This window comes from Curtobacterium sp. MCBA15_013, assembly GCF_001865095.1.
Taxonomy (GTDB): Bacteria; Actinomycetota; Actinomycetes; order Actinomycetales; family Microbacteriaceae; genus Curtobacterium.
In genome coordinates this window covers 156912-211688 of record NZ_MJGQ01000045.1, presented here as the reverse complement: position 1 = coordinate 211688, position 54777 = coordinate 156912, and the positions used below count along the sequence as shown (strand labels likewise).

The window sequence follows — 54777 nt, the reverse complement described above, 5'->3', positions numbered from 1 at the left end:
ACCAACTGACCTACCGCCGGAACGGGCACGACGACCTGCACGTGCACGGGTTCCTCGAGCAGGGCACGACGACGACCCCGTTCGACATGCTCATGCGCAACGAGATGGACCGGTTCGCGCTCGCGCACGACGCCCTGACCCGGGTGGACGCGTCGGCGCACGACGCGCTGCGCACGCGGCTGTCCGAGGCCCGCACGGCGGCCCGCGAGTACGCGTACACGAAGGGCGAGGACCACCCGAGCGTCGGTGCGTGGCGGTTCTCGGGGTGGCCGCAGGACGAGGCGGCATCGGAGGGCACGGGTGGCGACCCGGGCGAGGGGGAGACCGAGGGGGCTGCGCCCGGCAACTGACGCGCGTCCGCGCACTCCTCCACATCCAGGAGGCGCGGATCACGTTCCACAGGACCGGTCACGCTCGGCGCGTGGCCGGTCCTGTCGCGTCAGGGTGGTCGTCATGGATGCAGGCTGGACGAGCGCGAGCGTGTCGTTGCTCAGCGCCCTGGTGGCGGTCGCGAGCGTGGTGGTGACGGTGGTCGAGGGGCGTCGGGCGCGGCGGAATACAGAGTTCTTGGGGCATCGGGACCACTGGTGGCAGCGTTGGTCGTGGGTGGTCGCACGTGCCGTCTCAGAGGACGAACGGCAGCGGGATGCGGCGGCTCTGATGACGGACGCTCTCATGTCCCGGCCCTGGGTCACCGATGACGACGAGTGGGTCCGACGAGCGCTCGACGACCACGAGACGATGACTGCGCGACGGCGCCGATCTGGGAAGGAACGACAGGACGATGATCTCCGACGAGGATGACCGGTCCTTCAAGGCACGGCTCGACCGGATGGAGCGGCGCACGCCCAAGCTCCTCGCGCACCCGCACTACGGGCCGCTCGTCCGTGCGGCCGGTGACCTCGAACGACTCGCGGAGATGCGCATCGAGTGGCGCGAACGACAGGAACGGGCACGAGCACGGAAGCTCCGGTGGGAGGCCTCGATCAGCGAGGGCTGACCGAGCACCGCGCTGCCGGTGGCACGCTGGACGGGTGAGCGACCTCGTCATCCCGGCCCCGACCCTCCCGACCGTCCCCACCACGACCGGCGGACGCTTCCCCGTCCGGCGGGTGTTCTGCGTGGGCCGCAACTACGCCGCGCACGCTCGCGAGATGGGCCACGACCCGGACCGCGAGCCGCCGTTCTTCTTCACGAAGCCGGCGGGCGCGGTGGTGACCGACGACGCGGACACCCCGTACCCGTCCGTCACCGAGCGCCTCGAGCACGAGGTCGAGCTCGTCGTGGCGATCGGTCGCGGCGGAACGGACATCCCGGTCGACACGGCCCTCGACCACGTCTGGGGCTACGCCGTCGGGATCGACCTCACGCGGCGCGACCTGCAGGCCGAGGCGAAGCGGCTCGGCCGCCCGTGGGACACCGCCAAGGGCTTCGATGCCTCGGCCCCGGTCGGCGCGATCGTCCCCGCCGCCGACGTCGACCCGACGTCGGGCACGATCGAGCTGCGGGTGGGCGGTGAGCTCCGACAGTCCGGGGACCTCGCCGACCAGATCTGGTCCGTCGCCGAGACCATCGCGGAGCTCTCGCGGTTCGTGTCCCTCGCGCCGGGCGACCTCCTGTTCACCGGCACCCCGGACGGTGTCGGGGTCCTCGCCCGCGGGGACCTCCTCGAGGGCTCGATCGCCGGCGTGGGCTCGGTCCGGACCGTGATCGTGTGACCCCACGCGTTTCCCCCGTGTGTCGGCGGCCTGGGAGGGCTCGCAGCACCACCGAGTAGCAATGTCTCGACGCCGCTGCGGGGTGCGCGGTGTCGCCACACTGGGGACACCCGACCGCGACGGGGCGGGGCGGCGTGTCCGGAGAACGGAGGTGCCGCCGTGCAGGAACACGACCTGCTCGCGACGTCCTGGACATGGGCCGGGACCGAACCGATCGGCGAGCGCATCGACGCCGTCGGTGCTGCCGGCTTCGCCGGACTCTCGCTGTCGCTCGGTGACCTGCACGAGGTGCGGGCGACGATCGGGTTCGCCGCCCTCCGCCGCATGCTCGACGGTGCGGGGATCGTCTGGGTCCAGCTGGGACCGCTCGAACGCTGGTGGACCTGCGCGAACCACACCACCGACCAGGACGCCGACCGCGGTGTGGTGCTCGAGGCCGCCGCGACCCTGAGCGCCTGGCAGGTCGTCGCGCGTGCGGACGTCACGCTGCCCGGCGTCTCGCCGTCCGCCATGGTCGACGACTGGAACGAACTGGCCGGGCAGGCCGCGAAGGTCGGTGCGCAGCTCGTCCTCGAGCCCGAGCCGTGGTCGAACCTGCCGACGGTGGAGCGCGCGTCCCGGTTCGTCACCGCCGCCGGTCACCCGAACGGCGGGCTCCTGGTGGACGTGATGCACGCACTGCGCGGCGGGTCCACGCTCGCCTCCATCCGCGAGGGCGTCGCGCCGGCGTCGCTGGCCGCGGTCGAGCTGAGCGACGGCCTGCTCCACACCCCGGCGGGCATGACCCTCGCCGAGGAGGCCCGCGAAGCTCGCCACCTGCCCGGAGCCGGCGCCTGGGACGTCCCGGGGTTCGTCCGCACCGTGCGCGACCTCGGGTTCGACGAGCCGTGGGGCGTCGAGGTCCGGACGGCAGCACACCGGGCGATGCCGATCGGGGACGCCCTCCGGACCGCTGCCGCGGCGACCCGGGCGGTGCTCGACGCCGCCGACGCCTTCGGGACGCCCGCCGTCCCCGCGATGCCGACGACCCCGGCGCCGACCTCGGCGGTGGACTTCGAGCCGCCGGCTGCTCCCCCGCCGAGCGACCGTCGCCGCGACGCCGACTCAGGAGCTCCGGCGTAGCGTCACCGGCATGACCGACCAGCCAGCACACGACGACGACCTGCTCCGCCGCTCCCAGGAGTCCATCGACGAGGCGAAGGCGGCTGCGGCCGAGGTGGTCGAACCGGACGAGGACGACCTCATCGACGAGGACCTCCCGGTCGCCGACGACGCCGAGCCCGCCGACGGTCCCGCGCCCGCTCCCTGAGTTCCCCCGGCAGGCGCATCGCCGGCGCTCAGTCGATCTCGACGACCCGCACGGTGACGTCCGATGGTCGACGTCCCAGCAACGCCGCCCCCTCGGCGACCACCGCGTCGCGGACGTTCCGGACGAGCCCGAGCGTCGGGACCCGCCGGTCCGTCGTCACGACCACGCGGATCCGGGCGCCCTCGCGTCGGTCCTGCACGAGGACCGCGCCACCGTCTCGGGGCAGGTCGAGCACCGAGTGGACGTCGCGGACGAGCGTGGCGAGGTTCGGCCCCGGTGGCAGCACCGAGCGGACCCCGGGGACCCCGAGCACGACCGCGGTCAGTCCGCGCGAGACACTGCGCACGTCGTCGGTCACGGTCGTCCTCTCTCGATGAGGTCCGCCACCCGCACCACGAGGGACCGCACCACGAAGGGTGCGTGCGCCGCGAGCGCGTCCTCGATGATCGACCGGAGTGCCTCGGCGCGGAGGTGCACCGGCCCGTCGGCGCTCGCGGCGATCGACACCTCGACATCGACCGATCCACCGGCCGTCCGGAGGTCGCCCGTGAACCTGGTCCGTCGGACGACCACGCCGGGTACCTCGTCGCCGAGAGCCCGCACGAGTCCGCGGAGTGCGCCTTCGGTCACGACGAGCGTCGACGCGGGGTCGTCGTCCGGGACGGGGATGTCCCGCCCCGCGTGCGCCGTCGTCCGCACCGACGCGAGCACGCTGGCGATCCAACCGGCGTCGGCCCCGGCGGCCTCCGCGGCCTCGGCGTCGAGTAGGTCCCGCGAGGCCGTCCGCAGCGACTCGAGCCGCACCAACGCGGCGGCCGCGTCGGGGTCGCCCTCGATGTCCGGCCGTGCCGGGGTGCGGTCGGTGTCCAGGTAGTCGGAGAGTTCCTCGAGGGTGAACGCGCCGAACCGTTCGTCGTCGGTCATCGCCACCCCTCCATCTGCTCGAGGACACGACGTCGTGCCCGCGCCAGCACCCCGCGCACCGTCGCCTGCGGCATCCCCGTCGCCTCGGCGATCTCGGCGTACGACGCCCCACCGATCTCCCGCATCACCCAGACGGCACGGTGCGCGTCCGGGAGTGCCTGCACGATACGCGCGAGTTCCTGGACTTGCAGCCGCGTGCTGACGACCTCGTCGACAGGGCGGTCGTCGGCCGAGTCGACCACCGCTTCGAGGTCCAGGTGTGGATGCCGACGACGGAGTCGGTCGAGCGCCTTGTTCGCCGCGATCCGGAACAGCCAGTTCCGCACACGGTCGGGGTCGTCCACCCGGTCGATGCGCTGCCAGGCCTGGAGCGCCGCCTCCTGCACGGCGTCCTCGGCCTCGCCGTCGCCGTGTCCGAGGATCCGAGCGGCGTAGGCGCGCATGTGCGGGCCGTAGCGGCGGATCAGCACCCCGAACGCGACCGTGTCGCCGTCGGCGCTGCGCGCGACGAGGGAGGCGTCCGACAGGGACGCCAGGGCGTCAGCGTCGCTCAGGGTCGGCTCCTCGTCGATTTTCTTCGGTTCTCGCGTGACGATCGCGGTCGTCGTCACGTCTTACGTACGGGTCTACCAGGAGCGCGGTGCGTGCCTGGTGCGAAGCGCGTCGTGACCGGTCATCCCTGAACGACCGGTCACGGCGCCCCGACGGCGGCCCGTGCGTCCCCTGATCCGGCGCACGGGCCGTCTTCTCCCCCAGCCCGCGGCGTCGGTGGTCGATCACCACGCGGAGCGAACACCGCGTGGACCGTCGTCCCCGACCTACTCGTCGACCTCGTCACCGAGGAAGTCCGCGTAGGTCACCTCGGACTCCGTCACCGCGACCCCCGGGTCCACGGGTGTGCGCGCCGATCGGTCCCCTGCGATCGTGACTCGTTCCTCCGCGGTGAACGGGGGCAGGTACTTGCTCGCGCTCATGCTCGCGCCCTTTCGTCCCGGCGAACGTAACAGCCCGTACCGGAATCCCGGGGGATCACCCCCGATTCGTCCCCCGGTCGAGGGTGGAACGGGGGACGGAAGTTCGCCCCGGGCTGACCCCATGCGGATGCATGCTCACGATTCCCGGACGACGTCCCCCGGGTCCTTGTCCACCCGCCACCCACGCCAGGAGGGCTGTCGCAACCGGCCGTCCGACGTCCACTCGGCGAACTCGACCTCGCCCACGCGCTTCGGCGTCACCCAGTGCGCGTCGCGGGCATCGGGCCGAGGGACGTCGACGAACGGCGAGGTCTTCCGCTCGAGCGCGGCGAGCGTCGCACCGATCTCGTCGAGGTCGCGGTCGCGGAAGCCGGTGCCGACCTTCCCGACGTACTCGAGCCCGTCCGGCCCCCGGACGCCGAGGAGCAGCGAGCCGACCCCACCAGCACGCCGACCACTCCCCGGCTTCCACCCGCCGACCACGACCTCCTGCGTGGCGTGGTGCTTCAGCTTGAGCCACGCCTCGGATCGCCGACCCTCGGCGTACTTCGACGTCCGCTTCTTCGCGACGACCCCTTCGAGTCCCTGCTCCGCCGAGTCCGCCATCGCCCGGGCGAGGTCGCCCTGGTACGCGGGCGGGACGTCGATCGCGCCGCCCGGTTCGACCACCGTCTCGAGCGCCTGGCGACGCGCGTCGTACCCGAGGCGGGTGAGCTCGTGCCCGTCCGCCTCGAGCACGTCGAAGAGCAGCAGCCGGACCGGTGTCTCCCGTCGCGCCGCCTCGACCTCGCGCGACTTCGTCAGTCCCATCCGGTTCTGCAGCAGCTGGAACGAGGGCCGCCCCCGATCGTCGAGGGCCACGATCTCGCCGTCGAACACGCCGTCCACCCCGGCGCGGTCGCCGAGTTCCCGGAGCTCGGGGTACTGCACCGTCAGGTCGTTGTCGTTGCGGCTGCGGAGCGTCACCGAACCGTCCCGGACGGTCGCGAGCGCGCGGATGCCGTCCCACTTCATCTCGAACGCCCAGTCCGACTCGTCCAGCGTCGGTTCGCCCTTCGCGAGGGTCGCCTGCATCGTGCGGCGATCAGCCGGAGCGGTGTCCGACGCGGCCGTCCGGTCGATGCGCGCGGTCGGGTCGCCGCCGGCGGGTGCGGGCCGGGAGGCGCGGCTCGTCCCCGCCCCGTCCCCGCCGTCCGCCAGGCGGTCCGGCTGGTCCTTCGTGCGGTGGATGAGCCAGTTCTTCTCGTCGCCGTCGCGCCCACCACCCCGCCCGCGGGTGTGCAGCAGCGCCAGTCGGCGAGCGCCGCCGGTCCGGCCGTGCAGTGTGACGATGACCTCTTCGCCCTCACGCCACTTCTCGAGCTCGTACGTGCCGTCGTCCCAGATCGTGACCGTCCCGCCGCCGTACTCGTCCTTCGGGATCGTGCCCTCGAACGCGCCGTACTCGAGCGGGTGGTCCTCGGTCTGTACTGCGAGGTGGTTCTTCCCCGGGTCGGTGGGTTCACCCTTCGGCAGCGCCCAGCTGACCAGGACCCCGTCGTGCTCGAGCCGGAAGTCGTAGTGGTCGCGTGTGGCGTGGTGTTCCTGGATGACGAACGTCGGGGTGCCGTCCTTCCGCACCGTCGGCGCGTCCTCGGGCACGGGTTCCGGGGTCTTCGACGCGTCGCGCTTGGCGCGGTACGCGGCGAGCCGGTCGCGCGCGGGCTGCTCCGCGTCGTTCGCCTGCTGGGTCCGGTCGCTGTCCCAGTGACCGTGGTCGTCCCGTCCGACCGCCAACGAGGCGGAGGCGACCGGGTGCAGGTGGTCGCCCCGTTCCTCCAGGCGTTCGAGGACCTCGTCGAGGGTGAGCTGCGCGAGCCCGCGTTCGGTGAGTTCCTTCCAGGTGCGGGGCGCGGCGACCGTCGGCCGGTCACGGCCGCGCAGCGAGTACGGCGCGATCGTCGTCTTGTTGCCGTTGTTCTGCGACCAGTCGACGAACACCTTGCCCGTCCGCTCCGCCCGGCTCATCGAGGAGAGCACGAGGTCCGGCAGGTCCTGCTCGAGCGCCTTCGCGAGTTCGTGCGCCACCTCGGAGACGTGTGCGGTGGAGGCCCCGCCGTCGAGCGCGGCGTAGAGGTGGATGCCCTTCGACCCGGACGTGACCGGGTACGGGTCGAGCCCCATGCCGTGCAGGATCTCGCGCGCCGCGAGTGCGACCTCGACGCACTCGGGCAGCCCGACGCCGTCGCCGGGGTCGAGGTCGAGGACGAGCCGGTCCGGGTTCTGCTGCCCGCCGCGGGGGCCGAACCGCCACTGCGGCACGTGCAGCTCCAGCGCGGCCTGCTGCGCCATCCACACGAGGGTCGGCAGGTCGTCGACGATCGGGTACTCGTTGTCGTGCTCGGCGTGGTGGATGGTGTGGTGCCGGACCCAGTCGGGCGCGGAGTCCGGCAGGTTCTTCTCGAAGAACACCTTGCCGTCGACGCCGTTCGCCCAGCGCTTCCGGGTCACGGGGCGGTCCTTCACGTGCGGGATCATCCACGGCGCGACCCGCTCGTAGTACTCGATCACGCGTCCCTTGGTGGTGCCGGTCTCCGGGTAGAGCACCTTGTCGGTGTTCGTCAGGGCGATGCGGCGGTCCCCCACCAGGACCACGGTCTTGCGCGCGGTCGGACTCACAGCGCCACCCCGGTCGCCCCCGCCACCGTGAGGGTCGTCCCCGACGTGTACGACGACTCGGGGCCGGCCAGGTACACGTACGCGCTGCCGAGCTCGACCGGCTGTGCAGGTCGACCGAAGGGCGTGTCCTGCCCGTAGGCGGCGATCTCGTCGCCCGGGTAGCTGATCGGCTGCAGCGGCGTCCACACCGGGCCCGGGACGACGGTGTTCGCCCGGATCCCCTTCGCCGCGAGCTGCCGCGCCAGCCCGTTCGTGTACGTGATGATGGCGGCCTTCGTCGCCGCGTAGTCGATCATCCGGTCCTGCGGTTGGTAGGCGGACACCGAGCTCGTCGTGACGATCGCACTGCCGGGCGCCATGTGTGGAACGGCCGCGCGTACGAGCCAGAACAGCGAGTACAGGTTGACCTTCATCGTGCGGTCGAAGTCCTCGGTCGACTGCGCCGTCACGTCGTCGTGCACCTTCTGGTGGCCGGCGACGAGGACCAGCGCGTCGAGTCCGCCGAGCTCGCTGACCGCGTCGCGCACGAGTGTGTCGCAGAACCCCTCGTCGGTCAGGTCACCGGGGAGCAGCACGGCCTTCCGCCCGAGGCCGCCCACGATGTCCCGCACGGCTTCGAGGTCGTCGCGTTCCTCGGGCAGGGCGTTCAGGGCGACGTCCGCGCCCTCCTTGGCCATCGCGATCGCCGCTGCCCGTCCGATGCCCGAATCGGCCCCGGTGACGAGCACGCGGTAGCCGGGCATGCGGCCCGTGCCGAGGTAGCTCGTCTCGCCGTGGTCCGGTGCCGGGTCCATCGCGCTCGCCAGTCCGGATCCCTGCTGCGTCTGGGCCGGGAAGGGCGGACGGGGGAACTGGTCGCGCGGGTCCTGCTTGTCGAGCTGGCTCATGGGCCCATGGTGCTCGCGCCGCGGCCACCGCGGTTCAGCGAAGCAGGATCTGTGGAGAACCCGTCCGCTGCGGGCGCTCCCGTGGAGAGACGGGCATCATGTGCCCATGAGGTCGATCTGGAAGGGCTCCATCGCGTTCGGGCTCGTCAACGTGCCGATCAAGGTCTACGCGGCGACCGAGACGCACGACGTGTCGCTGCACCAGGTCCACGACGAGGACAAGGGCCGCATCCGGTACAAGCGCGTCTGCGAGTTCGGCCACGAGGTCGAGTACGCCGACATCCAGCGCGCCTACGACGACGGCGACAAGACGGTGGTGCTCACCGCCGACGACTTCAAGCAGCTCCCCGAGGAGCAGTCGCACGAGATCGAGGTCCTCGAGTTCGTCCCCGTCGACCAGGTCGACCCGATGATGTTCGAGAAGTCCTACTACCTCGAGCCCGACTCCCGCTCCCCCAAGGCGTACGTGCTCCTGCGCGAGACCCTCGCGAAGACCGACCGGCTGGCGATCGTGCAGTTCACGCTCCGGCAGAAGACCCGGCTCGGTGTCCTGCGGGTGAACGACGACGTGATCCTGCTGCAGGGGCTGCTCTGGGGCGACGAGGTCCGTGCCGCCGACTTCAAGGGGCTGGACGCAGCGGTGAAGGTCAGCGCGAACGAGCTGAAGATGTCGTCGTCGCTCGTCGACAGCATGTCCACGGATTTCGACCCCGACCGCTACACCGACGCCTACCAGGTGGAGCTGCAGCAGCTCATCGACGCGAAGCTGGAGTCCGGCGACGACATCGACACCGAGAAGACCTTCGGTGAGCGCTCCGAGGACGACGATGATGACGAGGGTGGCGACGTCATCGACCTGATGGCCGCCCTGCGCGCGTCGGTGGACAAGAAGCGGTCCGGGTCGGGAGGCACGGGGTCGCGTTCCCGGAGCGGGTCCCGTTCCACGAAGCAGGACTCCACGGCCGACGAGTCACCGGAGAAGGCCCCGGCCGAGAAGGCACCCGCGAAGAAGGCACCCGCGAAGAAGACCCCCGCGAAGAAGGCCCCCGCGAAGAAGCCGGCCGCCAAGAAGCAGGCCAGCTAGCCGGACCGCGCGACACGAGCAGGAAACACGCGTCGGCCAGACTTGACGCATGACTCCAGAAGAGCCTGGGGCCTTGTCGTCGCCACCCGCGACCGATGGCCCGCCCGTCACCGTCTCCATCACACGACTCGTCGAACCCGAACGGATCCCCGACGTCACCCGCTGGGTGCAGTCCGGCGTGAACCTCGCCAACCGCTACCCGGGCTTCCTCGGCTCGGGCTGGGTCCGCTCACACGCGACGAGCCGTGAGTGGCACATGCTCTACCGGTTCGCCGACCACGACTCCCTCGCCACGTGGGAGAACTCCGACGACCGGCTACGGTGGCTCGACCTCGGCCGTGACCTCGTGGTGGAGTCCCGTGTCGAGAAGCGCACCGGGATCGAGGGGTGGTTCGACGCACCGGCCGATGCCCCGGCGTCGAGCGCACCGCCGCGGTGGAAGCAGGCCGTGAGCATCTGGCTGGGGTTCTTCCCGGTCAACCTGGCGTTCACCTACCTCGTCGGCTGGCTCGTCCCCGCGTTCGGCGCACTCCCCGTGCTGCCGCGCGTGCTCGTCACGACGCTCGTGCTCACGCCGATCATGACGTTCTGGGTGCTGCCGTTCGTCACCCGGATGATCCGCCCGTGGCTCCTCGCACCGCCGAGGAACGGCTAGCCGAGCACCGACAGCTGGTCGAGCCGCTCGAGGATCACGCCCTCGCGGAGCGCCCACGGGCAGATCTCGAGCGCCGGCAGGTCGAAGATGTCCAGGCAGGCCTCGGCGACGAGGGCTCCCGGCACCACCTGGTGCGCCCGGCTCGGCGACACCCCGGGGAGCTCGGCCAGCTCGGCGACCGACATCGTCAGGAGCGCCGGCAGCTTCGCGCGGAGCACGTCGCCGTCGAGCGCGCGCGGCACGAGCGGCCCCGCACCCGAGGGCGCTGCGCCGCAGATCCGTGCGATCGACCGGAACGTCTTCGAGGTCGCCACGGCACGGTCCGGCCGCCCGGCGCGCAGCAGCAGCCCGGCGTCGCGGGCGATCTCCACCCGGATCTCGTGCCGGATCCGGCGCACGTCGTCCTCGGTCGGGGTCCCCGCCGCGAAGTACGACCGGGCGAGCCGCGCGGCGCCGATCGGCATCGACCACGCGACGTCGGGCGCTTCGTCCGCTCCGCCGGCGATCTCGAGCGACCCACCGCCGATGTCGAACACGGCCAGGCGACCGGCGGACCACCCGAACCACCGCCGGACGGCGAGGAACGTCAAGCGCGCCTCGTCCCCGCCGGACAGCACGGCGAGCTCGACGCCGGTCGCCCGTTCGACGTGGGCGAGCACCGCGTCGGAGTTCACGGCGTCGCGGACGGCCGAGGTCGCGAACGCGAGCATGTCCTCGCACCCGCGGTCCTCGGCGACGCGGACGGCGTCGGCGACGAACGAGGTCAGGGCGTCGACGCCCGCTTCCGTCACCGCGCCGGCGTCGTCGAGGTGCTCGGCGAGGCGCAGCGGTTGCTTGAACGACGACGCCGGCAGCGGGGCGGCACCGCCGTGGGCGTCCACCACGAGCAGGTGGCCGGTGTTGGACCCGATGTCGAGGACTCCCACGCGCATGCCACAACGCTAGTGGCCCCGTCGGACGGGCACGGCCCAGGAGGCGCGGTTCAGCCCCGCAGGAACGCCTCGAGTTCCGCGGTGGTCGGGTACGACGCCTGCGCGCCCGCCTTCGTCGCGGCGTACGCCCCGACACCGACCGCGAACCGCGCGGCCTCGACCAGCGGGTCCCCGGCGGCGAGGCGCAGCGCCACCGCACCCATGAACGCGTCGCCGCAGCCCGTGGTGTCCACCGGGTCGACCCGGACGGCGTCGATCGACACCGGCTCGGCGTCACCGTCGTGCACGACGCAGCCCGAACCGCCCCGGGTCACGATCGACCGTCGGACACCGTGCTCCCCGAGCTCCGCGGCCTCGTGCTCGTTGACGAGCAGGACGTCGGTCAGCTCGAGCAGCTCCGCCGGGACGGCACCGAACGGGGACAGGTTCGTGAGCACCGTGACCCCGGCGGCCTGCGCTGCCCGGGCGGCGGCCAGGACGACGTCGATCGAGACCTCGAGGCAGAGACCGAGCACGCCGGCACCGTCGAGGGCATCGGCGGGGACGTCGTCCGGGGTCAGCGTGCCGTTCGCGCCGGCGGAGATCACGATGGTGTTCTCCCCTGCGCGGTCGACCGTGATGACGGCGGTGCCGGTGGCCACGCCCTCCCGGACGGCGACGTGCGTCGTGTCGACACCCGCCGCCGCGACGGAGTCGCGCAGCAGTCGACCGTTCCCGTCGTCGCCGACCGCGCCGATCATGCGCACGGTGCCCCCGAGCCTCCCGGCAGCCACCGCCTGGTTGGCGGACTTGCCGCCTGGCAGGATCGCGAGGTCGGACCCCTGGAGGGTCTCACCGGGCTTCGGGAAGCGCTCCGTGCGGACCACCAGGTCCGCGTTGAGGCTCCCCACGACGACGATGCCGGTCATGCGGCGGCTCCTGTCTCGGCCGAGGCCGGGCGCGGGATGAGGAAGGACGTGGCGAGTGCCGCGCAGGTGATCACGGCACCGAGCAGCATGCCACCGGAGTACCCGGCGGTGCCCGCGGACCCGCCGGTCCCGAGCGCGATCTGCAGGGCCGGCAGGACGGCGAAGCTGATGCCGGCACCGAGGTTGAACGCACCGGCGTTGAGGCCGGGCAGGAAGCCGGGGTTCGACTCCGGCGAGAGCACGATGCCGAGCCCGTTCAGGATGATGTTCGCGATGCCGGCGTACGTGATGCCGATCAGCACGGTCGCGGCGATGAGCACCGGCAGCGAGTGCACGCCGACGAACGCCATGACGAGCGTCGCGACGATGCTCCCGACCAGGCCGACGCGCAGCACGGCGCGGTAGCCGAGGGTCGGCGCGAGCCGGCCGGCGAAGGGTCCGACGATCCAGCCGACCAGCGCGTACGGGGTGAGGAACGCGAGCGAGGCGAGGTCGGCCTCCATGCCGAAGCCCGCGTCCGGGTTCTGCGCGAGGCTCGTGACGAGGCCGTTCACGACCGCGAACACGCCCGTCATGGTGAGCAGGGTCGTGACGAGCAGCGCCCAGGTCGCACGGCGCTTGAGGAACCGTGTCTCGACGAGGGGCTCGCGCACCCGCGACTCGACCGCCCAGAAGACGCCGAAGGCCACGAGGGCGAGGACGATGCCACCGACCACGAGGCCCCAGTCGGCGGCTGCGAGCTTGCCCGCCTCGTTGAACGCGGTGAGCAGTGCGCCGACGCTGACGACGAGCGGCAGGACACCCCACCAGTCCATCCGGGTGCCGGCCGACGGCTTCGACTCGACGCCCCACGCAGCGACCATCAGCGCCGCGACGACGGTGACGATCGCGATGACCCAGAAGATCCCGCGGAACCCGAAGTGCGTCGCGATCCACCCACCGGCGAGCGCGTCGACGCCCGCGATGCCGCCGTTCACCGCGGTGAGCAGGCCGAGGGCGGCGCCGTAGCGCTTCGGGTCGGCGATCTCGTTGCGGAGGATGAGCAGGCCGATCGGGACGACCGGGCCGGTGACGCCCTGGATCATGCGACCGACGAACAGCATCGGGACGTTGACCGCGAGCGCCGCCACGATGCTGCCGACGAGCATCACCGCGAGCATGCCGAGCAGGACGCGCTTGCGGCCGACGATGTCGGACAGGCGCGGCAGGAAGAGCGAGAACAGCGCCGCCAGGGTGAAGAACAGCGTCTGCGACAGGCCGATCGTGGCGTCGTCGGTGTGCAGCTCGCGGGCCATCGTGACCAGAGCGGGGCTGAGCATGCTCGCGTTCAGCTGGAACGCGATGCAGGCTGCGAGGAGCGCGGCGGTGAGGGCGCCGATCGACTTCTTCGTCGATGTGGTGGTCATGGGGGTCAGTGCTCCGTGGTGGTCGTGGTGGCTGCGGTCCGGGGCGTCCAGCCGGTGTCCGGGGTCTCGCCGATGCGCTCGAGGGCGTCGACGACGAGGTCCCAGAACCGGCCGTGGTCGAGCTCCGTCGCGGCGCTCGTGCGGCAGTCCTCCGGCGCGGGCGCGCGGAAGTCGGCGACGGTCATGCCGAGGGTCAGGGTGCCCTGCGTCTCGACGTGGATCGGGACCTTCACCGCACGGACGACGGTCGGGTCGATGACGTACGCGACGGCGCAGGGGTCGTGCACGGGCGGGGCGTCGAAGCCCTGGGCGTCCTTGTACGTCTGGCCGAAGAAGTCGAGCAGCTCGCCGACGAACGCGGCCGGGGCGGTGCCGACGGCGGCGATGCGCTCGGCGACCTCGGGCGTCGCGAGCGCCTGGTGCGTCAGGTCGAGGCCGACCATGACGACGTCCCAGCCCGCGTCGAAGACGATCGAGGCGGCCTCGGGGTCGATGACGATGTTGAACTCGGCGACCGGGCTCCAGTTGCCGACGTGCACCCCGCCGCCCATCAGGACGACCTGCTTGACGCGCTCGACGATGCGGGGCTCCTTGCGGGCCGCGAGGGCGATGTTCGTCAGGCCGCCGGTCGGCACCAGGGTGACCGTGCCGGGCTCGTGCGCCATGACGGTCTCGATGATGAGGTCGACCGCGTGCCGCTCGTCCAGCTCGAACGACGGCGAGGGGAGCATCGGCCCGTCGAGACCGCTCTCGCCGTGGATGTCACCGGCGACCTCGATCTCGCGGAGCAGCGGACGGTCGGCACCGGCGGCGAACGGGACCCCGGTGATCCCGGCGATGCGGGCGACGGCGAGGGCGTTGCGGGTGACCTTCGGGAGCGTCTGGTTGCCGACGACGGTCGTCACGGCGAGGAGCTCGATGTCCGGGTTGCCGTGGGCCAGCAGGATCGCGACGGCGTCGTCGTGGCCGGGGTCGCAGTCGAGGATGATCTTCTCGGGCACGCGGGGCGCTCCACTTCTTCGGGGATCAGGAGGTCGAGGCTCGACGAGGTGGGGATCCGCGGCGAGGATCAGCTCCCGCGGCACGTCAAGCGTTTGACATGGAAACACGTCAAGCGTTTGACGTCAAGTCGTCGGCGGCGGACCCGAACTTCGCGGTCCGCGCTCGGTAGCATCGACGCGTGCCATCCTCCGCCGCCCCCGGCCGTCGTGTGACCGCTGCGATGGTGGCCGAGCGCGCGGGGACGAGCATCGCCACGGTGTCGCTCGTCGTGAACGGCAAGGACCGCGGCCGGGTCTCCGTGCCGATCGCCACGAGGGTGCGCGATGCCGTCGACGAGCTCGGCTACGTCGTCGACCACGCTGCCAGCTCCCTCGCGCGGGGCAGTGGCGACCTCGTCGTCCTGATCGCCCCCGACCTGTCGAACCCCTTCTTCGCCGAGGTGATCCGCGGCGTGCGCGACACCGTCGGCGACCGCTTCCAGCTCGTGCTCTCCGTCACGGAGCGCGGGGCCCAGCCCGTGGCCGCCGACGTCCGACGGTTCGAGCGGCTCCGCCCGGCCGGCATCCTCGTGGACGCGCCCGCCGCCGACGAGACGATGACCGCCACCGTCCCCGTGGTGCTGCTCGACGCCCCCGGCGGACCCGAGGCCGTGAACTACGACCTCTCCCCCGGTGTCCACGAGCTCGTCGCCCACCTGCACGAGCGCGGGCACCGGCGCGTGGGGTACCTCGACGGGACCTCGCGGGCTGCGACGTTCGGCGTCCGTCGGGAGCTCTTCGAACAGGAGTGCGCGGCCGTCGGCATCGAGGTCTCCGAGGTCACCGCCCGCGCCGACCTCACGGTGGACGCCGCGGCCTCGGCGACCGAACACGTCCTCGAGGCCTGGCAGGACGACGACGTCACGGCGGTCGTCGCGGCTGCCGACACCCTCGCGTACGGGGTGCTCCGGGTCGCCGGGCAGCTCGGCATCGCGGTCCCCGGCGAACTCGCCGTCGCGGGGTTCGACGACCTGCCGTCGTCCTCGGTCACGGCACCGGCCCTGACGAGCGTCGCACTCCCCGGCGCGGACCTCGGCCGGGCCGCGGCGCTGCGGTTGCTCGCGACGCTCGACGGCACCGCGCCGGAGGCCGCGGCGCTCCCCACCCGCCTGGTGCGCCGCGCGAGCACGGGCGCGTAGCGCGCCGTCGGCGCCGCGCGCGGAAACGATCTCACGCGCGCACCGACACCTCACGCGCCGTTCGTGGCGTGAGGTGTCGGTGAGCGCGTGAAGTCGTCACCACAGAGCGGACGGGAGGCGCGGTGCGAGCTGGCACCGCGCCTCCCGTCCCCGTGTGCTGACGGTCAGCGCTCCGGACGGTCCGGACCGGCATCGGCCGGCTCGGGCTCCGGCTGCGGCTCGGCGGCGCCGGCCGTGTGCCCCGCGCGCTGCGCCCGCTCGAGCTCGTCGGCCTCGGCTCCGCCGACCGCCTCGCCGCGGGCGACCATGCCGGCCGTGTCGGAGAGCCTGATCTGCGGGAGGAACAGCGCGAGCAGGAACGCCACCGCGATGAACGGCAGCAGATACCAGAACACGGGCGCCAGGGAGTCGGCGTACGCGTTCACGATGCCGTCCTGCACCGCCTCCGGCAGCTTCGCCACGGTCGCGGGGTCGATGCTGCCCGCCGACGACGCAGCGTCGGTCGCCGATCCGCCGGCGCCGCGGAACACGTCGGTGAGCGACGTCGTGAGCCGCGCCGTGAAGAGCGCACCGAAGACGGCGGTGCCGAGGGAGGCGCCGACCTCACGGAAGTAGTTGTTCGTCGACGTGGCGGTACCGACCTGCTCGGCGGGCACCGCGTTCTGCGCCACGAGGACGACCACCTGCATGATGAGGCCGAGGCCCGCACCGAAGACGAACAGGTACGCGCAGATGAGCCAGATCGGGGTGGCCGCCGCGAGCTGGGTCATCGCGAGCATCGCCAGGGCGACCAGGATCGTCCCGATGATCGGGAACATCCGGTAGCGACCGGTCTTGGTGATCAGGTTGCCGGACGCGATCGAGGTCCCGATCAGGCCGACCATCATCGGCAGCATCAGGAGACCCGAGACCGCCGCCGAGGTGCCGGACGCCATCTGCAGGAAGGTCGGGACGAAGCCGATCGCCGCGAACATGCCGATGCCGAGCACGAGGCCGATGCCGGTCGCGAGCAGGAACGTGCGGTTCCGGAAGAACGACAGCGGCAGGACGGGGTCCGCCGCACGCGACTCGACGAGCACGAGGAGCGCTGCCGACACGACGAGACCGGCGAACCAGGCCCACGTCTCCGGGGCGTCCCAGCCGTGGTCCTTGCTGCCGCCGAACTCCGAGAAGAACACCAGGCACGTCGTCGCGGCGGACATGAAGAGCACGCCGAGGACGTCGATGCGCTTCGTCGCCTTCTTGCTCGGCAGGGTCAGCGCGAACCACGCCACGAAGAACGCGGCGATGCCGACCGGGATGTTGATGTAGAACGCCCAGTTCCAGGTGAGGTGGTCGACGAAGAACCCGCCGAGCAGCGGGCCGCCGATCGCCGAGAGGCCGAAGATCGCACCGAGCGGGCCGAGGTACTTGCCGCGCTGGGACGCCGGCACGATGTCCGCGATGATCGCCTGCGACAGGATCATCAGGCCGCCGCCGCCGAGGCCCTGCATGGCGCGGAAGACCACGAGCTGGGTGAAGTCACCGGCGAACGCACAACCGGCCGACGCGATGGTGAACAGTGCGATCGCGATGAGGAACAGGTTGCGGCGGCCCAGGACGTCACCGAACTTGCCGTAGACGGGCATCACGATGGTGGAGGCGAGCAGGTACCCGGTCGTCAGCCACGCCTGGTGCGCGACGCCGCCGAGCTCGCCGACGATGGTGGGCATCGCCGTGGAGACGATGGTCTGGTCGAGGCTGGAGAGCAGCATCCCCGCGATGAGCGCGGAGAAGATGATCCAGATCCGGCGCTGCGTGAGGAGCAGCGGTCCGTCGGAGCCTGGGCGGGCACGCTTGGTCGTGCCCGGCGCGGTGGCGCTCATTCGGTGGTGTCCTGTCCGGTCGTGATGGCCGCCCTCATCAGGCGGAGGTTCTGGGTGAGCAGCTCGTCGAACGCGGGGCCAGTGGCTTCGTCGAACGCGTCGTCGAAGTAGGTCTCCGCGGTCACCTTGAGCAGCCCTGCGGCGGCCTCGGTGACGAGCCGTGCACGGCGGTCGGTGGCGTCGCCCCAACCGAACCGCGCTCGTACCGCGTCGGTGATGCGGCCGAGCTGCACGTCGGTGGCCGAGAGGAACCGGGCGACGAGCGCCGGCTCCCGTTCGAAGACCCCGCGGACGAGGACCTCGTCGGCGCGGTCGATGCCGGCGCGGTGGAACTGGTCGATCGCCAGCGCGACGATGGAGTCCAGCGGCTCGAGGTCGGCCGCGACGACACCGCCGGCGGCGTACGCGTCGATGGCTTCGACGTCCGCGTTGATCTCGATGCCGAGCACGGCGTCGTCCTTCGACGCGAAGTGGTTGAAGAACGTCCGCCGGGACACCCCGACCGTCTCGCAGAGCTGCTCGATCGTGAATCCGTGCAGCCCGTGCTCGATGGTCGCCCGACGTGCCTCGACGATCATGCGTCGGCGCAGCGCGCGGGTGCGTTCGGTGGTGCTCACCGGACAAGAATTGCACTATCGGACTGAGAGTGCAATGTGGAAGTGGGGTACCGCTAGAGCGCCTTCTCGAAGCAGAACGACCACGGCATCGTCGCGGCGTACGGCTCGTACACCGGGATCGGGGTCCAGCCGGTCTTCTCGTAGAGCGCCACGGCCTCGGGTTGCTTGTCGCCGGTCTGCAGGATGAGCCGCGCGGCGCCCTCCTCACGCCCGACGCGCTCCCCCTCGGTGAGCAGCGCGGTGGCCGCACCCTTCCCGCGGGCGGCGGCGAGGACGATGAGGCGCTTCAGTTCGACCTCGTCACCGAGGCGCCTGACGGCGATGTGCCCGAGGGCCTCGCCGTCCTCGTCGATCGCGAGGATCGAGGTGATGACCGTTGCTGGGTCCACGGCGAGCGCCCGGCCACGCTCGGCCGTCACCGCCGGGTCCTCGTCGCCGTTGGCGGCGCCGTAGCGCTCGTGCATCTCCTCGTCCATCCGGGCGCGGAGCGCCACACCACGGGGGTCGTCCCACCGAACGCGTTCGATCGTGATCACGACCGACGATCCTGTCACGGATGCCAGCGTCGGCGCGACGTGTGCTCCTCGTAGGGCTGGGGATCGGGGTAGGTCAGGAGCTCGACGGTGCTGCCCCACGGGGTGCGGACGTACACGAACCGGTTCCGGTCGCCGGCTTCGGGCCCCGGGAGCGGGCGGGGCGCGCCGAGCGCGGTCGCCCCGGCGGCCACGACCCGGTCGAGCGTGGCGTCGAGGTCGTCGACGTACAGCGCGAGGTGCTGCCACCCGAGGTCGGACGGCACCGCCGGGGCGTCCTGCTCGACGTGGTCGAAGGCGAACAGCTCGATGCCGGGGCCGTCGGGCAGCGCGAGCATCCGGATCCGCACCTCACGGGCGTCTCCGGGGACACCGAGGCGCGACGTCGTCGCCGCGCCGCCCTTCGGAGGCTGGTCGGCGGGGAGCGTGTCGTAGAGCACCTCGGCACCGAACGCGTCGACCAGGAACGCGCTGGCCGCGTCGACGTCGGGCACGGTCAGTCCGATGTGGTCGACGCCGCGGACGCTCACGCGCCCGCCCCGCTACCGGCGGCTCCCCCGGCGCGGCTCGCCAGGTCCGTGATGGGACCCCGGCCGGCCCGCAGGTCGGCGAGGACCGCTGCCGCGTCGTCGTACACCCGGGCCGCCCCGGCCCGGCGCAGCTCGTCGCCGCCGATCCCGCCCGTCATCACGGCGACGCAGGGCACACCGACCCGTCCGGCGGACTCGACGTCCCACATCGCGTCGCCGACCATCACCGCGGCATCGGCGGACACGCCGACCTTCCGGAGTGCGACCTCGATGATCCCGGGGTCCGGCTTGGCCTGTTCGACGTCCTCCGAGCTCGTGACGGCGGTGATCCACGCCTCGGCGTCGAGCAGTTCGCGCAGGCGCACGAGTTCGTCCTCGGGCGCGCTCGTGGCCAGCACGACGGCGTGACCGGCCTCGGCGACGGACCGGAGCAGCTCACGGGCACCCGGGAGGAGCCGCAACCGCGGCATCTGCTCGGCGTAGTACGCGGTGTGGAACTGCTTGACGGTGTCGCGCTGCTCGTCGGTGGCGTCCGGCAGCAGCTCCTCGAGCAGCTTCGCCGAGTCCATGCCGATCGCGCGGTGGATCCGCCAGGCGTCGACGGACTCGCCCGCTGCCGTGCACGCCCGCCACCAGGCGTCGATGTGCGGGTAGTTCGAGTCGACGAGGGTCCCGTCGATGTCGAAGAGGACGGCGGTGGAGGGTGCGTCGGGCATCCCTCCACCCTGCCCTGGAGGCGCGGATCGCCTCTCAGGGGCGCGTCACGTCCGTCAGACGGTGATCGACTCGCCGGCGGGCAGGATCTGCACCGGCACCGGTCCGAGACCGTCCGGGCCGAGGAACCGCGCGGCGGACTGCTGCCCGAGTTCGCTGAGCATCGCCTCGTGGATCTGCACGGCGTGCTCCGGGGAGACCGCGCGGACGTAGTCGACAGCCTCGGCGGTGCTCGTCCACGGGCCGCTGGTCGGCAGCAGCAGGGTCTGCACCGGGACGCCGGGCACGAGGTAGGCGTCGCCGGGGTGGAACACGGCGCCGTTCACGAGGTAGCCGACGTTCGCGATCGTCGGGATGTCGCCGTGGATGACGGCGTGCTCCTCACCGAAGACCTGCACCGAGAACGGGCCGACCTCGAACGCGTCACCGGCGGAGACCGCGGCGACGCGGCCGTCGTGCGCGCCGAGCTGGTCGACGATCGCGGCGGGCCCACGCACCACGAGGGCGTCGTTCGTGGCGAGGGCGGCACGGACGGCGTCGACGTCGAAGTGGTCGAAGTGCTCGTGGGTGACGAGGACGGCGACGGCGGCCGTCGCGAGGTCGGCGCCCTCCGGCGTGAACGTGCCCGGGTCGATGACGAGGGTGGCGCCGTCCTGCTCGAGGACGACGGTGGCGTGGTTGTACTTCGTCAGCTCCATGTCGACGAGTCTACAACAGTGTTGTACATCGCCGTGGTGAATCCGGATGAGAGGGCGTTCACCGTTCGAGTCTCGCCGCGATGCGGTCGAACAGTTCCGGCACCCTGGCGAGTGCCGCACGCTCGGCCTCGGACAGCTCGGAGCCGATCACCGACGCGAACGCCCCGGCTCGGGCGCTCCGTTCCCGGAGCATGACCGTGCGGCCCGAGTCCGTCAGCCGGATCACCGAGACCCGCCGGTCCCCGTCGGAGACGCCTCGCTCCACGAAGCCGCGCTCCTCGAGCTCCGCGACGGTCCGCGACTGTCCCTGGTGCTTCACGCCGCGGGCCCGCGCGAGCTCGGCGATGGTCTGCGGCCCCTGCCGGTCGAGCAGGCCCAGGCTCGCGCTCTGCGCCTGCGGCAGCTCGTCGGTGAGTGCCCGGGTGGCCCGCACGATCCGGCCGATCGACTCGCGGAGCTCCTCGGCGAGGTCGTCCGGGGTCGTCGTCATGCCCTCGACCGTACCGCCGGATCCCTGCGACGGCGGCCTACCGGAGCGCCACCCAGACGGGGAAGGCGGCGGCGGCACTCCAGGCCTGCGGGCGGCAGGCGGCCGGGTACGGGGCCGGACGTGTGACGGCGGACGCGTCGTCGCCGGCGTGCAGCTCGGGCATCCGGAAGTCGAACGCCACCGCCGCGGCGAGCAGCTGCTCGGACAGGACCCGGGCCTCGTCGTGGTGTCCGGACCGGGTGAGGCCCGTGATCACCACGGCGGTGTCGTGCGCCCAGACGGTGCCCCCGTGGTAGCTGAGCGGCCAGTACCCGGCGGCGGTCGTGGAGAGCGTCCGGAGGCCGAAGCCGCTCGCCAGGTCCGGGCTCACGACGCGTGCTGCGACGACGGCTTCCTCGTCCGGGGTGAGCAGGCCGGTGCCGAGCAGGTGGCCGATGTTGCTCGTGGCGGAGTCGACGGGGCGCTTGCGGGCGTCGAGGGCGATCGCCGGGTACCGACCGATGTCGTCGGCCACCCAGAAGGCGTCGCGGAAGCGATCGGCCAGGCGGGCGGCCCAGGTACGCCACTCGTCGCCGCCGGGACGGCCGAACGCATCGAGCAGGTCGGCACCGTGCACCGCGGCCTCGTGCGCGTAGCCCTGCACTTCGCACAGGGCGATCGGGCCGTCGGCGAGGGTGCCGTCCCGCCACTGCACGCTGTCCCCGGAGTCCTTCCAGCCCTGGTTCGCCAGCCCTCGGCCGGACTCGTCGACGTACTCGAGCAGCCCGTCGCCGTCCGCGTCGCCGTGGTCGCGCATCCACGCCAGGGCGCGTTCGAGCGTCGGCAGGAGCGCCTCGACCTCGGCGTCGGGGAGCCCTGCACGCCAGGCGTCGTGGAGCAGGCACGCCCAGAGCGCCGTCGCGTCGACGGTCCCGTAGTAGAGCGGTGGCAGGGAGATCTCGTCGTTGTCGACCGGCAGGGACGCCTGGCGCAGCTCGTGCATGATCTTGCCGGGCTGCTCGGCGGTCGCGGGGTCGTCCGCGGTGCCCTGCAGCGCGGCGAGGACCCGGAGGGTGCCCCCGGCGGTGCTGGTGTCGACGGGCAGCAGGAAGCGGGCGGCCCAGATCGCGTCGCGGCCGAACAGGGTGAAGAACCAGGGGGCGCCGGCCGCGATGAACTCGCCCTCGGGCCGCGCCAGCCGGAGTGCGTCGAGATCGTCGGTGGCACGCTCCAGCCAGCGCCGGAGCCGGTCGTCCTGCACGCCGGCCGGGACGTCGAACGGGCGCGGGGTCGTCACGCCGGTGACGACGGCGTCGGGCGTCTCCACGGCGCAGTCCCACGCGAGGTCGACCTCGTGCGCGCGCTCCGTCCGCCAGCGCAGCACGACGTCACCGTCCTCGACGCGGACGGATGCTCCGGGGGCGTCGAGCCGGACTCGTACGGAGCCCGAGGTCCACGATGCGGTCTGCTCCGAGGCGTCGGCGGGGACGGGCTCGGGGCCGTGACCGGCCTTCACCGCGTCCATCCCGGCGGCGTCCGGGGTCAGCCTGACGGTCACGACGAGCTCCGCGGTGCTCGCGCCGGGCCCCTGGAGCCGATCGGTGATGCGCAGGCGTTCCGCCACCCCGTCGATGCGCACCGTCCGACGACGGTCGAGGCGGACGTCCGGATCGGCCCCGGTACCGTCGAGGCCGCGCAGGAGTCCGCTGAAGACGACCTCGCGGGCACCGGCGGGCACGACGGCGACCGGTTCCACCGCGGAGTGCTCGACGCTGACGCGCACGGCGGAGACGAACCGCTGGTCACCGGTCCAGTAGCCGTGCACGGGGTTCGCGCCGATGGCACCGTCCCGACCGGACCATGCCTGCGTCGGTGCCGCGATGACGGCGACCTCGTCGTGGAGCAGGGGCTGCAGCGTGGCGGTCGTGGCAGCGGCGGTGGTGGTGTTCGTGGTGGTGGAGGTCATGGGGCTTCCTCGTCGACGGGTTCGGGGGACGGGGTCCAGGCGCTGGGTGTCCAGCTCGGTACGGATCGGGGTGCGTCCGGCAGGCGACGCACGGGCAGGGGCTCGGCACGGATGCCGGTCGGGTCGCCGGGGGCACGGGCGATGCGCACCGCGCCGCCTCCGTCGTGGTCGGTGACGGCTTCGACGAACGTGGCCGAGCGCCCACGGTGGACGACACCGACGCCCTCGTCGAGCTCGATGCCCGCCGGGAGGTCCCCCGCCGCGACGGCTGCGCGGAAGACCGGCGACCGGTCCGGGTCCGAGTCGGTGTGGACACCGAGCGAGCCGGACACGAAGCCGAGTCCGTCGGCGAGGACCGACGGCTGCGGGCCGTGGCTCTGCGTGACGCCGCCGGTGTGCCAGCAGAGCGCGCCGGCCGATCCACCGGCGAGCACCACCCCGGCACCCCAGGCCTCACGCAGGACCTCGTCGAGACCGTGGGCACGCCACACGGCGAGGAGGTTGACCACGGAGCCGCCCGAGACCCAGACGACGTCCGCACCGAGGACGGCGTCGCGCAGGGACGGCACGTTCCGTCTCGGGAAGAACCGCAGGTGCGACGCCTCGACACCGGCCGTACGGGCCGCTGCGAGCTCTGCCCCCTCGACGGTCCGCTGGTCGCCGCCCGCGGTGTTCACGTGCAACACGCGAGGCGGCCGACCGGCGGGGACGCGGGCGAGCCGGACGGCCTCGAACAGGAGCGGACCGTAGGCCGAGTCGTCCCACTCGCCGCCGACCAGACCGCCGCAGGTGGCCAGGATCGTGGGTTCGGCGGCGGTCACGTCGGGGTGCTCATTCCTTGACCGCCCCGTCGCTGCCGTTCATGATGCGCTTCTGGAACACGAAGAACGCGACCGCCACGGGGATGGTCATGACGAAGGCCGCCGCGAGCTTGACCGGGAACTGGTTCCCGGCGCTCAGCGCGCCCGACGCCAGTGATGCGACGCCCTTCGTGAGCGTGGTGAGGTCGGGCGACGAGGTCGACACGATGAAGTGCGCGAGCTCGTTCCACGATCCCTGGAACGACAGGATGGTGATCGTCACGACGGCCGGACGCGCCATCGGGAGCACGACCGACCAGAAGGTCCGGAACGTGCCGGCACCGTCGATCTTCGCCTGCTCCTCGACGCTCACCGGGATCGATTCGAAGAAGTTCTTCATGATGAACACCCCGGCGGCGTCCACGAGCAACGGCACGATCATGCCCGAGTACGAGTCGTACATGCCGAGCTGGTTGATCACGAGGAACTTCGGGATGAGCAGGACCACGCCCGGCACCGCCATGACGGCGATGAGCAGGGCGAAGACGGTCTGGCGACCCGGGAACCGCAGTCGCGCCAACGCGTACCCGGCGAGGGAGTCGAAGAAGATCCGGCCGAGCGTGACGAAGACCGCGACGATGATCGAGTTCATCGCCCAGATCCCGAAGTCGGAGTTCTCGAAGAGGGTCTGGAACGCCGCGCCGGTCCAGGTGACGGGGAGCGCCAGCGGGTGCAGGGAGGCGTCCTGGTCGGTCTTGAACGCGTTCACGATCGCGACGTAGAACGGCAGCAGGTAGACGACGGCGATCAGGACGCCGAACACCAGCAGCACCACGCTCCGCGGCGTGAGCCGACGTGGCCGCCGGCCCGGGCCGGGTGCCTGCGTGACGGTGGTGGCGCCGAGGTCCGGCACCGCGCCTCCTGGCACTGCCGCCCTGGAGGCGCGGGTCGGCTCGGTCCCGCCGCCTGCGGTCGCCGGGGTGGGTGCGCTGGTCATCGTGTGCTCCCCTTCTCGATCCACCGCATCCGCCGGCGGGACACCGGGCGGTCGCGCAGCGCCCACCGCTGCAGCAGCGTGAAGACGACGATGATGCCGAACAGGATGAAGGCGATGGCTGCGCCAACGCCCCACTGCTGGCTCTGGAACGCGGACGTGTACGACAGGAACGCCGGCGTGAGCGTCGTGTTCGCCGGGGCGCCCTTCGTGCCCGTGTAGATCTGGTCGAAGACCTGCCACGTCCCGATCAGCCCGAGCGTCAGCACCGTGAAGAGCGTCGGGCGAAGCTGCGGCAGGGTGACCCGCCAGAACCGCGTCCAGGACCCGGCGCCGTCGATCATCGCCGCCTCGTCGACCTCCGGCGAGAGGTTCTGCAGCGCCGCGATGAACAGCAGCATGAAGGTGCCGCTCGTCGTGAACACCGCGAGCAGGATGAACGCGGTCATCGCGACCGACGGACCGGCGAGCCACTCCCACCACGAGATTCCGAGCATCGTGTGGTCGGCGAGGAAGGCCGGTGGCGTGCCTGCGCCGAGGTGGAACAGGCCGGTGGGCTCGTTGAACCAGTTCGGTCCGTTGATCCCCGCCCAGCTGATGATCTTGTTGACGGCTCCCGTCGACGAGAACAGGAACAGCCAGAGGACGGTGATGGCGACCGAGCTCGTCACCGAGGGGAAGTAGAACGCGGTCCGGAAGAACCCGCGCCCGCGCAGTGCCCGACCGCTGACGAGCAGGGCGAGCCCGAGCGCCACGGCGGTCTGCAGCGGGACGACGAACACGACGTACCAGAGGTTGTTCCGCAGCGCGGTGCCGAAGTTCTGCTCGTCGAGGCCCCCGCCGCCGAGGATCTTGGCGTAGTTCTGCCCGCCGACGAAGGAGACGTCGGACGAGAACGGGCTGCCGACACCCCGCCAGTCGGACACGCTGACCCAGGCCGCCATGACCACCGGCACGGCGAGGAACAGGCCGAGGACGATGATCGTCGGCGCGGTGAACAGCCAGCCCGAGACGGCTTCGGCACGGTTCTTCCGGGACACGTCCGTCAGCCCTTCAGCGCGGCGGCCATGTTCTTCTGGACGCCCTCGAGCAGGGTCTTGGTGTCGGTCGTCCTGAGGCTGCCGAGCTTCGAGTCGAAGTCGGCGATCACGTCGGCGGTCCCGGACGCGTTCGGCAGGCCCTGGGCGGCGTCCGCCTGGTCGAGGAACGCGGCGTACTGCGGGTACTCCTGCTTCCAGGTGCCGGCGGCCGACTCGACCGAGGGCATCACACCGAACGCCTTCGCGAAGGCGAGCTGCTGGTCGGTGCTCGTCATCTTCTCGACGAAGGACAGCGCTGCCTTCTGGTTCGGGGAGTCCTTCGCGATGCCCCAGCAGTTCGTGAACTGCAGCGTGCCGGCACCCTTCGGGCCCTTCGGCAGGGCGACGACCTTGTAGTCCACGCTCGGGTAGCTCGACGACATCGCCCCGGTGAGCCAGTTGCCCTCGATGGTCATCGCGGCCTTGTCCTTGCCGAACGCGTCACCTCCCCAGCTCTCGCCGAGGTCGCTCGAGAACTTCATCGAGCCGTCGTCGAGCAGGCCCTTCACGTAGTCGAGGGCCTCGACGTTCGCGGCCGAGTCGACCGTCGCCTTCGTCTGGTCGCTGTTCGTCAGGGCACCGCCGGCCTGGGTCATGAACGCCCCGAGACGCTCGATCTGCGGGCTGGTCGTGAGTCCGACCCGTCCGTCGCGGGTGAGCTTCTCGGAGACCGTCCGCAACTGGTCCCAGGTGGTCGGGACGTCGCTGTCGGTCAGCCCGGCGGCCTTCCAGTCCTTCGTGTTGATGAACAGCGCGAGGGTGGAGAAGTCCTTCGGCGCGCAGTACAGCTGGTCGTCCACGGTGAACGACTTCGTCAGCGTCGGGTAGAAGTCGCTCGTGTCCTCGAGCTGGTCGCCGTAGGCCAACAGCGAGCCGTTCGCGGCGTACCCGGCGAGGGACGACGTGCTGACGTAGAACACGTCGGCGGGCTTGCCGGCCGCGAAGCCCTGGGCGAGCTGCTGGTCGAGGTTGTTCGCCGGCTGCACCGTCGCGCCGGTGCCCGAGGACTTCGACCACGCGGCGGCGGCGCTCTTCACGGCGGCGGTCTCGGCGTCGCCCGACGAGCCGATGAGGACGGTGAGGGGGTCGTCGCTCGAGGTGAGCTTCGCGGCGCCACCGCCAGAACCGTTGCCGCCCGAGCTCGAGAAGCCGGAGCCACAGGCGGAGAGGGTCAGAGCTGCGGTGAGCGCCATCGCTCCCGCGGTCAGCATGCGTGCTGTGCGTCGTTGCATCAGGGGGACTCCTCGTCGAGTGCAGTACTTCGATCGTTCAAATTTGATCGATCAAACGAGTCGACCATACACCTGCGAGGCGCTACGGTGAACCCCATGTCGCATCCCGCCACCGTCGCCGACGTCGCCCTCGCCGCGGGCGTCTCACGGCAGACGGTGTCGAACGCGTTGAACCGGCCCGAGGTCGTCCGCCCCGCGACGCTCACCAGGGTCCGGGCCGCCATCGACGACCTCGGGTACCGGCCGCACGCGTCCGCCCGCCGGCTCCGCACCCGCCAGAGCTCCACGCTCGGCGTCCGGCTGGAACCGGTGCACGGCATCTCCGGCGCCGTGCTCGACCGCTTCCTGCACGCGCTCGTCGAGTGTGCCGACCTGCGCGGGATGCGCATCCTGCTCTTCACCGCCACCGACGTCGACGACGAACTCGCACACATCGAACGCCTCGTCGAGGGCTCGGACGTCGACGGGTTCGTCCTCACCTCGACGTTCCACGGCGATCCCCGCGCGGCGTGGCTCGGCGCCCGGGACATCCCCTTCGTGACCTTCGGCCGGCCGTGGGGTCTGCCGGACATGGACGCCGCGCCGCACCCCTGGGTCGACGTCGACGGGTACGCGGGCGTGCACGACGCGACCGAGCACCTGGTGGCGCAGGGGCACCGCCGGATCGGGTTCCTGGGCTGGCCGAGCCCGTCCGGACAGGGTGACGAGCGCCGACGGGGCTGGCGGGACGCGATGCGCGCGGCCGGGCTGCCCGACGATCCCGGGCTCACGTGCGAGGACGACGTCACCGCGGCCACCGGCACGGTCGCGGCGGCGGTCGAGGACGGCGCCGGGTTCGACGCGCTCGTCTGTGCGTCGGACACCCTCGCGCTCGGAGCCCGGTTCGCGCTCGGGGCGGCGGTGCCGGTGGTGGGCTACGACGACACCCCGGTGGCCGAGGCGGTGGGCATCTCCAGCGTGGAGCAGCCCCTGGTCGAGGTCGCCGCAGCCGCGGTCGAGCTGCTCATGGGCGCCGGTCGGACCGTCCTGCCCGCGTCGACCGGACACCGCCTGTTGGCTCCGCGGGTGGTCTGGCGGAGCTGAGACCGCGCGACCACGGCGTCTCTGCGCTACCGACCGGCGCCGTCGCGCCCGACCGACCCACTCGACACCGTGCCGACGTGGAGGATGCGCTCGCGGATGACGTCCGCCGCACGGTCGTCGGCCGACACCACGACACGGACGGCCGGCCCGTCCGCAGCGGGGACCGTCCGGCCGTGCTCGGCCCCACCGACCACCACGTCGAGCGGCGTGGTCCGGACCGTGGGCTCGACCTCGCCCGCCGCGACCGCCGCCGCCAGCGGGTCGTGGAGCGGTGCGCGACGGACGTGGTCGACCGACTCGTAGAAGTCGACGTAGCTGCGCAGCATGGTGCCGAGCGCGACCCGGAGCGGATCGCCGGCCGCCGTGAACCGGTCGGCGTCGGCGTCGTCGAAGCGGTGCTGCCGGGTGACGTCGAGCGGCACGAGCACGAGGTCGAATCCGGCGCGGAGGACCCGCCTGGCGGCCTCGGCGTCGTTGTGGACGTTCGCCTCGGCGGTGGGCGACACGTTGCCCGCGTCCCACACGGCGCCGCCCATGATCGTCAGCGTGCCGACGAGCTCCGGCAGACGCGGCTCGGCCTCGAGCGCGACGGCGAGGTTCGTGAGCGGGCCGATGGCCAGGACGTCGAGCTTCCGGTCACCGGCTGCGTGGTCGCGGGCCAGCCGGACGAGGAGCTCGGCGGCGGGGTCCTCCGCGGCCGCGACACCCGGCGGGAGGTCGACCCCGCCGATGCCGTTCGCCCCGTGCACGTGCGGTGCGCCGCCGCCGTACGAGCCGCCGATCGGGTCGTGCGCGCCGACCGCGACGGGCACGGTCCGGCCGCACAGGGCCAGCAGCGCCGCCGTGTTGACGGCCGCCGTCGCCGCGTCGGTGTTGCCGGAGACCGTACCGATGCCGACGAGGTCGACGTGCGGGACGTCGAGCAGGTACGTGAGGGCGAGGGCGTCGTCGACGCCGGTGTCGCAGTCGAGGAAGAGCGGGACGGTGGGCGTGGTCACCCGGTCATCCTCCCATCGTCGGCGGGAACCGCCCCGGACACGATCCGATGACGATCGGATCGGTCCGCGGACGCCGACGACTACGGTCGGCTGCGGGGCCGCCGCCCGGCCCGTGATCGCGGTACCAGGGGGAGCACATGCGACGGACGACGACCACGGGGAGCACGGCGATCGCGATCGCAGCACTGGCCCTCACCGGCTGCGCCCAGGGCTCGACCGGCGCCGACCCTACCCCGACCGGGACGACGTCCGCCGCGGCTCCGAGCGCCTCCTCGACCACGCCGGGCTCGACCCCGCGTCCGACCTCGACGATCACCCCGGTGCCCGGGGTCGACGACGACGCCGGCCGGATCCCGGACTCGTGCGCGGCGCTCATCACGGCGGGCAAGTGGGACTCCTCGTTCGCGGGCTCGCCCCTGAACGACCCCACGGTGGTCGGCGACCCGGTGGTGGTGCCGAAGGACGAACTCACCCCGGTGCTCCAGCCGGACGGCAAGCAGCTCTCCTGCGTCTGGAAGGACCCGCGGGCGGACATCTCGTTCCTGTCGATCCGGGTCGCGACGGTGGACTCGACGAAGGCGTACGAGCACCTGAAGACGGCACTGGACGGGTACGACTGCTCACTCGACGGCTACGGGTACCGCTGCCAGAAGATCACGCAGAACGCCGAGTACCCGGTCACCGACGGCGACACGTACTACACCCGCGGCGACGTCGGCATCCACGTCCAGCAGTCGAACACGCCGACGTCGGGTCTGCTCGACGACGTCGTCGCACACGTCTTCTAGCGGTCGGCGGGCCGCGACCGGATGTGCGCCCGCTCGCCCTGCGGCCCGTACAGGCACAGCACCTCGGTGACCTCGTCCGTGGTGTTCCCGACCCAGTGCGGCGTGTGCGTGTCGAACTCGACGACCTCGCCCGGCCCGAGGTCGAAGTCACGGTCGCCGAGGAGCAGCCGGAGCCGCCCGGACAGCACGTAGAGCCACTCGTAGCCCTCGTGCGTCCGGAGGGATCGATCGGTGTTCGCGGGCTCCGGCGGGATCAGCTGCTTGAAGGAGCGCACGCCTCCGGTCCGTCGGGTGAGCGGCACCACCACCCGGCCGCCGTGCAGCTCCGGCGCGAGGTGCACCCGCGGATCCCCGGTCCTCGGCGCCCCGACCAGGTCGTCGAGGGGCACCTGGTACGCCCGCGCGAGCGGCAGCAGGAGCTCGAGGGTGGGCTTCCGCTGGCCCGACTCGAGCCGCGACAGCGTCGACACCGAGATGCCGGTCTCGGCGGCGAGCGCCGCGAGCGTGACGGCACGGCGCGTCCGCAGCGCGCGCAGTCGTGGGCCGACCCCGTCGACGACCTCGGCCGTCGTGCGCGGGGTGATCCGTTCCTCCCGATCCGTCGCCATACCGGCCATGTTGCCAGACCGGCAAGGATGTTTGCCGTCGGCGCTCATGGATCCGCAGGATGCAGGCATGCGTGATCACTACGACGTCATCGTGGTCGGCGGAGCAGCCGCCGGCCTGTCAGCAGCACTCGTCCTCGGCCGTTCGCGACGGTCCGTGCTCGTCGTCGACTCCGGCGAGCCGCGGAACGCCCGCGCCGAGGGGGTCCACAACTACCTGGGACGCGAGGGCGCCTCGCCAGCGGAGCTCGGCTCGGTCGGCCGCGACGAGGTGGCCGCCTACGGCGTCGAGGTGACGACCGGGAGGATCGTGGCCGCGTCCGCCACGGACGGTGACGGTGTCGACCCGGTCGGCTTCTCGGTCACGCTGGAGTCGGGCGCGGTCGTCGCGACACGCAGGGTGATCGTCGCCTCCGGCGCCGTGGACGTCCTGCCGGAGGTCCCGGGCCTCGCCGAGCAGTGGGGGCGCGGTGTGGTGCACTGCCCGTTCTGCCACGGGTGGGAGATCCGCGACCAGCGCATCGGCGTGCTCGTGACGTCGCCGATCGGGGCGCACCAGGTGCTCATGTTCCGCGCGCTGAGCGAGGACGTGACGGCCTTCGTCACGGACCCGGCGCTCGTCGACGACACCACCCTGGCCGGTTTTGCCGCCCGCGGTGTCCGGGTCGTGACGGGACCGGTGCGCGACGTGGTGTCCGACGGTGATCGTCTCACCGGCGTCTCGCTGGCGTCCGGCGAGTTCGTGGCGCTCGACGCCCTGGCCGCCGCGAGCACGGCGGAGGCGCGCATCGGGTTCCTCGAGGGACTCGGGCTCGAGGCCACCGACCAGTTCATGGGAGACCACCGGTACGCGAGTGCCCTGACGGTGGACGCCGCCGGACAGACGAGCGTGCGGGGCGTGTACGCGGCCGGGAACGTGACGGCGCCGATGGCGACCGTCATCGCGTCGGCGGCGGCCGGGACGCAGGCGGGCGCGGCGGTGCACGGCGACCTCGTGCAGGCGGACCTGGCGCGCGCGCTGGCGACCGCGACCGCGGCGGCGGGTCAGTCGACGCGGTAGCCCGCCTGGGCCGCGAGGAGCGGCGCGAGCGTGTACAGCTGGTCGGCGGCGATCGTCGCGCCGCGGAACCCCTCGAGCCGCTCCACCCGGTCGAGGTCGGCGGCGCGGAGGTCGACGTGCTCGATCCGCGTGTTCGAGCCCTCGGCCGCGCGGATCCTCGTCCCCTCGAACGACACCCGCAGCAGTCGGGCATCGGCGATGTCCAGCTCGTCGACGACGCAGTCGCGGAACACCACGTCGGTGAGCGTCGAGCCGCGGAGGTTCACGAACCCGAGCTTCATCCCGACGAACTCGACGCCGTTCAGCCCCGCGTCGTACAGCTCGGCGGAACCGATGCGGCCGCCGGCGATCCGGACCTCGCGCCAGGAGCTGCTCGACGCCCGGAGCACCGGCGCGTCGAGCGTCTCGACGACCGAGTCACGCACCCGCAGTCCCCGGAGGTCGGCGCCGTCGACCCGGAGGGTGCCGATCACCGACTCCTCGATCTCGAGGTCCGGCAGCCGCTCCCCCGCGAGGTCGAACACGTCGATGCGCTTCCCCTCGATCCGGTCGCCCGTGAGGACGTCGCCGGGACCGGGCGTCCAGTCGTCGAGGTCCGTCGGTTCGGTCAGGGTGATGCGCGGGGCGTCGGTACCGGAGCTGCGGGGCATGCGCTCAGTCTGCCGCGTGGGACCGACGTCGCATCGTGCTGTCGAGGACGTAGTCCTTCGCGGGGCCGTGCGCCTCCCACCGGACCGTCCACCGTTCGGCGTCCCCGGCGAGCACCCCGGAGTAGTCGTCGGGCGCGCACGCGTGCGACACCGCCGATCCCCAGACCCAGTCGTGGAACACCCGGCCGTCGGTGAAGTGCACGGTCCAGCGGTCGTCCGGGCCCCGGCGCACCCGGAGCGTCCGTGCCACGGGGACGGTCCGCCCGTCGAAGGCCATCGTGCCGGTCTCGTCCCAGCGGACCTCGTCCGGGGCCGCCCGCGTCAGCGTGGTCGTCCCGGTCACGAGGCCGTCGACCCCGGCACGCCGGTCGTGGACCGTGCGGCGCAGGGTCCACTCCCCGAGCAGGTCGATGGGCTGCAGCACCCGACCAGGCTAGCCGCGGAGGGCCTCGGTGCGCGCGGTGCGGTGCTCCTCGTCGGAGATGACGCCGCGGGCGCGCAGGTCGTCGAGCTCGGCGAGCCGCTGCTCGAGCGACTTCTCGGGCGCGAGCGTCCGGCTCTGCATGGCCTGGTACGCCAGGTCCTCCTCCATCGTGAACGGGTTCTGGCCCCGCTTCGCCATCCGGGCGCTGCGGAGGACGATCGTCACCACGATCGCGACGAACCCGAGGCCGATCACGGCCGAGCCCACGCCGAACAGGACCCCGAACGCGCCGAAGTCGCCGAGCCCGCCGAAGCTCCCGAACCCGCCGCTGCCGTCACTGTACAAATCCCCGAACACGCCGTCCCCCTTCGTCGGAACGATCCGACCGTAGCGCTTCCCCGCCCCGGGCGCTGCCCCGCGAAGGGGCCACCCTCACCCGCTCAACGGCCCCGACCCCGGCACCCGCGCCCCGTCCGCGAACCCGGCCACGAGCTCCCGCAAGGCCTCCTCGGAAGTGTGCCGCGCCTCCCATCCGAGCACCGACCGCGCCCGGTCGGTCCGCATGATCGGCACCTGGGCCGCGATGTCCACCCACCCCGCGTCCGTCGGCTGCAACCGCAGCCGCCACGTGAGCGTGACGAGCCCGCGGATCAGCCACATCGGCGCCCGGATCGCCCCGAGCATCCCGAACGCCCGCGCCATCCTCGGCGGGTTGAGCACGGGGGTGGCAGCGATGTTGAACGCCCCGCCGGCACGTCGGTCGATCGCGCGCCAGAAGGCGTCGGCGACGTCGTCGGCGTGCACGGCCTGGAACACGAACGACAGCGGCAACGGCAGGACCGCCCAGCGGATCCACCGGACGATCGACATCGGCACGAGTCGTCCGAGGAACAGTCCGCGGAGCTCGGCGGCGGCGCTGCGCTGGAAGACCAGTCCGGGGCGGAGCCGGGTCACGACGACGTCCGGGTGGCGAGCGGCGAAGGCGTCCATCGCCGCCTCGTTCTCGGCCTTGTGGATCGAGTACGTGGCGGTCGGGATGCCGGTGACGGGGAACTCCTCGTCGACGGGCGTCCGCTTGCCGTCCACGTCGACCCCGCGGTACGCCCCCACGGACGAGGCGACGACGACCTGGGGGACGCCGACGCGCGCCACGGCCTCGAGGACGTTGGCGGTCCCGGTCACGTTCGTCCGGTACTGCGCCGGGATGTCGTGCGTCGGTTGCAGGGCCCAGCCGAGGTGGATCACCGCGTCGGCACTCCGGAACACGGCGGCCAACTGATCGACCGCGTCCGGGGCGCCGATGTCGACGGCGTGCCAGACGGCCGTCCCGTACGGCTCGGCACGGAGGTCCGGCAGCCGCCGAGCGATCCCGACGACCTCGACGGAAGTGCCCTCGGCACGGACCGCTGCCAACCGCCGCAGCACGGCGGTCCCCAGGTTGCCGGTCGCGCCGACGACGACGATCCGCATCAGGCGGCGGCCAGTGCGGGGTCGAGCACGACCTTCACGCAGCCGTCCTCCTTCTTCTGGAACACCTCGTACATGTGCGGGGCGTCCTCGAGCGAGACCCGGTGGGTCGTCAGGTCGAGCGTGCCGAGTGGGTCCGACGGGTCCTGCACGAGCGGCATGATGTCGTCGATCCAGCGCTTCACGTTGCACTGTCCCTCGCGGACGGTGATCTGCTTGTCGAACAGCGTGAACATCGGCATCGGGTCCGCTCGACCGCCGTAGACACCGCTCAGCGAGACCGTGCCGCCACGGCGGACCAGGTCGATCGCCGCGTGCACGGCAGCGAGCCGGTCGACACCGGCGACCTCGATGGCCTTCTGCGCGATCGCGTCGGGCAGGAGTCCGGCGGCGCGCTGCGCGAACCCGGCGACCGGGTTGCCGTGCGCCTCCATGCCGACCGCGTCGACGACACCGTCGGGACCGCGACCGTCGGTCATGTCGATGAGCTGCGGCACGACGTCCTTCGTCAGGTCGAACACCTCGGCCCCGTGCTTCGCTCCGAGGTCGCGGCGGACCTGCTCGGGGTCGACGGCGAGCACCCGGTAGCCGAGGTGCGCGCCGATGCGGGCCGCGAACTGTCCGACCGGACCGAGGCCGAGCACCGCGAGCGTCCCACCCTCGGGCACGTCGGCGTACTGCACGGCCTGCCAGGCGGTCGGCAGGATGTCGCTGAGGAACAGCCAGCGGTCGTCGGGCGTGCCGTCGTCCGGGATGACGATGGGTCCGTAGTCGGCGTGCGGCACGCGGAGGTACTCGGCCTGTCCGCCGGGGACCTGGCCGTACATCTTCGTGTAGCCGAACAGCGAGGCGCCCGTCCCGTACTCGGCGGTCTGGGTGGTCTCGCACTGCGACTGCAGGCCGTTGCGACACATCCAGCAGTGGCCGCACGAGATGTTGAACGGGACGACGACGCGGTCGCCCACCTTGAGGTTCGTGACGGCGGAACCGACCTCCTCGACGATGCCCATCGGCTCGTGGCCGAGGACGTCGCCCTTGTCGATGTAGGCGCCCAGCACCCGGTAGAGGTGCAGGTCGGAGCCGCAGATCGCGGTCGAGGTGATCCGCACGATCGCGTCGGTCGGCTCCTGGATGGTCGGGTCGGGGACGGTCTCGACGGACACCTTCTCGGTGCCCTGCCAGGTCAGTGCGCGCACGTCGCGGTCCTCTCGTGGTCGCTTCGGGCCGGCCAGGAGGCGCGGCTCGTCTCCCCACGTCGGTACCCGCCCGCCCCGTGGTGCGTTCCCAGCCCCGTCCGGTCAGCGCGTTCCGTGGCGGACGCGAGCCGCGCCTCCTGGCCCGCCCGCGGCGACCCCGGGTCCCGCGTCAGCCGCCTGCCGGAGGTGCGCATCGGAACGACGTCTGCGCGCCGTCCACCGTGCGCACTCGTCGTCGCCGTGCGCAGTCCCGTGCTCGCGCCAGGTGGCCGACCGGCCAACCGGATCGTCCCGCCAGCCGATGCGCCCGACCGGCCGGTCGACCGAAGCTGGTGCCGATGGACCACCGCACCACCCGCCGCTCCCTGCTCGCCGGAGCAGGCGCCCTGCTCGCCGCCCGGGCGCTCTCGGCCTGCTCGCCGACCGGACCACGACGGGAGGCCGTCGCGACGCACCCACCGACCCCGACGCGTTCCCCGACGCCGACACCGACGTGGGTGCAGCCGACGATCTCGAGGACGCCGCTCCCGGCGGGCACCGTGACCGGACTACCGGCGGGGACGCCCGGGATCGCGTGGACCGTCGACGACGGAGCGTCCTCCGACGTCGTCGGTGCCTACGCCCGCTTCGCCGCCGCGACCGGCACTCGGTTGACGTTCTTCGTGAACGGGGCGCGGCCCTCCTGGACGGAGCACGCCGACGTGCTCCGGCCCCTCGTCGAGTCGGGGCAGGTGCAGATGGGCAACCACACCTGGGACCACCCGGCGCTGACGAAGCTCGGCGACCAGGCCATCGAGGACGAGCTGACGCGCAACCACGAGTTCATCGAGCGCACGTTCGGCGTCGACGCGCGCCCGTACTTCCGGCCGCCGTTCGGGTACCACGACGCCCGGGTCGACGCGGTGGCCGCTCGGGTCGGCTACACCACGCCGTTGCTCTGGTACGGCACGCTCGCGGACTCCGGAGACATCGGTGCCGGGCAGATCGTCGGGTTCGCGGACCAGTGGTTCACGCCGGGCCGGATCGTGATCGGGCACGCGAACTTCCCGGGGACGATCGACGCGCTCCCCCGGCTGGGCGCGCTCGTCCGGCAGCGTCGGCTCGGGACCTACACGTTGGACGACGTGTTCTCACGCTGACGGCGGACCCGGCGCGGGACCGGGGCCGGCGGGATCGGCGGGGTCGTGCCGGGTGGCCGGGACCCCGGGTCCTGCTCCGATGCGTGCCAGCGCGCGACGGGCGGCGGTGCGGGCCTCGGCAGCGGTCGGAGCCGGTTCGAGCCCCAGCAGTCGCCGACGGTGTCGCTCCCCGAGGAGCAGCGTGAAGAGCGCTTCCGCCTCGCCCGGGTCCGCGCCGGCGCGGACGAGCGCGGCCTGCGCCGTGAGCGGGCCGGCCTCCTGGAAGCCCCGTGCGAGTTCAGGCGAGCTGACGGCCGTGGCGATGACCAGCCGGTGCAGCGCGACCGCGCGGTCCGAGAGCAACGCCTCGACCACGGCGGTCGCGGTCGACTCGAGGTCGGGGTGCGCGTCGTCGCTGTACCCGTGGTGCCGCTGGACGACCGCCCGGAGCAGGGCCGCCTTGTCGCCGAAGGCCGTGTAGATCGTCCGCTTCGTGACCTCGGCCGCCGCGGCGACGCGGTCGAGCGAGACGTCCGCGAAGCCGTGCGCCAGGAAGAGGTCGGTCGCGACGTCGAGCACCCGTTCGTCGCGTGCAGCACGCTCGTCCGCGGTCGGTCGCCCTCGCTTGCCCATGGTCCGAGTGTACCGGTAATGATACGTTGGCGTTTCATTACGAGAGGATGCGCAATGGACGACGTGATCTGCCACGTGGCGATCGCCGACGACTGGGAGATGAGCCGCGGGTTCGGCGTGTACGAGGTCGCGACCCGGAACGTGCCACTCGAACCCGGCGACCACGTCCGTGTGACCACCCCTGCGGAGGTCGATGCGATCGTGGCCGAGCGCTACGCCGACCTGTCCATCCCACTGCTCCGGATCGACCTGAGCGTCGCCGGACTCCGGGCCGCCGGCGTGGAGGTCGCCTGGCACGAGGGCACACCCCGGGTGCTCGGAGGCATCCCGATGGACCCGGACGTCGTCCTGGCCGAGACACCCATCAGTCCGCGGCGCTGACCTCGGGGACCGCGTCGAGTCGCCGACCGAAGCACACCGAGTTCGTCGACCCGGCGTAGGCGCCGAAGAGCGGGATCGCCGTGTACCCCTCGCGCTCGTAGAACCGGATCGCGTCGGGCTGCGCCGTGCCGGTCTCGAGGACCACCGAGCCTGCGCCCGCCCGCACCGCTTCCCGCTCGAGCCGCCGGAGCACCGCCGTCGCCACACCGGTCCCCGAGCGGACGGCGCCGTGTACATCCGCTTGATCTCCACGACCCCGGCACCGAGGACGTGGTCGGGGAGCGGCCGGAGTCCGCCGCAGGCGATCGCGGAGCCGTGCTCGTCACAGGCAAGGACGAACACCGGAACGTCGGCCGCGGTCGGCGGGACGCCGGGCTCGTGGTCGCTCGTTCCGTACCGCGCGTCGAGCTCCTGCCGCTGCGCTCGGCGGAGCCGGTCGGCGTCCGGGTGGTCGAACGGGACGGTCGTGATGGTCCAGCGCATGGTGATCCTTTCAGTAACGACCGTTACGGTAACACCTGTTACGCTTCCGGTGTGCCCCGGACCCGAGACGATGCCGCCCAGCGGACCCGGCTGTCCGAGGCCGTCTTCACCACCCTCGCCGACCGCGGTCCGACGGGCCTGACGCTCCGTGCGGTCGCCGAACGCGCCGGGTGCACGACGGGGCTCGTCCTCCACACGTTCCCCGACAAGCGCGCCCTCCTCCTGCACGCCCGGGACGTCCTGCACGACCGCACGAGGGTCCGTGCCGACGCGCTCGAGGCGGACGCCCCGGATGCGGCATCAGCAGTGCGAGCCGTGGCCGGCGGCGCACTCGCGGTCGATGCCGGACGCCTCGCCGAGGCCCGGGCGTGGGTCGCGTTCCTCGCCGCTGCGCTCGGTGACCCCGTGCTGCGTGATCGGCACGTGACGAACAGCCGCGCCTTCGCCGAGCGACTCGCTCGACTGCTCGCGCTCGCGACCGGCCTCGCGGGTGCGGTGTGTGACGACCGCGCGGCTGCCCTGGCCGCGACCGTCGAGGGGATCACCGCGTTGGCCGCGGGCGACCCGGAGCGGTGGACGCCCGAGCGACAGCTCGCGGCGCTCGACCTCGTGCTGGACGCGGTGCTGACGCCCTAGTCCCGCCGGCCCCGGCCCCGGCGGGCGGCCCGGCTCCTCGGGTAGGCCGGGCTGCGCGGGGCGGCCCGGCTGCGTGACGCGCAGCTCAGACCGCGACCGGATCGGCGAGGACCGCCCGCAGCACCGCCTCGTGCTCACTCCGGTCCCCCGGCCCGGCGCTCCCCGCGAGCATGATGAGCGCCTTCCAGAGCGCCCAGCCCCGAGCACGCGCCCACGTGTCGCCGTCGAGACCCACCGCGTCACGGAAGTCCCGGCGGGCATCGCCGTCGAGGAACGTCCACGCGAGGACGAGGTCGCACGCCGGGTCGCCGACACCGCACGTGCCGAAGTCGATCACCGCGGAGAGCCGGCCGTCCGCGCCGACGAGCAGGTTGCCCGGGGCGACGTCACCGTGGAACCACACGGCGGGCCCGTCCCAGACCGAGGCCGTCGCAGCGTCCCAGACCGCTTCGCAGGCACGGCGGTCGACGGCGTCCCCGAGCGCGTCGAGCGCCGCCACCACCTCGGCCGCGTAGTGGGACGGGTGCGCTCCCCGGTGGAACGAGTGTGCCCCGGCGACCGGCCCGTCCCCGGCCGGCACGGCCCGGAGCTGCCGGAGCACCGCGCCGACGTCGGCGGCGAAGACCCGTCGGTCGAGGTCCGTCGCCCGGAGCGCGACCGTGCCCTCGATCCAGCGCCGGACCGACCACGGGAACGGGTACCCGTCGGCGGGGACGCCCAGGCCGACGGGCTCCGGCACCGGGACGTCGAGCCGAGACGCCAGGTACGGCAGCACCCGCTGCTCCTTCTCGACCGCCGCCACGTACCCGGCGGCGCTCGGCAGCCGGACCGCGAGCTCGCCGCCGAGCCGGTAGGTGCGGTTGTCCCACCCCTGCGGATCGACCTCGCGCACGGGCAGCCCGGACCACTGCGGGAACTGCGCGGCCACGAGCCGTTCCACGAGTGCGGGATCGATGCGGGGTCGGGGCACCTCGGTGTGCATGCCCCCAGGCTAGGCTCCGGGCATGGCCACCGTGTCCGAGCTGCTGACCGCGAACCTCCACGACGTCTTCGGGAACCGCGACGCCGCCTCCCGCCGTGCCGCGATCGAGCGGACGTACTCCCCCGACGTGACCTTCACCGACCCGGAGGGCACCGCCGTCGGCTGGGACGCCCTCGAGCAGAAGGCCGCCGAACTCCTCGAGACCGTGCCCGGCGCCTTCCAGTTCGTCGAGGAGGGGCGTCGCTACGTCTCGCAGACGCACGGCGCACTCGCGTGGGGCTTCGGCCCGGTCGGGGCGCCCGCCGTGCGCGGGATCGACGTCGTCGAGGTCCGCGACGGTGTCGTCGTGTCGCTCACGACGTTCTTCGCGGAGCCCACCGAATCCGACTGAGGGCACTCGCCGCGTCCGACTGAGGGCTCTCGCCGCGTCCGACGCGACGGCCGACGATCGCGCTAGCCGCGCAGCCGGTCGCGTCAGCCGCGCAACCGGTCGCGTTCGGCCGCCGGCAGGTGCTCGGTCGCCGTCGCCCGCGCCGCCGTGCTCAGGAACCGCCCCTGCCGCTCGAGGAACACCACGAGCGCGTCCTCCGACGCCCGCTTGCCGGTCTCGCGCAGCACCCACCCGAGTGCCGACTGCACGGTGTCGCTCCGCTCCCGCACGAGTCGCCCCGCGATGGCGAGCGGCACCTCGGCGTCGCCCTGCTTCACGAACGCCAGGGTCGCGACCAGAGCGATCCGCCGGACCATCGCCACGTCGGACTTCACGAGCGCGAACAGCGGTCCGGTCGAGCCGCCGACGAGCGGGGCGCCCACGAGCTCCTCCGCCCCGAGGTCGACCAGCACCGTGTCGTCGAAGCGCTCCGCCTTCGCCGCCGACAGGTACTCGTCGGTCAGCTCCGGGTCCGGGTGCTCCCGCATCGCCTGCACCATCAGGACGACCGCGACGAGCCGTGCCCCCGCGTCCTCGCTCCAGAGCAGCGCGGACCGCTCGCCCTCGTCGAGGTCGGCGAACTGCCGCGCGACGCGTCGCGCCGCCGGCACGTCACCGCTCGTCCGTGCGAACGCCGCGAGCACGGCCTCGGCATCCGCCGGGTTCCGTCCACCACCGGCCTGGAGGCGCGTCACGCGACCTCCCCGTCCGTCGCCTCGTTCCGCGGCACGGCCCGGCGACCACGGCGCAGGACGATCACCGCGACCACCACGAGGAACGCGGCGAAGAGCCAGGTGCCCACCTGCGGATCGACGAGGCGGGCGATCCACGCGCCTCCTGGAGAGCAGATCGCGGCCGTGATGCCGATCGTGAGGCCGACCCGCAGCTCCACCGCGCGGCGCCGGAGGTTCGCCACCGTGCCGGAGACCGACGTCGGCACCATCGTGAGCAGCGAGGTGCCCTTCGCCAGCAGGTCGCCCGCGCCGAGGACGACCTCGAGCCCCGGCACGATGACGACCCCGCCGCCCACCCCGACGAGCCCCGACAGCACGCCCGAGAGCAGCCCGAGCAGCAGGAGCACGATCGCCTCGACGACCCCGAAGTGCACGTCGCCGCCACGCGTCGGCACCGTCGTGAACAGCGAGACGAGCACGACCGCGATGAACCCGACGAAGATCCACGGCAGGACCCGCAGCGGGAGCGCACGGAGGAGCCGCGCACCGATCGGGGCGCCGACGACGCTGCCGACCGCCAGGGTCAGGGCCGCGAGCCAGTGCACCTCGCCCTGCACGGCGTAGGTGATCGCGCCGACGACGGCCGCGGGGGCGATCGCCACGAGGGACGTCGCCGATGCCCGGCGCTGGTCGAGGTGGAGGAACGCCATCAGTGCCGGCACGACGATGACCCCGCCGCCGACGCCGAACAGGCCGGAGAGCACCCCCGCGACCACCCCGATCGCCACCAACACGAGCACCCGGCCGCCGCGCTTCTCCATCCCGACAACCCTACGGGGCGCTCACACAACTTTTCGCAGCAGAACCTTCTCCCACTTCAACGCTGTGGCGAAGTCCGCCTGTTTGAGTGCTCGCATGTGAGAGAGACGATTCCGAATGGGCGACACCTCACCCGAAAAGAGACGCCAGAGGTGTTGAGGCATTCCGAGGTCGCCGATTGAAGACGACTCGCGCAGCGTCAGGAGCTCCCCGAGAGTAAGCCACTCGAGCGGATCACGTATCTCATTGATAGACACTGCAGCGGGATACCCCGCAATACTCGCTCGCTCCAAGATGGAACCGGCTAGCCCCTCCGGCACCAAAGTCGATCGCCATCTCTGCGGGTGGGCTTGTCGGGCACGCCTTCTAACCGCGTTTCGGATGACGCGCTCCATGACCCAAAGCGAGCGGTAGACGTCGCCAGCGCCGTCCGGCGCCTCGATCGCCCCTGAAACAAGAGTACCGAGCGCGTTCTTTAGCTCCCCAATCCGCTTCGGAGCAGCCCAACGATGCTCCGCCCCTTCACGCAGGATGAGCCCCGCACCGACCAGGGCCTCCAACTCGCGCCCCTTGAGGAGACTTAGCACCTCCGCCCCCGACAACATCATCTCAAAGAACATCTCGTCCAGCGCAGCCCATACGCCGGACCCAAGCTCCTTCAGCACGTCGCACAAGAACTCCTCCTCGGAACGACTCTCGTCCCAGGCATGGAAGGCTCGCATAGCTCCCGGAGCATGCGCCGAGGCAACTCGCCAGAACGACGCGTCTTCAAGCACGGAGCTTCCGATCATTTCGGGGAAGGCGAGCCGTGGCGAACGAGAGACCAATAAGATTCGACGGCCGGCCCCCATCTCCTCCACGATGCGAGCCCTCAGCTGTCCGAACCCTTTCTCACCTTTTTCACGAGAGACCAGGCATTCAAGATCGGATATCATCAGTATCGAGCCCTGCGAAGACGCGCCGGAGAGAAACTCATCGACCGAATGAACCGTATCCGCGATCGATGCCAGCAGGCCTCGAGCAGGTTCGTGAGCACACCCAATCTGCACGAAAGTTAACGTGTGGACCAGAAGTCGCTTTCGCGTCTCCTCTGACCATTCTTTGAGATCCGCACTCATTGCAGAGCCAATACTGGATTCAACTCATACTCGCCGCCCTCAATCTGCACCAGCCCCAAATCAATCAAGTGACGGACAGCGCTTGGGTCGGTCTCTTCGAACGAAGCAAACTCCGATGCATCATCCCGAAGAAGGTCAAGAAGGACGCTCTCGGTCGGGTAGTACCGCGTCACATGCGCGATCATCTCAGTTATGTTGCCGTGGACTCTCGCTCGCCAATCGCGCAGCTCCGACAAAACAATTGACTTAGTCAGCCTACGGCGAAACACATCGATCGGCAATGTCTGAACAACCGTCGACGCAAAGTTTCGATAAAGGAACGCGTGCCCCCCAGAAGCTTCGTAGAGCGCAGACAACGCCTTCTCCTCTAGCTCAATACCCATACGAGCCCCAACTGAAACCGCCAGGTCACTGGCCTCGGCCAGACTTAAGGGGCCGAGGTAATAGGCTTTTGCCCATGAGAACAACGGATTTGGGCGACCGTACAACCGTCCGCTCTCAATGATCGCACTCGTGAGGCCTGAGAGGAGGAACGTAAAGTTCGAGTTTTCCTGCGCAATGCTGCGTAGTGCCGCCAGGAATTGAGCAACTCGCGGCATACTCCCCTCCGCTACATCGATAGCGTCGGCAGGTGTGAGGTATTCGATCTCGTCAAGCAAGAGAAGGATTCGATCCCCAGACCCCTCAATCCGTTTCAGCAGCGCTTGGAATGCTACCTTGAACTCGACTATTGACGGAGACGCTGGCAATTCCGCAAGTTCTTTTGTCCGCAAACCGTGTGCCCTCAACTGCTCCAAGAGACTGAGCCGCAAGGTGGTGAGAATTTCATCCGTGGGGTCATCGGGGGGAGATGGGAATGCTTCGAGGTCCATGAAGACCGAAACGATGGAGCGACCCTCAAGGTCACTCGCAAGCTGCATGAGTACGCTTGTCTTACCCGCTTTCCGCAAGCCAAAGAGACCGGCGACTCGACCGTGAAGGATGTCGTCGCGAAGCGACTGGAGCAATTCGCGCCGCCCAAAGAAGCGGTCACCGCTGACGGGACCGGTCTCATAGAACAGATTTCTAGTGAAGACATAATCGCGGATATGGGAAATTAGACCTAGAGCGGTAACTTCTTCTTCCCCGCCCAACGGGATCCCCTGAAGGGAGGGCGTCGACCAGTCTTCCAGCTTGGCGCGCACGCGCGGGTCTGGCGAGGATACAAAGATCAGATCTGGAGTGACTTCCCTACGAAGAGTCTTAAGCTCTCTGACCGCGGCCTGATAGGTTCTGATCTGTAGATCTCGATGAGGAGAGAAGAAGATCATCACTTCTCGCGTGAAACCGAACGCCTCCTCGATGGCACCACTAAACCGAACGAGAGCGACCCCGCACTCATCGAAATTCCTGTCGCGACACCGGCCGGCGTACACTATTTGAGAACCCAGGTCATTAAGCGCGGATTTGTATGATTTCAGCTTTGGGAAAGCATTAAGTAGTGAATCCGTGTTACGCAACAGGTCGTCATGAGTTGGCGCTCTGACAGCGCCAGCGCGCCAACCACTCTCAATCGATTGCGGAGTACGGCTTCCCACGGGAAAACTCTCCGGGCTTGGTGCAGACACTGCATCGGTCGGCTCGAGGGTCAGCTTGCCTGAATCTATGAGCCGACGGATGACGGGCTCCTGCAGGACACTCGAGGGTCCTTTCACAAATTCACCAATCTCGACAAGAGCGCGAATCACGTCGCGCGAGCTGATGTTCGCTAGAGCCGCGACCTCGTGTACTCGTCGGCCCATCACGCAGACTCCACCCACGCCGCGACTCCGCGTCGGATGGCTTCCGCGTGGAGGTAGATGTCGTCGAGCGCCTCGATCGGGTGCTTGGTCTCGACCTTGTTCTCGTCGAACAGCCCGAGGTACTTCTGCTTCTTGCCGTTGAACCAGAGACGAGCGATCGGCTTGCGGTTGTTGTCGTCGAGCAGGACGGCGAAGTACGACTTCTGGTCGCGGTGCGCGATGCGGTCCGGCTTCACCTCGCTGCAGGCGATCGCCTTGACGATCTGGTAGCCCTCGAGTTCCTCGAGCGTGGTCTCGATCTCGGTGTCCCGGTCGAGATCGTCCTCCGCGACTGCCGCGCTCGTCATGGCCTCCGCAGGTGCTTCCGCTCCGACCGGGGACGTGTACGAGGCGCCGAGAGCCGTCTTGAGGCGATCGTTGACCTGCTCGTTCAGGAACTGCTTCGACGCCTTCGCGACGAGCGTCGTGAACTGCGTCCGCGCCTCCTGGGTGAAACGGCCGTCGTAGACACGAGAGGCGAAGAGTCGGACGAAGTCTTCCTCCGGCTCGCGGAATTGCGCGGCGATCGCTCGCTTGATCGAGCCGACGTACTTGAGCTCTTCCGCCGCGCTGATGACCGAGTCGAGGTCGAAGACGTCCTTCGTGAGCTTGCTCAACTCCGGGAGGAGCGTCTCGTCGATGTCAGCGAGGTCCAGCACCAGGAACGGCCGGTCATCCATCTTGTTCGGCGCATCGAGGTCCGTGTAGAAGTTGTAGACCTCGCCGTTCGTGAGCACCGCGATGCGGGCGTTGGTGACGGAGAAGTAGCGGAACAGCTGGGAGGCGTGCTCGATCTTCAGCGGTTCGGTGGACTTCTTGCACTCGATGAGGATCTGCACCTCGCCGTCGCGCATGATCGCGTAGTCGACCTTCTCGCCGCGCTTCACACCGACGTCGGCGGTGAACTCCGGTACGACCTCGAGCGGGTTGAACACGTCGTAGCCGAGGATCGTTGAGATGAACGGCATGACGAACGCGTTCTTCGTCGCTTCTTCGGTCTGGATGGCCTCGCGCTGGTTCTGCACCTTCGTGGCCAGTGCAGCAAGGCGTTCTTCGAACTCCATCGTTCCTCCCCTGGGTCGATCCAACGTTAGTTGAAGACCTGTCACCAATGCGATCGCTCGCGCCCCCAATTCGCGGGCAGTGACCAAGCTACTGCAGGTGGAACATCACACATCATCACCGTAGGCTGCTGTATGGGGCGGCGGTCGCCGGACGATCGTCCCGGGCAAGATTGAAGCCCACCACCGCTGCAACGGTGATGGGCTTCGAGTTGCTCTCCGAGTGGAGTGCCAGAGGGACACGCGACGTCCCGAGCGTTTCGCTCGGAACTAGCATACGTGACCCCGGTCATGGACGCACCCCTCGGCACCCCGCTCCTCGTGTCCGCCGGCGCTGACACACCGGAGGTGGTCTCGATGTCGAAGGACAACGGGTCCGAGCCCAGGCGTCGGATGTCCTGGCTGCCGGTCGCGAGCTTGCTCGTGGCCGTCACCAGGCTCCTGCTCGACGTCTGGCGGCGGGACTGAGACGGCGGCCCGCACTCGGCACGAGTGCGGGCCGTTCCGACTGGAGGGGCGTCGCCGAGGTCCGGGACTGTCGACTGGAGCAAAGCAGTCCGTGCTGGTGTCGCGCGTCTGCCACGAGTCGAGCGAGCGGCGCAGACGAGACGGCGGCAAGGTCCCGCGCTTGCTCGTGGCCGGCCTCTCGGATAGCGTGTGTGCCACACCCCCGGATGTCTCGACTACCGGGCGCGAAGCCCCGCCTCTGGCGGGGCTTCTGTACTTCTGACCACCCAGCGCTTCGGCCGGGTGACCGTGCCGTGGGCATCCACGATCCGCTCGGGCAGCTGCGCCGCCAGCATCGACGCCGCGCGAACATGCCGCACGTGATCGGGAGCGAGAGCGAGCAAGCTCCGAGCGGGTGCCGCCGTCGGGCTGATCAACCCGATCTCGACATCGGCGCGCTCCCGTGCCAGCCGCAGCGCATCGACGAAGTCCGAGTCGTTCGACAGGACGAACACCGCGTCCACGCTCCCGCTCATCGCGTCGCAGACGAGGTGCGCGGCCAGGCTGACGTCCGACCCCTTCTCCTCGATCTTGCGCACCCGCACGGTTCGAGGAGATCCGTCGGCCTGCAGCTCGAGCGGGCTGACGGCCATCCACCGACGATCCGACCGAAAGGTCCCGAAGTGCAGGGAGACCCCGGGAACGGTTGCGAGTGCGCGGAGGTAGGCGCGCTGTCGAGCAGGGGAAGCCGGGTCTTCGCCTTCGACGAACTTCACGTACGCGGTGAAGTACCGGACGTGGACCACCTCGAAGTCCGGGAGCAAGAGCTCGCAGAGCCGTCGGACGTCGAGCCACCGGCATTCGGGCCGCTGTTCGAGCGCGCGGCGGTAGAGGTTGAACCCGTCGATGTATATCCCTGCGCGCTTGGCTCCCGTCACACGACGATCGTGACATGTGATGTGCGGGAGTCGATCAGGCTGTGGATTTCGTCGCCCCCGGGCGAACGACGACGAACGGCCCGCACCGGTCCAGTGCGGGCCGTTCCCCGGCGTCAGCGGAAGTGCAGCAGCGTCAACGGATCGAAGAGCGACCCCGCCCGCCGCGTCTCCACGTGCACGTGCGGCCCCGTCGACTGCCCGGTGTTCCCGGACCGCCCGATCTCGCTGCGCACGGACACGATCTGCCCCTGCTTGACCTCGATCTTGCTGAGGTGCGCCGTGAGCACGGTGACGTTCCCGTAGGTCACGACGATGTAGTTGCCGTACGAGGCGTTGTTCGCGACGGTGCTCGTCACGGTGCCGGTCCCGGAGGCGTACACGGGCGTGCCCACCGCGACCGGGGCATCGGCACCCTGGTGGTAGCGCGGGACGTGTCCGGCCCCGCGGTCGTCGCCGTAGCGCCCGGAGATCTTCGTGCTCGCGACCGGCCACATCATGCCGGTGACGGGCTTCGTCGACCACACTCGGGTGTCCTTGCCGCCGTAGAGCACGACGTTGCCGTCCACCTGCACCATGAGCGTGCCGGCGCCGGCCGTTCCGGTCCGCGAGTTCCAGAGCGTGACCTTCTTCTGGGCGGCGTCGCGGCCGACGACGGCGAAGTTGCCGTCCTTGCGCAGCTCGGCCCACGCGCCCTTGTGGCCGGCGGTGCCGGACTGCCAGACGACCTTGCGGTTCACGGTCTGCACGAGGTTGCCGTCGGCCTGCATGGAGAGGCGACGGGCACCGCTGGTGTCGGAGCTGAGCACGGTGCCGGAGTAGATCGAGTTGCCGGCGGGGACCGTGCCCTGCTGGCTCGTCCAGTTCACGATCGCGGTCTTGCCGGAGTAGAGCCCCATCGTGCCGTCGGCGCGGACGGCGAACGACGTGGACTGCGCGGTGCCGGCCGAGGCCCAGCGGACGATCCGCTTCCCGCCCCGCAGCAGGTCGACGGCTCGGTTGCGGCCGATCGTCACGATCGCGCCGGGCTGGTTCGAGGTGTTCGAGGCCCAGAGCACCTGGTTCCCGACGCCGTACTCGACGAGGTTGCCGTCGCCCTGCAGGATCAGCCGGAACTGCCCGTTCGGCGAGGTCACCGAGTCCCCGGGCTGCAGCGTCGTGCCGGCCGGGACGGAGCCCTTGTGGACGACGGCGGCGGACGCCGGTTCGGCGATCCCGACGACACCGCCGGCGACGACGGCGATGGCCACGACCGCGGCGGCGAGTCGAGGGAGTCGGCGTGCGTGCGCGACGGAGGACGGTGTGCTGGTCATGGAACCCCTGATCTGGAACCGGCCGAGCCCCTGCGCGGCCGTTCGGCGACGTGCTCTCGACACGCCGCCGAACGATGGTCACCTTTTCGTGACGAGTCCACAACCCCGTTGCCCGGACCGGACAACCCCAGTTCCGGGGGCAACGGCCGTCGTCACAGGGCCTGGAGGAACTCCTTCGGCGACCCCAGCAGCGCCTCGAGCTTGTGGAACGACTGCGTCCAACCGGCGATGTTCATGTCGCGCATGACCTCGGGGAAGGGGCCCTGGGTGAGCGTGACGATCGTCCCGTCGCCGTCCTCGGCGAACTCGAGCGTGAGGGACAGCGGCGTCCCGTCCTCGATCCCGGGGATCCCCTGGGCGGTCGAGGTGCCGACGATGATCCGGTTCTCCTCGATCTGCTCGAGCACCGAGGTCACCGGCGACGTCCACTCGGGGTTGTCGTTGCTCACCATCGTCAGGTTCCACGCCCCGCCGGCCCGGGCGTCGACCTCGACGGTGGCTGCCGGGACGTGGAAGCCGAGCGGCCCGAACCACAGCGCGAGCAGGGTGGGGTCGACGAAGGCGCGGTAGACGTCCGCGATGGGGTACGCGAACCGGTGCGTGGCGTGGGCGGTGAACTGTTCGGTCATGACTGCTCCTGGTGGTCGACGGACGTGACGGTCGGTGCGGTGGACGCGCCACCCACGGGGGCGGGCGGTCGCTGGGAGGCGAGCAGCGCCTCCAGGCTGTCGAACCGGCGGTCCCAGTCGGGCCGCAACCGGCCCACCCAGGTGCCGAGCTCGTCGACGGCTTCCTGCCGGAGGCGGCACGTGCGCCAGGTGCCGTGCCGTTCGCGGGTGATGAGGCCGGCGCGTTCGAGGATGCCGAGGTGCCGGGAGATCGCCGGCGCACTGACGTCGAAGGGTGCCGAGAGGTCGGTGACGGTGGCTTCGCCCCTGCCGAGTCGTTCGACGATGCGGCGACGGATGGGGTCGGCGAGCGCCGACAGGACGGCGTCGGTGCGGTCGGTCTCCATCGTCGCCTCCTCGGTGAACCCTGCGGTTAATTAACCGCTGGGTTCAGTATGGGTGCGTCCCCGGTCCTGCGCAAGCCCCTCACCGGAACCGCGACGGCGGCGCACCGAACGCCTTCGTGAAGGCGGCGGTGAACGCCGCGGGGGTGGCGTACCCGAGCCGGCCCGCGACGTCCGTCACGCTGGACCGTCGGAGGGCCGGGAGGCTCGACAACAGACGCGCACGGACCCGCCAGCCCGCGGGCCCCACGCCCGTCGCCTCGCGGAAGTGCCGATCGAGGGTGCGCTCGGACACGGAGGCCGCGCGCGCCCAGTCCGCGTTCGTCACGTGGACGTCCGGTGCTGCCAGGTAGGAACGGCACAGCTCGCGGAGGACCCCGTGCGGTGGCAGGGACACGGAGAGCGGGATCGGCGCCACCCGCTGCAGCTCGTGCAGGGCGAGCCGGACGAGCACCCCGTCCCGACCGGCCTCGTCGTAGGGGACCTCGAGCGCGTTCGCGGCGCGGAGGACCTCACGCAGGAGCGGGCCGACCTCGACGACGGTGCAGACGGTCGGCCACCACGGGACGGCGTCGGGCTCGATGTAGAGGCTCCACGTCGTGACGTCGAGCATCCGCACCTCGTGCGCGACGCCCGCGGGGATGAGCACGGCGCGGTCGGTCGGCACCGTCCACGACCCCTCGTCGGTCTCGACGAGCATCACCCCGCTCGCGCCGTAGAGCAGCTGTGCCCGCCGGTGCTCGTGCCGGGCGAGCAGGTGGTCGGGCGGGTAGTCGGTACCGATCGGCAGGACGTCCACGGGGAGGCCGTCGAAGTCGGCCACGGACACGTTGCGCACACGGCAAGGCTAGGTCTCGAAGGAAATTGCCGCACATGCGATCGTCCGCCGCACCCCTTCCGGCTGTGATGGAGGGGTGTCGTTCGTCGTGCTCGTCCTCATCGGTGTCCTCGTCGGGGTCACCACCGTCCTCTTCGGCTTCGGCGGCGGGTTCGTCACCGTGCCGATCATCACGGTGGCGGACGCCGCGCTCGGCGGGGACGCCGTCCGGGTGGCGACGGCGACCTCCGCGCTCGTGATGCTCGTCAACGCCGCGGTGGCGACCGCGTCCGCGCGGCGGGGTGCGCTCGCGCCGCTCCGGGGCCGGTGGACGCTCTTCCTGCTGCTCGGCGGCGGTGGGGTCGTCGGCGTCGCGGCGGCCCGGTTCGCCCCCGACGTGCTCATCCGGTGGGGCTTCGTCGTCTACCTCGCCGTCACGGTCGCGGACCTCGTGCTGCGCCCGGGGTTCCTCCGTCCCGGCCGTGCACGCCCCGGTGCCCCGGACCCGTCCGCGCAGTCGACCGCGGGCCGGGCGACCGCCGCCGACGTCCCGACCGGTGGCGGCCTGCCGACGGTGGCGGGCCTGCCGATCGGCGCCGCCGCGGCGTTCCTCGGGGTCGGCGGCAGCGTGATGACCGTCCCGGTGATGCGCCGAGCGGGTGCGACGATGTCCGCCGCGACGACCCTGGCGAACCCGCTCACCCTCGCGATCGCCCTGCCCGCGACCATCGCGACGCTGCTCGTGCCCGCCGGGGCCCTGCACGCGGCGGGCCTCGTCGGCGCCGTGGACGTCCGGGCGGCGGCAGTGCTGCTCCTCGGCGCCGTGCCGGTCATCGTCCTGCTCCGACGCCGTCCCCCGCACCTGCCCGAAGCCGTGCACGCGTGGGGGTACCTCGTGCTGCTCGTCGCCGCCGGTGTCGCCGTGGCTGTCGCCTGATCGGGACCGCGGGGACAGGATGGGAGCATGCCGAACCCCGCGTTCACGCCGCCCACCGCACACCCGACCCGCCCGGACATCCGCGGCACGTTCGGCACGGCGGCGGCCACGCACTGGATCGCGACCGCCACGGCGCAGTCCGTCCTCGAGCGCGGCGGGAACGCCTTCGACGCAGCGGTCGCGGGCGCGTTCGCCCTGCAGGTCGTCGAACCGCACCTGAACGGCCCCGGAGGCGATCTCACCGCGGTGTTCGCCACCGCCGCGGACCCGACGCCGACGGTGCTCGTCGGGCAGGGTCCGGCCCCGGCCGGCGCGTCGCCGGAGCACTACCGCGCCGAGGGCCTCGACCTCGTCCCCGGTTCCGGTGCCCTCGCCGCCACCGTCCCCGGCGCCGTCGACGCCTGGCTCCTGCTGCTCCGCGACCACGGCACGTGGGAGCTCGCGGACGTGCTCGCACCGGCGGTCGGCTACGCACGCGACGGCCACCCCGTCACACCCGCGGTGGTCCGGACGATCACCGCCGTGCAGGACCTGTTCCGGCAGCACTGGCCCACCTCCGCAGCGCAGTGGGTGCCAGGAGGCGCGGTGCCCGTCCCCGGGGAACTGGTGCGCAACGAGGCGCTCGCCTGGGTGTTCGAGCGGCTCGTCGCCGCCGGTGCCGACGCCGACACCCGGACCGCCCGCATCGACGCCGCCCGCGGCGAGTGGGCCGAGGGCTTCGTCGCCGAGGCGATCGACCGGTTCGTCCGCGAGCCGCACCGGCACGCGTCCGGGACCGACCACGCCGGGGTGATCCGGGCGTCGGACCTCGCCGCGTTCCGGGCGTCCTACGAACCCGCGACGACGACGGAGTTCCGCGGCTGCACGATCGCGAAGACCGGCCCGTGGGGTCAGGGCCCGGCGCTCCTGCAGACCCTCCGGCTGCTCGAACCGCTCGACGACGCCCGGCTCGACCCCTCGACCGAGCTCGGCGCGCACACGATCGCCGAGGCCCTGAAGCTCGCGCTGGCCGACCGCGAGGCGTTCTACGGCGACGGCGACGTCCCCCTCGACGTGCTGCTCTCGGACGCGTACACCGACGCGCGCCGGGCACTGATCGGCGAGCGTGCGTCGGCCGAACTGCGTCCGGGGGCGGTCGACGGGGTCGTGCACGCCCTGCCGCCGGTCCGGACGTCGTACGCGACCGGTGCCGCGGCGGGGCTCGGTGAACCGACCGTGCAGGTCGCTCGGGACCGCGCACCCGGCGCAGCTGCCGCACCCGCCGCGCCTGCTGCTCCCGCCGCTCCCGTCGAGGACCGCGGCGAGCCGTTCGTCGCCCCGGACGGCGAGACCCGCGGCGACACCTGCCACATCGACGTCGTCGACCGCTGGGGCAACATCGTCAGCGCGACCCCGTCCGGCGGCTGGCTGCAGTCGTCCCCGACGATCCCCGAGCTCGGCTTCTGCCTCGGCACCCGGTTGCAGATGACCTGGCTCGAACCGGGCACGGCGTCGACGCTGCGCCCCGGCGAGCGCCCGCGCACAACACTCACCCCGACGCTGGTGCTCCGCGACGGCGAACCGGTCGCCGCACTCGGCTCACCCGGCGGCGACCAGCAGGACCAGTGGCAGCTGCTGTTCCTGCTGCGGTGGATCGTCGGCGGGTACTCCCCGCAGCAGGCGATCGACGCCCCCGCGCTGCACACGACGTCGTTCCCGGGGTCGTTCTGGCCGCGCACGTGGGAGCCGGCGGGGCTCGTGGTCGAGGACCGCCTCGGGGACGACGTGATCGCCGGCCTCGAGGCCCGGGGGCACGTCGTCACCCGGGCGGGCGACTGGGCGCTCGGTCGACTGTCCTGCGTGACGCGGGACCCCGCGACCGGCGTGCTCGGCGCTGCGGCGAACTCGCGGGGCGCGCAGGGCTACGCCGCCGGACGCTGACCGCCCCGAGGCGAGTGGGTCAGCGCGTCGGGACGACCACCGCGCGGCCCGAGAGCTCGCCGGCCTCGAGCTTCCGGTACGCCTCGAGCGCGTCGGACAGGGCGTAGCGCTCGACGTCGGGGACGATCTGCCCCGCCCGGTACATCGCGACGACCTCGTGCAGGTCCTCGATGGTGCCCCAGTACGTGTTCGTGATGGTCGACTCGTACGGCGTCCGGAAGAAGTTCCACTCGGTGGTGCCACCGGCGATCCCGACGACGGTGAACCGGCCACCGATGGCCATGGACGCCTGGGCGACCGTGATCGTCGGCGTCGCCCCGACGAAGTCGAACGCGGCGTCCACCCCGCGGCCGCCGGTGATCTCGCGGATCGCAGCGGCCTGGTCCGGGCCGCCCGGCACCGTGATCGCCCCGCGGGCAGCAGCGCGGTCCATCGCGTCCTGCTTCATGTCCGTCGCGATGACGGTCGCACCGGTGAGCGCCGTGAGGATCTGCACGGCGATCTGTCCGAGGCCGCCGAGTCCGACGACGAGGGCGTACTTGCCGCCGCCGGCCAGGTTCGGCAGGGAGTTCTTGATCGCGTGGTACGGCGTGAGCGCCGCGTCGCTGAGCGGTGCGGCGGCGACCGGGTCGGCGTCGCCGAGCGGCACGAGGTTGCGCGCCGGCACCGTGACGTACTCCGCCATGCCGCCGTCGCGCCCGAGGCCGATGCCCATGTACGGGTTCGTGGCGGCGTTCTCGCAGTAGGTGTCCTGCCCCTTCGAGCAGTACGAGCAGTGCCCACAGCCGACCGGCCCGTACACGAGGTAGGCGTCGCCCACCGTGAAGCCGGAGACGCCGTCGCCGAGTTCCTCGACCCAGCCGGAGTTCTCGTGCCCGAGGACGAACGGGGGCTGCTGCGCGCCCGGCTGTCCCGCCTGGAACTCGCGGTAGACGGCGACGTCCGAGTGGCACGCACCGGCACCGGCGACCTTGAGGAGCACCTCCCCCGGACCCGGGGTGGGCTTCGGGACGTCCGTGAGGGACGGGAACGTCTGGAACTGTTCGAACATGACGGCGCGCATGGTGGGTCTCCTTTGAACGCCCTCCAGATTACACCCGTCGTTCAGGGCGACACGTGTTGCGCATCCGGCCCGACCGCCGCACGACCGGCGAAGAGCCCGCGGTCGAAGCGGGCCCCGCCCGGACGCGATCGGCTGACCACACTGTCCCCCATGCGCCCGATCGTAGGGCAGACCTGCGTCTTCCCCGAGAGCCGATGCGAGAACGGTCGTTCTCTGATTGACTCGGCGTCGGCGGTCCCGATCGGGACCGATCCCCCACACGAAAGGAGCGGCCATGCCCACGCGCACCGCACGCACTGCTTGGAACGGCGGCCTCGAGGACGGCACGGGACAGGTCGAGCTCTCCAGCTCGAAGGTCGGCACGTACGACGTCTCGTTCCCGAAGCGCGCCGCCGAGGACGCCGACGGCACCACCAGCCCCGAGGAGCTCATCGCCGCCGCGCACTCCGCGTGCTACGCCATGCAGTTCTCCGCCGTCCTCGGTGAGGCCGGCGGCACGGTCGAGGCACTCGACGTCAAGGCCGACGTCTCGCTCGGCCCGGACAGCGCGGGCGGGTTCAAGCTCACCGGCATCGTCCTCACCGTGAACGGCGAGGTCTCCGGCATCGACGAGGCGGCCTTCCTCAAGGCCGCCGAGGACGCCAAGGCCACCTGCCCCGTCAGCAAGGCACTCACCGGCGTCGACATCACGCTGCACGCGACGTTCGAGCAGTAGGCGAGCGACGCAGGAGCCGTCACCTGATGACGGACTGGAGGCGCGGTGCCGGCTGGCACCG

62 protein-coding genes (1 of these 62 cut by a window edge) are annotated in these 54777 nt (G+C 71.4%); 19 read left to right on the top strand and 43 right to left on the bottom strand.

Going from position 1 to position 54777, the window contains the following annotated elements; translation table 11 throughout:
* The 5 genes from BIV01_RS14935 to BIV01_RS19945 all read left to right on the top strand — a co-directional run.
* Window positions 1-350 carry the 3' portion of a phosphoketolase family protein gene (locus BIV01_RS14935; RefSeq protein ID WP_071303367.1) on the top strand. The gene continues 2122 nt to the left of window position 1, outside the view, so only the last 350 of its 2472 coding nucleotides appear in the window; its start codon lies beyond the left edge, outside the window; its stop codon occupies window positions 348-350.
* A 434-nt stretch (window positions 351-784) separates the two neighbouring features.
* Window positions 785-1000, top strand: a complete 216-nt coding sequence (locus tag BIV01_RS14930) for a hypothetical protein (protein WP_071303366.1) — start codon at window positions 785-787, stop codon at window positions 998-1000.
* A gap of 34 nt (window positions 1001-1034) precedes the next feature.
* On the top strand, window positions 1035-1718 hold the full coding sequence (locus BIV01_RS14925) for a fumarylacetoacetate hydrolase family protein (protein WP_071303365.1): 684 nt from the start codon (window positions 1035-1037) through the stop codon (window positions 1716-1718).
* Between the two features lie 159 nt (window positions 1719-1877).
* Window positions 1878-2840, top strand: a complete 963-nt coding sequence (locus BIV01_RS14920) for a sugar phosphate isomerase/epimerase family protein (protein WP_071303364.1) — start codon at window positions 1878-1880, stop codon at window positions 2838-2840.
* A gap of 10 nt (window positions 2841-2850) precedes the next feature.
* Window positions 2851-3027 carry a hypothetical protein gene (locus tag BIV01_RS19945; protein ID WP_156794789.1) on the top strand — a complete coding sequence of 59 codons (177 nt, stop codon included), beginning with the start codon at window positions 2851-2853 and terminating at the stop codon, window positions 3025-3027.
* A 28-nt stretch (window positions 3028-3055) separates the two neighbouring features.
* Here the strand turns inward: BIV01_RS19945 and BIV01_RS19475 are convergent, their stop codons facing one another.
* From BIV01_RS19475 to BIV01_RS14895, 6 genes are all read right to left on the bottom strand, one after another.
* Window positions 3056-3385: a hypothetical protein gene (locus BIV01_RS19475; protein ID WP_071303363.1), complete on the bottom strand. Its 330-nt coding sequence runs from the start codon at window positions 3383-3385 to the stop codon at window positions 3056-3058.
* Entirely contained in the window at window positions 3382-3951 is a 570-nt protein-coding gene (locus BIV01_RS14910) for a hypothetical protein (protein WP_071303582.1), read from the bottom strand. Before BIV01_RS14910 ends, BIV01_RS19475 begins: the two co-directional genes overlap by 4 nt.
* Entirely contained in the window at window positions 3948-4562 is a 615-nt protein-coding gene (locus tag BIV01_RS14905; RefSeq protein ID WP_229086513.1) for an RNA polymerase sigma factor, read from the bottom strand. The genes BIV01_RS14910 and BIV01_RS14905 overlap by 4 nt, the downstream gene beginning before the upstream one ends.
* Before the next feature lie 207 nt (window positions 4563-4769).
* Window positions 4770-4925: a hypothetical protein gene (locus BIV01_RS19940; protein WP_175473746.1), complete on the bottom strand. Its 156-nt coding sequence runs from the start codon at window positions 4923-4925 to the stop codon at window positions 4770-4772.
* A 135-nt stretch (window positions 4926-5060) separates the two neighbouring features.
* Window positions 5061-7583 carry an ATP-dependent DNA ligase gene (locus tag BIV01_RS14900; protein WP_071303362.1) on the bottom strand — a complete coding sequence of 841 codons (2523 nt, stop codon included), beginning with the start codon at window positions 7581-7583 and terminating at the stop codon, window positions 5061-5063.
* A complete protein-coding gene (locus BIV01_RS14895) occupies window positions 7580-8470 on the bottom strand; it encodes an SDR family oxidoreductase (protein ID WP_071303361.1) in 891 nt (296 codons plus the stop codon). Before BIV01_RS14895 ends, BIV01_RS14900 begins: the two co-directional genes overlap by 4 nt.
* A 106-nt stretch (window positions 8471-8576) precedes the next feature.
* Between BIV01_RS14895 and ku the strand changes: the two genes are divergently transcribed.
* Both ku and BIV01_RS14885 read left to right on the top strand, forming a co-directional pair.
* Window positions 8577-9554, top strand: coding sequence for a non-homologous end joining protein Ku (gene ku / locus BIV01_RS14890; protein ID WP_071303360.1), 978 nt, complete (start codon window positions 8577-8579; stop codon window positions 9552-9554).
* Between the two features lie 49 nt (window positions 9555-9603).
* Window positions 9604-10209: an antibiotic biosynthesis monooxygenase gene (locus BIV01_RS14885; RefSeq protein WP_071296587.1), complete on the top strand. Its 606-nt coding sequence runs from the start codon at window positions 9604-9606 to the stop codon at window positions 10207-10209.
* Here the strand turns inward: BIV01_RS14885 and BIV01_RS14880 are convergent.
* The 4 genes from BIV01_RS14880 to uriH are packed head-to-tail and all read right to left on the bottom strand — an operon-like array spanning window position 10206 to window position 14456.
* Window positions 10206-11141: a Ppx/GppA phosphatase family protein gene (locus BIV01_RS14880; RefSeq protein WP_071296586.1), complete on the bottom strand. Its 936-nt coding sequence runs from the start codon at window positions 11139-11141 to the stop codon at window positions 10206-10208. The two genes, BIV01_RS14885 and BIV01_RS14880, sit on opposite strands and share 4 nt — an antisense overlap.
* A gap of 50 nt (window positions 11142-11191) precedes the next feature.
* Entirely contained in the window at window positions 11192-12049 is an 858-nt protein-coding gene (locus BIV01_RS14875; RefSeq protein WP_071303359.1) for a ribokinase, read from the bottom strand.
* A complete protein-coding gene (uriT, locus tag BIV01_RS14870) occupies window positions 12046-13455 on the bottom strand; it encodes a uridine transporter UriT (protein ID WP_071303358.1) in 1410 nt (469 codons plus the stop codon). Before uriT ends, BIV01_RS14875 begins: the two co-directional genes overlap by 4 nt.
* A gap of 5 nt (window positions 13456-13460) precedes the next feature.
* The gene (gene uriH / locus BIV01_RS14865; protein WP_071303357.1) at window positions 13461-14456 is read right to left on the bottom strand and encodes a uridine-preferring nucleoside hydrolase UriH; all 996 of its coding nucleotides are present in this window, start codon (window positions 14454-14456) and stop codon (window positions 13461-13463) included.
* A gap of 179 nt (window positions 14457-14635) precedes the next feature.
* On the opposite strand from uriH, the gene BIV01_RS14860 reads away from it, so the two are divergent.
* Window positions 14636-15634, top strand: coding sequence for a LacI family DNA-binding transcriptional regulator (locus tag BIV01_RS14860; protein WP_254791849.1), 999 nt, complete (start codon window positions 14636-14638; stop codon window positions 15632-15634).
* Between the two features lie 164 nt (window positions 15635-15798).
* On the opposite strand, the gene BIV01_RS14855 is transcribed toward BIV01_RS14860, so the two are convergent.
* From BIV01_RS14855 to BIV01_RS14800, 12 genes are read right to left on the bottom strand one after another with little or no spacing between them, the layout of a single operon-like run.
* Window positions 15799-17499 carry an MDR family MFS transporter gene (locus tag BIV01_RS14855; protein WP_071303356.1) on the bottom strand — a complete coding sequence of 567 codons (1701 nt, stop codon included), beginning with the start codon at window positions 17497-17499 and terminating at the stop codon, window positions 15799-15801.
* Window positions 17496-18116 carry a TetR/AcrR family transcriptional regulator gene (locus BIV01_RS19935; RefSeq protein WP_070417197.1) on the bottom strand — a complete coding sequence of 207 codons (621 nt, stop codon included), beginning with the start codon at window positions 18114-18116 and terminating at the stop codon, window positions 17496-17498. The genes BIV01_RS14855 and BIV01_RS19935 overlap by 4 nt, the downstream gene beginning before the upstream one ends.
* A gap of 53 nt (window positions 18117-18169) precedes the next feature.
* Window positions 18170-18652: a GNAT family N-acetyltransferase gene (locus tag BIV01_RS14845; protein ID WP_254790950.1), complete on the bottom strand. Its 483-nt coding sequence runs from the start codon at window positions 18650-18652 to the stop codon at window positions 18170-18172.
* Window positions 18653-18666: 14 nt separating this feature from the next.
* Window positions 18667-19179, bottom strand: coding sequence for a VOC family protein (locus tag BIV01_RS14840; RefSeq protein ID WP_071303355.1), 513 nt, complete (start codon window positions 19177-19179; stop codon window positions 18667-18669).
* Entirely contained in the window at window positions 19176-19895 is a 720-nt protein-coding gene (locus BIV01_RS14835) for an HAD family hydrolase (RefSeq protein WP_071303354.1), read from the bottom strand. The genes BIV01_RS14840 and BIV01_RS14835 overlap by 4 nt, the downstream gene beginning before the upstream one ends.
* A 54-nt stretch (window positions 19896-19949) precedes the next feature.
* Window positions 19950-20591: an MBL fold metallo-hydrolase gene (locus tag BIV01_RS14830; RefSeq protein ID WP_071303353.1), complete on the bottom strand. Its 642-nt coding sequence runs from the start codon at window positions 20589-20591 to the stop codon at window positions 19950-19952.
* A 58-nt stretch (window positions 20592-20649) separates the two neighbouring features.
* A complete protein-coding gene (locus BIV01_RS14825) occupies window positions 20650-21081 on the bottom strand; it encodes a MarR family winged helix-turn-helix transcriptional regulator (protein ID WP_071296579.1) in 432 nt (143 codons plus the stop codon).
* A gap of 37 nt (window positions 21082-21118) precedes the next feature.
* Window positions 21119-23026, bottom strand: a complete 1908-nt coding sequence (locus BIV01_RS14820) for an amylo-alpha-1,6-glucosidase (RefSeq protein WP_071303352.1) — start codon at window positions 23024-23026, stop codon at window positions 21119-21121.
* The gene (locus BIV01_RS14815) at window positions 23023-23847 is read right to left on the bottom strand and encodes a Type 1 glutamine amidotransferase-like domain-containing protein (protein ID WP_071303351.1); all 825 of its coding nucleotides are present in this window, start codon (window positions 23845-23847) and stop codon (window positions 23023-23025) included. Before BIV01_RS14815 ends, BIV01_RS14820 begins: the two co-directional genes overlap by 4 nt.
* A 10-nt stretch (window positions 23848-23857) precedes the next feature.
* Window positions 23858-24823 carry a carbohydrate ABC transporter permease gene (locus BIV01_RS14810; protein WP_083295110.1) on the bottom strand — a complete coding sequence of 322 codons (966 nt, stop codon included), beginning with the start codon at window positions 24821-24823 and terminating at the stop codon, window positions 23858-23860.
* Window positions 24820-25860: a carbohydrate ABC transporter permease gene (locus tag BIV01_RS14805; protein ID WP_229086498.1), complete on the bottom strand. Its 1041-nt coding sequence runs from the start codon at window positions 25858-25860 to the stop codon at window positions 24820-24822. Before BIV01_RS14805 ends, BIV01_RS14810 begins: the two co-directional genes overlap by 4 nt.
* A gap of 5 nt (window positions 25861-25865) precedes the next feature.
* Window positions 25866-27131: an extracellular solute-binding protein gene (locus BIV01_RS14800; RefSeq protein WP_071303350.1), complete on the bottom strand. Its 1266-nt coding sequence runs from the start codon at window positions 27129-27131 to the stop codon at window positions 25866-25868.
* 96 nt (window positions 27132-27227) lie between these two features.
* Here BIV01_RS14800 and BIV01_RS14795 point away from each other — a divergent pair, with 96 nt between their 5' ends.
* Window positions 27228-28214: a LacI family DNA-binding transcriptional regulator gene (locus BIV01_RS14795; protein ID WP_071303349.1), complete on the top strand. Its 987-nt coding sequence runs from the start codon at window positions 27228-27230 to the stop codon at window positions 28212-28214.
* Between the two features lie 26 nt (window positions 28215-28240).
* Here BIV01_RS14795 and BIV01_RS14790 read toward each other — a convergent pair whose 3' ends face one another.
* Window positions 28241-29212, bottom strand: coding sequence for a nucleoside hydrolase (locus tag BIV01_RS14790; protein ID WP_071303348.1), 972 nt, complete (start codon window positions 29210-29212; stop codon window positions 28241-28243).
* Between the two features lie 137 nt (window positions 29213-29349).
* Between BIV01_RS14790 and BIV01_RS14785 the strand changes: the two genes are divergently transcribed.
* Entirely contained in the window at window positions 29350-30000 is a 651-nt protein-coding gene (locus tag BIV01_RS14785; protein WP_071303347.1) for a hypothetical protein, read from the top strand.
* On the opposite strand, the gene BIV01_RS14780 is transcribed toward BIV01_RS14785, so the two are convergent.
* Window positions 29997-30608: a helix-turn-helix domain-containing protein gene (locus BIV01_RS14780; protein ID WP_071296572.1), complete on the bottom strand. Its 612-nt coding sequence runs from the start codon at window positions 30606-30608 to the stop codon at window positions 29997-29999. The genes BIV01_RS14785 and BIV01_RS14780 overlap by 4 nt on opposite strands.
* A 67-nt stretch (window positions 30609-30675) precedes the next feature.
* Between BIV01_RS14780 and BIV01_RS14775 the strand changes: the two genes are divergently transcribed.
* Window positions 30676-31665, top strand: coding sequence for an NAD(P)/FAD-dependent oxidoreductase (locus BIV01_RS14775; protein WP_071303346.1), 990 nt, complete (start codon window positions 30676-30678; stop codon window positions 31663-31665).
* On the opposite strand, the gene BIV01_RS19930 is transcribed toward BIV01_RS14775, so the two are convergent.
* From BIV01_RS19930 to BIV01_RS14750, 5 genes are all read right to left on the bottom strand, one after another.
* Window positions 31650-32315, bottom strand: coding sequence for a pentapeptide repeat-containing protein (locus BIV01_RS19930; protein ID WP_070417213.1), 666 nt, complete (start codon window positions 32313-32315; stop codon window positions 31650-31652). The two genes, BIV01_RS14775 and BIV01_RS19930, sit on opposite strands and share 16 nt — an antisense overlap.
* 4 nt (window positions 32316-32319) lie before the next feature.
* On the bottom strand, window positions 32320-32739 hold the full coding sequence (locus tag BIV01_RS14765; RefSeq protein WP_071303345.1) for a DUF6314 family protein: 420 nt from the start codon (window positions 32737-32739) through the stop codon (window positions 32320-32322).
* A gap of 9 nt (window positions 32740-32748) precedes the next feature.
* The gene (locus tag BIV01_RS14760) at window positions 32749-33096 is read right to left on the bottom strand and encodes an SHOCT domain-containing protein (RefSeq protein ID WP_139199432.1); all 348 of its coding nucleotides are present in this window, start codon (window positions 33094-33096) and stop codon (window positions 32749-32751) included.
* A 75-nt stretch (window positions 33097-33171) separates the two neighbouring features.
* Window positions 33172-34209 carry an NAD-dependent epimerase/dehydratase family protein gene (locus BIV01_RS14755; protein ID WP_071303343.1) on the bottom strand — a complete coding sequence of 346 codons (1038 nt, stop codon included), beginning with the start codon at window positions 34207-34209 and terminating at the stop codon, window positions 33172-33174.
* Entirely contained in the window at window positions 34209-35402 is a 1194-nt protein-coding gene (locus tag BIV01_RS14750; protein ID WP_071303342.1) for a zinc-dependent alcohol dehydrogenase, read from the bottom strand. The genes BIV01_RS14755 and BIV01_RS14750 overlap by 1 nt, the downstream gene beginning before the upstream one ends.
* A 338-nt stretch (window positions 35403-35740) precedes the next feature.
* Between BIV01_RS14750 and BIV01_RS14740 the strand changes: the two genes are divergently transcribed.
* On the top strand, window positions 35741-36541 hold the full coding sequence (locus BIV01_RS14740; protein ID WP_071303340.1) for a polysaccharide deacetylase family protein: 801 nt from the start codon (window positions 35741-35743) through the stop codon (window positions 36539-36541).
* On the opposite strand, the gene BIV01_RS14735 is transcribed toward BIV01_RS14740, so the two are convergent.
* Window positions 36533-37153 (bottom strand): TetR/AcrR family transcriptional regulator, encoded by a 621-nt coding sequence (locus BIV01_RS14735; protein WP_071303339.1) that lies wholly within the window; start codon window positions 37151-37153, stop codon window positions 36533-36535. The genes BIV01_RS14740 and BIV01_RS14735 overlap by 9 nt on opposite strands.
* Before the next feature lie 54 nt (window positions 37154-37207).
* Here BIV01_RS14735 and BIV01_RS14730 point away from each other — a divergent pair, with 54 nt between their 5' ends.
* Window positions 37208-37534 carry a hypothetical protein gene (locus BIV01_RS14730; protein WP_071296564.1) on the top strand — a complete coding sequence of 109 codons (327 nt, stop codon included), beginning with the start codon at window positions 37208-37210 and terminating at the stop codon, window positions 37532-37534.
* Here the strand turns inward: BIV01_RS14730 and BIV01_RS20445 are convergent.
* A complete protein-coding gene (locus tag BIV01_RS20445) occupies window positions 37518-37739 on the bottom strand; it encodes a GNAT family N-acetyltransferase (protein WP_254791848.1) in 222 nt (73 codons plus the stop codon). The two genes, BIV01_RS14730 and BIV01_RS20445, sit on opposite strands and share 17 nt — an antisense overlap.
* Window positions 37740-38068: 329 nt before the next feature.
* Here BIV01_RS20445 and BIV01_RS14720 point away from each other — a divergent pair, with 329 nt between their 5' ends.
* Window positions 38069-38653, top strand: a complete 585-nt coding sequence (locus tag BIV01_RS14720; protein ID WP_071303338.1) for a TetR/AcrR family transcriptional regulator — start codon at window positions 38069-38071, stop codon at window positions 38651-38653.
* Window positions 38654-38738: 85 nt separating this feature from the next.
* Here the strand turns inward: BIV01_RS14720 and BIV01_RS14715 are convergent, their stop codons facing one another.
* Window positions 38739-39635, bottom strand: coding sequence for an aminoglycoside phosphotransferase family protein (locus BIV01_RS14715; RefSeq protein WP_071303337.1), 897 nt, complete (start codon window positions 39633-39635; stop codon window positions 38739-38741).
* A gap of 22 nt (window positions 39636-39657) precedes the next feature.
* On the opposite strand from BIV01_RS14715, the gene BIV01_RS14710 reads away from it, so the two are divergent.
* The gene (locus tag BIV01_RS14710; protein ID WP_071303336.1) at window positions 39658-40026 is read left to right on the top strand and encodes a nuclear transport factor 2 family protein; all 369 of its coding nucleotides are present in this window, start codon (window positions 39658-39660) and stop codon (window positions 40024-40026) included.
* A gap of 83 nt (window positions 40027-40109) precedes the next feature.
* Here the strand turns inward: BIV01_RS14710 and BIV01_RS14705 are convergent, their stop codons facing one another.
* The 5 genes from BIV01_RS14705 to BIV01_RS14685 all read right to left on the bottom strand — a co-directional run bounded on the left by BIV01_RS14705 (window position 40110) and on the right by BIV01_RS14685 (window position 45560).
* Window positions 40110-40760, bottom strand: a complete 651-nt coding sequence (locus BIV01_RS14705) for a DNA alkylation repair protein (protein ID WP_071303335.1) — start codon at window positions 40758-40760, stop codon at window positions 40110-40112.
* Window positions 40757-41560, bottom strand: a complete 804-nt coding sequence (locus tag BIV01_RS14700; protein ID WP_071303334.1) for a sulfite exporter TauE/SafE family protein — start codon at window positions 41558-41560, stop codon at window positions 40757-40759. The genes BIV01_RS14705 and BIV01_RS14700 overlap by 4 nt, the downstream gene beginning before the upstream one ends.
* 21 nt (window positions 41561-41581) lie before the next feature.
* Window positions 41582-42676 carry a hypothetical protein gene (locus tag BIV01_RS19460; protein WP_139199428.1) on the bottom strand — a complete coding sequence of 365 codons (1095 nt, stop codon included), beginning with the start codon at window positions 42674-42676 and terminating at the stop codon, window positions 41582-41584.
* The gene (locus BIV01_RS14690; RefSeq protein WP_175473745.1) at window positions 42673-43989 is read right to left on the bottom strand and encodes an ATP-binding protein; all 1317 of its coding nucleotides are present in this window, start codon (window positions 43987-43989) and stop codon (window positions 42673-42675) included. The genes BIV01_RS19460 and BIV01_RS14690 overlap by 4 nt, the downstream gene beginning before the upstream one ends.
* Window positions 43990-44456: 467 nt before the next feature.
* A complete protein-coding gene (locus BIV01_RS14685) occupies window positions 44457-45560 on the bottom strand; it encodes a type I restriction endonuclease (RefSeq protein ID WP_071303331.1) in 1104 nt (367 codons plus the stop codon).
* Between the two features lie 288 nt (window positions 45561-45848).
* Here BIV01_RS14685 and BIV01_RS19925 point away from each other — a divergent pair, with 288 nt between their 5' ends.
* The gene (locus BIV01_RS19925; RefSeq protein ID WP_175473744.1) at window positions 45849-46025 is read left to right on the top strand and encodes a hypothetical protein; all 177 of its coding nucleotides are present in this window, start codon (window positions 45849-45851) and stop codon (window positions 46023-46025) included.
* Between the two features lie 215 nt (window positions 46026-46240).
* Here BIV01_RS19925 and BIV01_RS19920 read toward each other — a convergent pair whose 3' ends face one another.
* The 5 genes from BIV01_RS19920 to BIV01_RS14655 form a co-directional block, all read right to left on the bottom strand.
* On the bottom strand, window positions 46241-46942 hold the full coding sequence (locus BIV01_RS19920) for an NYN domain-containing protein (RefSeq protein WP_175473743.1): 702 nt from the start codon (window positions 46940-46942) through the stop codon (window positions 46241-46243).
* Window positions 46943-47055: 113 nt separating this feature from the next.
* Window positions 47056-48252, bottom strand: a complete 1197-nt coding sequence (locus BIV01_RS14670) for a peptidoglycan DD-metalloendopeptidase family protein (RefSeq protein WP_071303330.1) — start codon at window positions 48250-48252, stop codon at window positions 47056-47058.
* 152 nt (window positions 48253-48404) lie between these two features.
* Window positions 48405-48881 (bottom strand): SRPBCC family protein, encoded by a 477-nt coding sequence (locus tag BIV01_RS14665; protein WP_071303329.1) that lies wholly within the window; start codon window positions 48879-48881, stop codon window positions 48405-48407.
* Complete coding sequence (locus BIV01_RS14660) at window positions 48878-49267, bottom strand: ArsR/SmtB family transcription factor (RefSeq protein WP_071303328.1); 390 nt, start codon at window positions 49265-49267, stop codon at window positions 48878-48880. Before BIV01_RS14660 ends, BIV01_RS14665 begins: the two co-directional genes overlap by 4 nt.
* Before the next feature lie 79 nt (window positions 49268-49346).
* Window positions 49347-50102 carry an AraC family transcriptional regulator gene (locus BIV01_RS14655; RefSeq protein ID WP_071303327.1) on the bottom strand — a complete coding sequence of 252 codons (756 nt, stop codon included), beginning with the start codon at window positions 50100-50102 and terminating at the stop codon, window positions 49347-49349.
* A gap of 76 nt (window positions 50103-50178) precedes the next feature.
* Between BIV01_RS14655 and BIV01_RS14650 the strand changes: the two genes are divergently transcribed.
* Together BIV01_RS14650 and BIV01_RS14645 are read left to right on the top strand one after the other, a co-directional pair.
* Window positions 50179-51018, top strand: a complete 840-nt coding sequence (locus BIV01_RS14650) for a sulfite exporter TauE/SafE family protein (protein WP_071303326.1) — start codon at window positions 50179-50181, stop codon at window positions 51016-51018.
* Window positions 51019-51045: 27 nt separating this feature from the next.
* A complete protein-coding gene (locus tag BIV01_RS14645) occupies window positions 51046-52938 on the top strand; it encodes a gamma-glutamyltransferase family protein (RefSeq protein ID WP_071303325.1) in 1893 nt (630 codons plus the stop codon).
* 19 nt (window positions 52939-52957) lie between these two features.
* Here the strand turns inward: BIV01_RS14645 and BIV01_RS14640 are convergent, their stop codons facing one another.
* On the bottom strand, window positions 52958-54001 hold the full coding sequence (locus BIV01_RS14640; RefSeq protein WP_071303324.1) for an NAD(P)-dependent alcohol dehydrogenase: 1044 nt from the start codon (window positions 53999-54001) through the stop codon (window positions 52958-52960).
* A gap of 274 nt (window positions 54002-54275) precedes the next feature.
* Between BIV01_RS14640 and BIV01_RS14635 the strand changes: the two genes are divergently transcribed.
* Window positions 54276-54716 (top strand): OsmC family peroxiredoxin, encoded by a 441-nt coding sequence (locus BIV01_RS14635; protein WP_071303323.1) that lies wholly within the window; start codon window positions 54276-54278, stop codon window positions 54714-54716.
* Window positions 54717-54777 lie beyond the last annotated feature (61 nt).

What these genes read in the sequence shown, in the direction of transcription:
- BIV01_RS14930 (WP_071303366.1), top strand. Translation starts at nt 785, where the DNA reads ATGATCTCCGACGAGGATGACCGGTCCTTCAAGGCACGGCTCGACCGG.
- BIV01_RS19945 (WP_156794789.1), top strand. Translation starts at nt 2,851, where the DNA reads ATGACCGACCAGCCAGCACACGACGACGACCTGCTCCGCCGCTCCCAG.
- BIV01_RS14910 (WP_071303582.1), bottom strand. Translation starts at nt 3,951, where the DNA reads ATGACCGACGACGAACGGTTCGGCGCGTTCACCCTCGAGGAACTCTCC.
- BIV01_RS19940 (WP_175473746.1), bottom strand. Translation starts at nt 4,925, where the DNA reads ATGAGCGCGAGCAAGTACCTGCCCCCGTTCACCGCGGAGGAACGAGTC.
- BIV01_RS14895 (WP_071303361.1), bottom strand. Translation starts at nt 8,470, where the DNA reads ATGAGCCAGCTCGACAAGCAGGACCCGCGCGACCAGTTCCCCCGTCCG.
- ku (WP_071303360.1), top strand. Translation starts at nt 8,577, where the DNA reads ATGAGGTCGATCTGGAAGGGCTCCATCGCGTTCGGGCTCGTCAACGTG.
- BIV01_RS14885 (WP_071296587.1), top strand. Translation starts at nt 9,604, where the DNA reads ATGACTCCAGAAGAGCCTGGGGCCTTGTCGTCGCCACCCGCGACCGAT.
- BIV01_RS14880 (WP_071296586.1), bottom strand. Translation starts at nt 11,141, where the DNA reads ATGCGCGTGGGAGTCCTCGACATCGGGTCCAACACCGGCCACCTGCTC.
- BIV01_RS14875 (WP_071303359.1), bottom strand. Translation starts at nt 12,049, where the DNA reads ATGACCGGCATCGTCGTCGTGGGGAGCCTCAACGCGGACCTGGTGGTC.
- uriT (WP_071303358.1), bottom strand. Translation starts at nt 13,455, where the DNA reads ATGACCACCACATCGACGAAGAAGTCGATCGGCGCCCTCACCGCCGCG.
- BIV01_RS14855 (WP_071303356.1), bottom strand. Translation starts at nt 17,499, where the DNA reads ATGAGCGCCACCGCGCCGGGCACGACCAAGCGTGCCCGCCCAGGCTCC.
- BIV01_RS14835 (WP_071303354.1), bottom strand. Translation starts at nt 19,895, where the DNA reads ATGCCCGACGCACCCTCCACCGCCGTCCTCTTCGACATCGACGGGACC.
- BIV01_RS14830 (WP_071303353.1), bottom strand. Translation starts at nt 20,591, where the DNA reads ATGGAGCTGACGAAGTACAACCACGCCACCGTCGTCCTCGAGCAGGAC.
- BIV01_RS14825 (WP_071296579.1), bottom strand. Translation starts at nt 21,081, where the DNA reads ATGACGACGACCCCGGACGACCTCGCCGAGGAGCTCCGCGAGTCGATC.
- BIV01_RS14820 (WP_071303352.1), bottom strand. Translation starts at nt 23,026, where the DNA reads ATGACCTCCACCACCACGAACACCACCACCGCCGCTGCCACGACCGCC.
- BIV01_RS14810 (WP_083295110.1), bottom strand. Translation starts at nt 24,823, where the DNA reads ATGACCAGCGCACCCACCCCGGCGACCGCAGGCGGCGGGACCGAGCCG.
- BIV01_RS14800 (WP_071303350.1), bottom strand. Translation starts at nt 27,131, where the DNA reads ATGCAACGACGCACAGCACGCATGCTGACCGCGGGAGCGATGGCGCTC.
- BIV01_RS14795 (WP_071303349.1), top strand. Translation starts at nt 27,228, where the DNA reads ATGTCGCATCCCGCCACCGTCGCCGACGTCGCCCTCGCCGCGGGCGTC.
- BIV01_RS14785 (WP_071303347.1), top strand. Translation starts at nt 29,350, where the DNA reads ATGCGACGGACGACGACCACGGGGAGCACGGCGATCGCGATCGCAGCA.
- BIV01_RS14780 (WP_071296572.1), bottom strand. Translation starts at nt 30,608, where the DNA reads ATGGCGACGGATCGGGAGGAACGGATCACCCCGCGCACGACGGCCGAG.
- BIV01_RS14775 (WP_071303346.1), top strand. Translation starts at nt 30,676, where the DNA reads ATGCGTGATCACTACGACGTCATCGTGGTCGGCGGAGCAGCCGCCGGC.
- BIV01_RS19930 (WP_070417213.1), bottom strand. Translation starts at nt 32,315, where the DNA reads ATGCCCCGCAGCTCCGGTACCGACGCCCCGCGCATCACCCTGACCGAA.
- BIV01_RS14755 (WP_071303343.1), bottom strand. Translation starts at nt 34,209, where the DNA reads ATGCGGATCGTCGTCGTCGGCGCGACCGGCAACCTGGGGACCGCCGTG.
- BIV01_RS14740 (WP_071303340.1), top strand. Translation starts at nt 35,741, where the DNA reads ATGGACCACCGCACCACCCGCCGCTCCCTGCTCGCCGGAGCAGGCGCC.
- BIV01_RS14735 (WP_071303339.1), bottom strand. Translation starts at nt 37,153, where the DNA reads ATGGGCAAGCGAGGGCGACCGACCGCGGACGAGCGTGCTGCACGCGAC.
- BIV01_RS14730 (WP_071296564.1), top strand. Translation starts at nt 37,208, where the DNA reads ATGGACGACGTGATCTGCCACGTGGCGATCGCCGACGACTGGGAGATG.
- BIV01_RS14715 (WP_071303337.1), bottom strand. Translation starts at nt 39,635, where the DNA reads ATGCACACCGAGGTGCCCCGACCCCGCATCGATCCCGCACTCGTGGAA.
- BIV01_RS14710 (WP_071303336.1), top strand. Translation starts at nt 39,658, where the DNA reads ATGGCCACCGTGTCCGAGCTGCTGACCGCGAACCTCCACGACGTCTTC.
- BIV01_RS14700 (WP_071303334.1), bottom strand. Translation starts at nt 41,560, where the DNA reads ATGGAGAAGCGCGGCGGCCGGGTGCTCGTGTTGGTGGCGATCGGGGTG.
- BIV01_RS19460 (WP_139199428.1), bottom strand. Translation starts at nt 42,676, where the DNA reads ATGAGTGCGGATCTCAAAGAATGGTCAGAGGAGACGCGAAAGCGACTT.
- BIV01_RS14685 (WP_071303331.1), bottom strand. Translation starts at nt 45,560, where the DNA reads ATGGAGTTCGAAGAACGCCTTGCTGCACTGGCCACGAAGGTGCAGAAC.
- BIV01_RS19925 (WP_175473744.1), top strand. Translation starts at nt 45,849, where the DNA reads ATGGACGCACCCCTCGGCACCCCGCTCCTCGTGTCCGCCGGCGCTGAC.
- BIV01_RS14670 (WP_071303330.1), bottom strand. Translation starts at nt 48,252, where the DNA reads ATGACCAGCACACCGTCCTCCGTCGCGCACGCACGCCGACTCCCTCGA.
- BIV01_RS14665 (WP_071303329.1), bottom strand. Translation starts at nt 48,881, where the DNA reads ATGACCGAACAGTTCACCGCCCACGCCACGCACCGGTTCGCGTACCCC.
- BIV01_RS14660 (WP_071303328.1), bottom strand. Translation starts at nt 49,267, where the DNA reads ATGGAGACCGACCGCACCGACGCCGTCCTGTCGGCGCTCGCCGACCCC.
- BIV01_RS14645 (WP_071303325.1), top strand. Translation starts at nt 51,046, where the DNA reads ATGCCGAACCCCGCGTTCACGCCGCCCACCGCACACCCGACCCGCCCG.
- BIV01_RS14640 (WP_071303324.1), bottom strand. Translation starts at nt 54,001, where the DNA reads ATGCGCGCCGTCATGTTCGAACAGTTCCAGACGTTCCCGTCCCTCACG.
- BIV01_RS14635 (WP_071303323.1), top strand. Translation starts at nt 54,276, where the DNA reads ATGCCCACGCGCACCGCACGCACTGCTTGGAACGGCGGCCTCGAGGAC.